The organism is Nocardiopsis sp. B62, from assembly GCF_018070675.1.
Lineage (GTDB): Bacteria > Actinomycetota > Actinomycetes > Streptosporangiales > Streptosporangiaceae > Nocardiopsis > Nocardiopsis prasina.
Genome location: NZ_JAGPXK010000032.1, coordinates 1 through 53,260, shown reverse-complemented (window position 1 = coordinate 53,260; position 53,260 = coordinate 1). Strand labels below are relative to the sequence as shown.

Annotated in this window: 56 protein-coding genes and 1 pseudogene; 28 read left to right on the top strand and 29 right to left on the bottom strand. The window is 70.3% G+C overall.

What is annotated here, in order from left to right:
* Positions 1–196 precede the first annotated feature (196 nt).
* The 3 genes from serB to KBX21_RS23575 form a co-directional block, all read right to left on the bottom strand.
* Positions 197–1,408, bottom strand: coding sequence for a phosphoserine phosphatase SerB (serB, locus tag KBX21_RS23585; RefSeq protein ID WP_049577116.1), 1,212 nt, complete (start codon positions 1,406–1,408; stop codon positions 197–199).
* Between the two features lie 91 nt (positions 1,409–1,499).
* Positions 1,500–2,156, bottom strand: coding sequence for a DUF1707 domain-containing protein (locus KBX21_RS23580; RefSeq protein WP_049577119.1), 657 nt, complete (start codon positions 2,154–2,156; stop codon positions 1,500–1,502).
* A gap of 137 nt (positions 2,157–2,293) precedes the next feature.
* A complete protein-coding gene (locus tag KBX21_RS23575) occupies positions 2,294–3,064 on the bottom strand; it encodes a hypothetical protein (protein WP_210843769.1) in 771 nt (256 codons plus the stop codon).
* Positions 3,065–3,119: 55 nt separating this feature from the next.
* Here KBX21_RS23575 and KBX21_RS23570 point away from each other — a divergent pair, with 55 nt between their 5' ends.
* The 3 genes from KBX21_RS23570 (at position 3,120) to KBX21_RS23560 (ending at position 6,041) form a co-directional block, all read left to right on the top strand.
* Positions 3,120–3,905, top strand: a complete 786-nt coding sequence (locus KBX21_RS23570; RefSeq protein WP_049577126.1) for an ABC transporter ATP-binding protein — start codon at positions 3,120–3,122, stop codon at positions 3,903–3,905.
* 271 nt (positions 3,906–4,176) lie between these two features.
* Positions 4,177–5,103, top strand: a complete 927-nt coding sequence (locus KBX21_RS23565; RefSeq protein ID WP_017545652.1) for an SPFH domain-containing protein — start codon at positions 4,177–4,179, stop codon at positions 5,101–5,103.
* 179 nt (positions 5,104–5,282) lie between these two features.
* Entirely contained in the window at positions 5,283–6,041 is a 759-nt protein-coding gene (locus tag KBX21_RS23560) for a sulfite exporter TauE/SafE family protein (protein ID WP_049577134.1), read from the top strand.
* A 43-nt stretch (positions 6,042–6,084) separates the two neighbouring features.
* On the opposite strand, the gene KBX21_RS23555 is transcribed toward KBX21_RS23560, so the two are convergent.
* The 3 genes from KBX21_RS23555 to KBX21_RS23545 all read right to left on the bottom strand — a co-directional run bounded on the left by KBX21_RS23555 (position 6,085) and on the right by KBX21_RS23545 (position 8,394).
* Positions 6,085–6,708: an HD family hydrolase gene (locus KBX21_RS23555; protein ID WP_049577139.1), complete on the bottom strand. Its 624-nt coding sequence runs from the start codon at positions 6,706–6,708 to the stop codon at positions 6,085–6,087.
* 205 nt (positions 6,709–6,913) lie between these two features.
* Positions 6,914–7,810: a S9 family peptidase gene (locus KBX21_RS23550; RefSeq protein ID WP_049577143.1), complete on the bottom strand. Its 897-nt coding sequence runs from the start codon at positions 7,808–7,810 to the stop codon at positions 6,914–6,916.
* Positions 7,804–8,394: a TetR/AcrR family transcriptional regulator gene (locus tag KBX21_RS23545; RefSeq protein ID WP_049577146.1), complete on the bottom strand. Its 591-nt coding sequence runs from the start codon at positions 8,392–8,394 to the stop codon at positions 7,804–7,806. Before KBX21_RS23545 ends, KBX21_RS23550 begins: the two co-directional genes overlap by 7 nt.
* 459 nt (positions 8,395–8,853) lie before the next feature.
* On the opposite strand from KBX21_RS23545, the gene KBX21_RS23540 reads away from it, so the two are divergent.
* On the top strand, positions 8,854–10,314 hold the full coding sequence (locus tag KBX21_RS23540) for an aldehyde dehydrogenase (NADP(+)) (protein ID WP_210843767.1): 1,461 nt from the start codon (positions 8,854–8,856) through the stop codon (positions 10,312–10,314).
* A gap of 58 nt (positions 10,315–10,372) precedes the next feature.
* Here the strand turns inward: KBX21_RS23540 and KBX21_RS23535 are convergent, their stop codons facing one another.
* Positions 10,373–11,002 (bottom strand): hypothetical protein, encoded by a 630-nt coding sequence (locus tag KBX21_RS23535; protein ID WP_210843766.1) that lies wholly within the window; start codon positions 11,000–11,002, stop codon positions 10,373–10,375.
* 165 nt (positions 11,003–11,167) lie between these two features.
* On the opposite strand from KBX21_RS23535, the gene add reads away from it, so the two are divergent.
* Positions 11,168–12,196 (top strand): adenosine deaminase, encoded by a 1,029-nt coding sequence (add, locus tag KBX21_RS23530; protein WP_049577157.1) that lies wholly within the window; start codon positions 11,168–11,170, stop codon positions 12,194–12,196.
* A gap of 46 nt (positions 12,197–12,242) precedes the next feature.
* Here add and KBX21_RS23525 read toward each other — a convergent pair whose 3' ends face one another.
* On the bottom strand, positions 12,243–13,415 hold the full coding sequence (locus KBX21_RS23525; RefSeq protein ID WP_210843765.1) for a DUF418 domain-containing protein: 1,173 nt from the start codon (positions 13,413–13,415) through the stop codon (positions 12,243–12,245).
* 290 nt (positions 13,416–13,705) lie between these two features.
* Here KBX21_RS23525 and KBX21_RS23520 point away from each other — a divergent pair, with 290 nt between their 5' ends.
* Both KBX21_RS23520 and KBX21_RS23515 read left to right on the top strand, forming a co-directional pair.
* A complete protein-coding gene (locus KBX21_RS23520; protein WP_210843778.1) occupies positions 13,706–14,785 on the top strand; it encodes a GntR family transcriptional regulator in 1,080 nt (359 codons plus the stop codon).
* A 103-nt stretch (positions 14,786–14,888) separates the two neighbouring features.
* Positions 14,889–16,871, top strand: coding sequence for an amino acid transporter (locus tag KBX21_RS23515; RefSeq protein ID WP_307869260.1), 1,983 nt, complete (start codon positions 14,889–14,891; stop codon positions 16,869–16,871).
* Positions 16,872–16,934: 63 nt separating this feature from the next.
* Here KBX21_RS23515 and KBX21_RS23510 read toward each other — a convergent pair whose 3' ends face one another.
* Positions 16,935–18,095: a CapA family protein gene (locus tag KBX21_RS23510; RefSeq protein ID WP_210843764.1), complete on the bottom strand. Its 1,161-nt coding sequence runs from the start codon at positions 18,093–18,095 to the stop codon at positions 16,935–16,937.
* Between the two features lie 855 nt (positions 18,096–18,950).
* Between KBX21_RS23510 and KBX21_RS23505 the strand changes: the two genes are divergently transcribed.
* From KBX21_RS23505 to KBX21_RS23495, 3 genes are all read left to right on the top strand, one after another.
* Positions 18,951–19,982: a chaplin gene (locus tag KBX21_RS23505; protein ID WP_210843763.1), complete on the top strand. Its 1,032-nt coding sequence runs from the start codon at positions 18,951–18,953 to the stop codon at positions 19,980–19,982.
* 137 nt (positions 19,983–20,119) lie between these two features.
* Positions 20,120–20,974: an SURF1 family protein gene (locus KBX21_RS23500; RefSeq protein ID WP_210843762.1), complete on the top strand. Its 855-nt coding sequence runs from the start codon at positions 20,120–20,122 to the stop codon at positions 20,972–20,974.
* Between the two features lie 26 nt (positions 20,975–21,000).
* Positions 21,001–21,825 carry a class I SAM-dependent methyltransferase gene (locus tag KBX21_RS23495; protein WP_199776643.1) on the top strand — a complete coding sequence of 275 codons (825 nt, stop codon included), beginning with the start codon at positions 21,001–21,003 and terminating at the stop codon, positions 21,823–21,825.
* Positions 21,826–22,048: 223 nt separating this feature from the next.
* On the opposite strand, the pseudogene KBX21_RS27170 reads toward KBX21_RS23495, so the two are convergent.
* From KBX21_RS27170 to KBX21_RS23485, 3 genes and pseudogenes are all read right to left on the bottom strand, one after another.
* A pseudogene (locus KBX21_RS27170) lies at positions 22,049–22,156 on the bottom strand (RNA--NAD 2'-phosphotransferase); the annotation flags it as partial.
* 73 nt (positions 22,157–22,229) lie between these two features.
* A complete protein-coding gene (locus KBX21_RS27165) occupies positions 22,230–22,373 on the bottom strand; it encodes a hypothetical protein (RefSeq protein ID WP_307869259.1) in 144 nt (47 codons plus the stop codon).
* A 92-nt stretch (positions 22,374–22,465) separates the two neighbouring features.
* Positions 22,466–22,891: a helix-turn-helix domain-containing protein gene (locus KBX21_RS23485; RefSeq protein WP_049577217.1), complete on the bottom strand. Its 426-nt coding sequence runs from the start codon at positions 22,889–22,891 to the stop codon at positions 22,466–22,468.
* 132 nt (positions 22,892–23,023) lie between these two features.
* On the opposite strand from KBX21_RS23485, the gene KBX21_RS23480 reads away from it, so the two are divergent.
* Together KBX21_RS23480 and KBX21_RS23475 are read left to right on the top strand one after the other, a co-directional pair.
* Positions 23,024–23,896, top strand: a complete 873-nt coding sequence (locus tag KBX21_RS23480; RefSeq protein ID WP_049577181.1) for an aldo/keto reductase family oxidoreductase — start codon at positions 23,024–23,026, stop codon at positions 23,894–23,896.
* A 108-nt stretch (positions 23,897–24,004) separates the two neighbouring features.
* The gene (locus KBX21_RS23475) at positions 24,005–24,490 is read left to right on the top strand and encodes a GNAT family N-acetyltransferase (protein WP_210843761.1); all 486 of its coding nucleotides are present in this window, start codon (positions 24,005–24,007) and stop codon (positions 24,488–24,490) included.
* A 7-nt stretch (positions 24,491–24,497) separates the two neighbouring features.
* Here KBX21_RS23475 and KBX21_RS23470 read toward each other — a convergent pair whose 3' ends face one another.
* Positions 24,498–25,115, bottom strand: a complete 618-nt coding sequence (locus tag KBX21_RS23470) for a MerR family transcriptional regulator (protein ID WP_049577188.1) — start codon at positions 25,113–25,115, stop codon at positions 24,498–24,500.
* A gap of 102 nt (positions 25,116–25,217) precedes the next feature.
* On the opposite strand from KBX21_RS23470, the gene KBX21_RS23465 reads away from it, so the two are divergent.
* From KBX21_RS23465 to KBX21_RS23435, 7 genes are all read left to right on the top strand, one after another.
* On the top strand, positions 25,218–26,204 hold the full coding sequence (locus KBX21_RS23465; RefSeq protein WP_247666227.1) for a hypothetical protein: 987 nt from the start codon (positions 25,218–25,220) through the stop codon (positions 26,202–26,204).
* Entirely contained in the window at positions 26,141–26,392 is a 252-nt protein-coding gene (locus KBX21_RS23460) for a Smr/MutS family protein (RefSeq protein ID WP_049577193.1), read from the top strand. The genes KBX21_RS23465 and KBX21_RS23460 overlap by 64 nt, the downstream gene beginning before the upstream one ends.
* 81 nt (positions 26,393–26,473) lie before the next feature.
* Entirely contained in the window at positions 26,474–26,803 is a 330-nt protein-coding gene (locus KBX21_RS23455; protein ID WP_049577196.1) for a ribbon-helix-helix protein, CopG family, read from the top strand.
* A complete protein-coding gene (locus KBX21_RS23450; RefSeq protein ID WP_082206625.1) occupies positions 26,800–27,285 on the top strand; it encodes a hypothetical protein in 486 nt (161 codons plus the stop codon). The genes KBX21_RS23455 and KBX21_RS23450 overlap by 4 nt, the downstream gene beginning before the upstream one ends.
* 400 nt (positions 27,286–27,685) lie before the next feature.
* Positions 27,686–28,594 (top strand): MerR family transcriptional regulator, encoded by a 909-nt coding sequence (locus KBX21_RS23445; RefSeq protein ID WP_210843759.1) that lies wholly within the window; start codon positions 27,686–27,688, stop codon positions 28,592–28,594.
* Between the two features lie 163 nt (positions 28,595–28,757).
* On the top strand, positions 28,758–29,681 hold the full coding sequence (locus KBX21_RS23440; RefSeq protein ID WP_210843757.1) for an AAA family ATPase: 924 nt from the start codon (positions 28,758–28,760) through the stop codon (positions 29,679–29,681).
* A complete protein-coding gene (locus KBX21_RS23435; protein ID WP_210843755.1) occupies positions 29,681–29,830 on the top strand; it encodes an addiction module protein in 150 nt (49 codons plus the stop codon). The genes KBX21_RS23440 and KBX21_RS23435 overlap by 1 nt, the downstream gene beginning before the upstream one ends.
* A gap of 222 nt (positions 29,831–30,052) precedes the next feature.
* Here the strand turns inward: KBX21_RS23435 and KBX21_RS23430 are convergent, their stop codons facing one another.
* From KBX21_RS23430 to KBX21_RS23410, 5 genes are all read right to left on the bottom strand, one after another.
* Positions 30,053–30,337, bottom strand: a complete 285-nt coding sequence (locus KBX21_RS23430; protein WP_210843754.1) for a hypothetical protein — start codon at positions 30,335–30,337, stop codon at positions 30,053–30,055.
* 248 nt (positions 30,338–30,585) lie between these two features.
* A complete protein-coding gene (locus KBX21_RS23425) occupies positions 30,586–31,149 on the bottom strand; it encodes an ATP-binding protein (protein ID WP_210843751.1) in 564 nt (187 codons plus the stop codon).
* Between the two features lie 112 nt (positions 31,150–31,261).
* Positions 31,262–32,398, bottom strand: coding sequence for a methyltransferase domain-containing protein (locus KBX21_RS23420; RefSeq protein WP_247666226.1), 1,137 nt, complete (start codon positions 32,396–32,398; stop codon positions 31,262–31,264).
* Positions 32,398–32,604 (bottom strand): hypothetical protein, encoded by a 207-nt coding sequence (locus tag KBX21_RS23415; protein ID WP_210843780.1) that lies wholly within the window; start codon positions 32,602–32,604, stop codon positions 32,398–32,400. Before KBX21_RS23415 ends, KBX21_RS23420 begins: the two co-directional genes overlap by 1 nt.
* A gap of 104 nt (positions 32,605–32,708) precedes the next feature.
* Positions 32,709–33,224, bottom strand: coding sequence for a hypothetical protein (locus KBX21_RS23410; RefSeq protein ID WP_210843750.1), 516 nt, complete (start codon positions 33,222–33,224; stop codon positions 32,709–32,711).
* A gap of 526 nt (positions 33,225–33,750) precedes the next feature.
* Between KBX21_RS23410 and KBX21_RS23405 the strand changes: the two genes are divergently transcribed.
* The 5 genes from KBX21_RS23405 to KBX21_RS23385 all read left to right on the top strand — a co-directional run bounded on the left by KBX21_RS23405 (position 33,751) and on the right by KBX21_RS23385 (position 35,944).
* On the top strand, positions 33,751–34,608 hold the full coding sequence (locus KBX21_RS23405) for a helix-turn-helix transcriptional regulator (protein ID WP_082206603.1): 858 nt from the start codon (positions 33,751–33,753) through the stop codon (positions 34,606–34,608).
* A 12-nt stretch (positions 34,609–34,620) separates the two neighbouring features.
* Positions 34,621–34,809 carry a DUF397 domain-containing protein gene (locus KBX21_RS23400; protein WP_082206601.1) on the top strand — a complete coding sequence of 63 codons (189 nt, stop codon included), beginning with the start codon at positions 34,621–34,623 and terminating at the stop codon, positions 34,807–34,809.
* A 216-nt stretch (positions 34,810–35,025) separates the two neighbouring features.
* Positions 35,026–35,271, top strand: a complete 246-nt coding sequence (locus KBX21_RS23395) for a DUF397 domain-containing protein (RefSeq protein ID WP_049576504.1) — start codon at positions 35,026–35,028, stop codon at positions 35,269–35,271.
* Positions 35,272–35,320: 49 nt separating this feature from the next.
* Positions 35,321–35,506 carry a DUF397 domain-containing protein gene (locus KBX21_RS23390; RefSeq protein ID WP_082206598.1) on the top strand — a complete coding sequence of 62 codons (186 nt, stop codon included), beginning with the start codon at positions 35,321–35,323 and terminating at the stop codon, positions 35,504–35,506.
* A gap of 201 nt (positions 35,507–35,707) precedes the next feature.
* Positions 35,708–35,944 (top strand): DUF397 domain-containing protein, encoded by a 237-nt coding sequence (locus KBX21_RS23385; protein WP_049576499.1) that lies wholly within the window; start codon positions 35,708–35,710, stop codon positions 35,942–35,944.
* A gap of 42 nt (positions 35,945–35,986) precedes the next feature.
* On the opposite strand, the gene KBX21_RS23380 is transcribed toward KBX21_RS23385, so the two are convergent.
* A complete protein-coding gene (locus KBX21_RS23380; RefSeq protein WP_049576495.1) occupies positions 35,987–36,913 on the bottom strand; it encodes a PfkB family carbohydrate kinase in 927 nt (308 codons plus the stop codon).
* A gap of 104 nt (positions 36,914–37,017) precedes the next feature.
* On the opposite strand from KBX21_RS23380, the gene KBX21_RS23375 reads away from it, so the two are divergent.
* Positions 37,018–37,809 (top strand): VOC family protein, encoded by a 792-nt coding sequence (locus tag KBX21_RS23375; protein WP_049576492.1) that lies wholly within the window; start codon positions 37,018–37,020, stop codon positions 37,807–37,809.
* A 42-nt stretch (positions 37,810–37,851) separates the two neighbouring features.
* On the opposite strand, the gene KBX21_RS23370 is transcribed toward KBX21_RS23375, so the two are convergent.
* The 4 genes from KBX21_RS23370 to KBX21_RS23355 form a co-directional block, all read right to left on the bottom strand.
* Positions 37,852–39,423 carry a long-chain-fatty-acid--CoA ligase gene (locus KBX21_RS23370; protein WP_210843747.1) on the bottom strand — a complete coding sequence of 524 codons (1,572 nt, stop codon included), beginning with the start codon at positions 39,421–39,423 and terminating at the stop codon, positions 37,852–37,854.
* Positions 39,408–40,382, bottom strand: coding sequence for an amidohydrolase family protein (locus tag KBX21_RS23365; RefSeq protein ID WP_210843745.1), 975 nt, complete (start codon positions 40,380–40,382; stop codon positions 39,408–39,410). Before KBX21_RS23365 ends, KBX21_RS23370 begins: the two co-directional genes overlap by 16 nt.
* A 78-nt stretch (positions 40,383–40,460) precedes the next feature.
* Complete coding sequence (locus tag KBX21_RS23360; RefSeq protein ID WP_210843743.1) at positions 40,461–41,300, bottom strand: EamA family transporter; 840 nt, start codon at positions 41,298–41,300, stop codon at positions 40,461–40,463.
* Between the two features lie 140 nt (positions 41,301–41,440).
* Entirely contained in the window at positions 41,441–41,926 is a 486-nt protein-coding gene (locus KBX21_RS23355; RefSeq protein ID WP_082206596.1) for an Lrp/AsnC family transcriptional regulator, read from the bottom strand.
* A gap of 186 nt (positions 41,927–42,112) precedes the next feature.
* On the opposite strand from KBX21_RS23355, the gene KBX21_RS23350 reads away from it, so the two are divergent.
* Positions 42,113–43,390, top strand: coding sequence for a CynX/NimT family MFS transporter (locus tag KBX21_RS23350; RefSeq protein ID WP_210843741.1), 1,278 nt, complete (start codon positions 42,113–42,115; stop codon positions 43,388–43,390).
* A gap of 254 nt (positions 43,391–43,644) precedes the next feature.
* The gene (locus tag KBX21_RS23345; protein ID WP_210843739.1) at positions 43,645–44,949 is read left to right on the top strand and encodes an MFS transporter; all 1,305 of its coding nucleotides are present in this window, start codon (positions 43,645–43,647) and stop codon (positions 44,947–44,949) included.
* Positions 44,950–45,402: 453 nt separating this feature from the next.
* On the opposite strand, the gene KBX21_RS23340 is transcribed toward KBX21_RS23345, so the two are convergent.
* The 5 genes from KBX21_RS23340 to KBX21_RS23320 form a co-directional block, all read right to left on the bottom strand.
* Positions 45,403–46,131, bottom strand: a complete 729-nt coding sequence (locus KBX21_RS23340) for an anti-sigma factor domain-containing protein (protein WP_049576472.1) — start codon at positions 46,129–46,131, stop codon at positions 45,403–45,405.
* Positions 46,132–46,139: 8 nt separating this feature from the next.
* A complete protein-coding gene (locus KBX21_RS23335) occupies positions 46,140–46,733 on the bottom strand; it encodes a sigma-70 family RNA polymerase sigma factor (RefSeq protein WP_049576469.1) in 594 nt (197 codons plus the stop codon).
* Positions 46,734–46,883: 150 nt separating this feature from the next.
* Complete coding sequence (locus KBX21_RS23330; protein ID WP_049576466.1) at positions 46,884–47,549, bottom strand: fasciclin domain-containing protein; 666 nt, start codon at positions 47,547–47,549, stop codon at positions 46,884–46,886.
* A gap of 97 nt (positions 47,550–47,646) precedes the next feature.
* On the bottom strand, positions 47,647–49,350 hold the full coding sequence (locus KBX21_RS23325) for a molybdopterin-dependent oxidoreductase (RefSeq protein ID WP_210843737.1): 1,704 nt from the start codon (positions 49,348–49,350) through the stop codon (positions 47,647–47,649).
* A gap of 146 nt (positions 49,351–49,496) precedes the next feature.
* Positions 49,497–50,126 carry a fasciclin domain-containing protein gene (locus KBX21_RS23320; RefSeq protein ID WP_210843735.1) on the bottom strand — a complete coding sequence of 210 codons (630 nt, stop codon included), beginning with the start codon at positions 50,124–50,126 and terminating at the stop codon, positions 49,497–49,499.
* Between the two features lie 271 nt (positions 50,127–50,397).
* Here KBX21_RS23320 and KBX21_RS23315 point away from each other — a divergent pair, with 271 nt between their 5' ends.
* Positions 50,398–51,990, top strand: a complete 1,593-nt coding sequence (locus KBX21_RS23315) for an OmpA family protein (protein ID WP_049576457.1) — start codon at positions 50,398–50,400, stop codon at positions 51,988–51,990.
* Between the two features lie 69 nt (positions 51,991–52,059).
* Here KBX21_RS23315 and KBX21_RS23310 read toward each other — a convergent pair whose 3' ends face one another.
* Complete coding sequence (locus tag KBX21_RS23310) at positions 52,060–52,941, bottom strand: aldo/keto reductase (protein WP_210843733.1); 882 nt, start codon at positions 52,939–52,941, stop codon at positions 52,060–52,062.
* Positions 52,942–53,260: the final 319 nt, after the last annotated feature.

Below are 53,260 nucleotides of genomic sequence, written 5' to 3'. Positions count from 1 at the left end.
TGTGGGGTGGGAGAGTAGGTCGCTGCCACGGTTTTTCTTGATAGGGGAGGGGAAGGGCTTGTCCTTTGGGGCGGGTTCTTTCCCTTCTTTTTTGTTGGGGTTGTTTGTGCGTTTGTGAATCGTGTTTTTTGGGTTGGGGCATGAGAGAACCCCCGGGGCCAAGGGCTCCGGGGGTGTGGGCGTTGGTGGTCGCTCCTCAGCCGTGGAGGTCGGCGGCCTCGATCTCCTCGCGGGTGATGCCCAGGATGAAGGCGATCGTGTCCAGGTAGGGGACGTTCACCGACGTGTCCGCCTGCTGGCGGACCACCGGCTTGGCGTTGAAGGCCACGCCCAGTCCCGCGGTCTGGAGCATGTCCAGGTCGTTGGCGCCGTCGCCCACGGCCACGGTCTGCTCAAGCGGGACCCCGGCCTCCTCGGCGAAGCGTTGCAGTGTGGTCGCCTTGCCCTTGCGGTCGATGATGGGGCCGAGCAGTTCACCGGTGAGCTCGCCGTCGACGATTTCCAGTGTGTTGGCGGCCGAGTAGTCCAGGCCGAGCCGCTCCACCAGGACGTCGGTGATCTGGGTGAAGCCACCGCTCACGATGCCGCACTCGTAACCCAGTCGCTTCAGGGTGCGGACCAGGGTGCGGGCGCCCGGGGTCAGCTGGATCTCGTCCCGGACCCGGTCGATGGCGGAGGCGTCCAGGCCCTTCAGGAGGGACACGCGGCGACGGAGCGACTCCTCGAAGTCCAGCTCCCCGCGCATGGCCTCCTCCGTCACCCGGGCCACCTCCTCCTCACAGCCGGCGTGGGCCGCGAGGAGTTCGATGACCTCGCCCTGGATCAGGGTCGAGTCGACGTCCATGACGATGAGGTGCTTGCCGCGGCGGTGCAGCCCGCTGGACTGCACGGCGACGTCCACACCCTGGGTGGCGGACTCCATCGCCAGCTCCGCTCGGAGCTGGTCCGGGTCGCCTCCGGAGATCTCCATCTCCACGGAGGTGACCGGGTAGCCGGAGAGCCGCTCGATCCGGTCGATGTTGGCGCCGGACCGGGCCACGCACGAGGTGATCGCGCCCAGGGCTCCGGGTCGCAGGGGTGCGGCGAGGACGGTGACGTGGAGCCGCTCCGAGGCGAACTCGTTCACCCGGCCGCTCCCACCGCCGTACTCGACCTCCATGTCGAGGTCGATCGCTGTCTTGTCCAGGGCGGAGCGGATCTCCTCGAAGACCCGCTGTCCGCTGACCCCGGGGGCGACCCGTTCGTCGACCTCCAGAACCGAGCCCAGGACCAGTCGACCGCCCAGGACGACCTGCTCGAGGTCGACGATGGTGACGGGAAAGACGGAGAGGGTGCTCAGAAGGCGTGCGCTGATGCCAGGGCGATCGCGCCCGGTCATCGTGACCAACAACGTGGATTCATCACTCATGGCAACACCCACGGTACTCGGCCGTGGGGCGGAAGTGACGGGCAGGGTCCGGGGTTTTCGCAGCTAGTTCACTATGTGGACACCTTGGCGCCTACTTCTCGCGGCGACCCTTGCGCTTCTTCTTGACCTTCTTGGCCTTCACGTCCACCCCGCCCAGCATGCACGTGCCGGTCAGACGCACGACCGGCGCGTTCGGGTCCGTGACCTGGTCCGTTCCGTGGAGGTCGGTGCCGCCCAGAATCGCTGACGTGTTGTTGATCACCCGGACCCCGTGGGGCACCGTGATGTCCACCCCGCCCATGATGACGGCGATCTGGATGGTGACCTCGTGCTGGCTCAGCACCGCCTCGCGAAGGTCCAGTTCCACCCCGCCGCACAGCACTGACACGTTGGTCCGGGGCTCCACCAGCCACCGTCCTCGGCGCTCGCAGCCACCGAAGACCGCCACCAGGTTCTCCGAGCCCTTGCTCTGTCCGGCCAGGTCACGGGCCTCGCTGCCGAGGATCTCCATGCCGCTGTCGGGGTCGCTGCGGTCCAGGGAGGTGAAGCCGGGCTGGGAGAGCCCTCCGGGGCCGGGCAGGTCGGAGATGATCGGGGACAGCTCCCCGATGGTCTTGGCCCTGTACAGGGTGTCCAGCCGCTCCTCGTGCTCGACCGGGCTGAGTCGTCCCTCGGCGAGGGCTTCACGGAGCCGTTCGGCAACCTGGTCCCGGTCCGCGTCCGAGGCTCGGATGTGCTCGGGTTGCATGATGGCGGCTCTCCTCCTCAGTGGGTCGGCCACGAACGGCCTCTCCCTCCAGTATCGGTCTGATCGGTCCCGCCGTGGATCAGGTGAATCCCCTGGCTTCACCCCTAGAAATCCCGACACTCCTCCCAGGGTCCCATCTACGACGGGGACGAGCCATACCCGTGGTCGAGGGCCGCGTGGGCGGCCACCAGGGCGCGGCGGACCGCGGCGTCCAGCTCGCGCAGCGCCTGCGCCCGTGTGTCGGCCTGGTGGGCGTTGAGACCGCGTCCGGACCCGGGTTCGGCCAGTTCCACGATCTTCGCGAGCCGCACGGCCTGCGCCGCGACCCGGTGCGCCCGCGCGGGGTAGCCGTGGGCGAGCAGCGGAGGGCCCGAGTCGCCCAGGGCCCCCTGCGCCGTGGGGGCGAAGCCCGCCACGTCGTCCACGGACTCCATCTGCTGGACCACGCGGAGCAGGGTGAGTTTCAGCTGCCGCTCGGCCTCGGGCAGGTCCGGTACCTGGGGAACGGTGTCGTTCGCCGGATACGGGGCCCACGAGACGCCCACGTAGGATGAACCACGCCGGTCGGCGTAGGGCACCAGCCCCACCTGCCGTTCGGCGAGCCGCATCAGCACCCCCTCCTGTGCCTCGATGGCGGCCTGGTTGAGTTCGGCCGGGCCCACCAGCCCGAACGGGTCACCCCAGGTGGGCAGTGCCAACCGGAACCCGGACAGGCCCAGTCCTCTCAGGCGTATCAGTGCGGTCCGCAGCGGTACGCCGCTGTCGAACGGCAGGTCGCCTGGAGGTACTGTCCCGATCAGGTTGGGGCCGCTCCGGCGCTCGACGGCGTCGACGGCGTCGTCCAGGCCGACGTGTCCGGACAGCCAGGCGTTGCCCCAGGCGACGAGCGGTGCGGACGTCAGATGCATTACTTCAGGGTAGGGCGGCCCGTGCACCGGCGTGGGACGTGACGATAGGAGGATGATGGACGGGCGTGTTCTGGGCCTGAGCGGGGTCACGGTACGACGGGGCGGCGAGCCGCTTCTCGACGGCGTCGACTGGTCGGTGCTGGAGGGTGAGCGCTGGGTGGTGCTCGGCCCGAACGGGGCGGGCAAGACCACCCTGTTGAACGTGGCTTCCAGCCAGCTGCACCCCACTGAGGGCGGGGTGGAGATCCTGGGGGAGCGGCTCGGCGCGGTGGACGTGTTCGAGCTGCGGCCGCTGATCGGTTACGCGGGTGCGTCCGTGTCCGGCCGGATCGAGCCGGGGACCCCGGTCCTGGACCTGGTCGTCAGCGCCGCCTACGGCTATCTGGGCAGGTTCCGTGAGGAGTACGGGACGCCCGACTACGGGCGGGCGCGTGCCCTGCTGGGCCACTGGGGCGTGGCCGATCTCGCGGACCGGGAGTTCCACACGCTGTCCGAGGGTGAGCGAAAGCGGGTGCTGATCGCCCGTGCGCTGATGTCCGACCCGGAGCTGCTGCTCCTGGACGAGCCCGCGGCCGGTCTGGACCTGGGGGGCCGTGAGGACCTGGTGCGTCGGCTGAGCAAGCTGGCGGCCAACGAGATGGCGCCCGCGCTGGTGGTGGTCTCCCACCACGTGGAGGAGATCCCGCCGAGCTTCACGCACGGACTGCTGGTCCGTGACGGACGGGTCGTGGAGGCCGGTCCGTTGGACGAGGTCATGACCGCGGAGAACCTGGGTGAGACGTTCGGTCTCACGTTGAAGGTGGAGCGTGACGGAGACCGTTGGACGGCGAAGGCCGTCTAGTAAATAGGGGGCGTTTATATGCGCGAAATGTATTGTCCGTAAAACCTATTTCCGTCCGGATGTGGTCGGCCCGGAGGGGTATGGGGTAGCGTCAACGTTCAGTGAGCGGATCGCTCTATTTCGGCGCGCTTTGATCATCCCCCGGGGCGAGCCGCGAGGGTGCGGTCCGCTCGCACGCTGCCTGTCACCCCCGTCAGGAGATCCGGAGCTGCCGCAGATGCCGCTGTTGAACACCGTTACCCGGTTCGACGTCGGGAGGGTGGGTTAGCCCATGGCCCCGATCATCATCGTCGTTCTCTTCGTCGCCGTACTTCTGATCATCTTCTGGCGAAGTGTGCGTATCGTGCCGCACTCGATGGAGGATGTCGTCGAGCGCTTCGGTAAGTTCCACCGAACGCTCAGTTCCGGCTTCAACATCGTGATTCCCGGTGTGGACCAGGTCCGTGAACGGATCGACCGCCGTGTCCAGGTGGTCAGTTTCCCGCCGCAGTCCGCCATCACCGAGGACAACCTGGCGGTCGAGGTCGACTCGGCGGTCTACATCCGGGTCGTCGACGCCTACCGCGCCACCTACGAGGTCGCCAACTTCATCCAGGCCGTCGAGCAGCTCACGCTCGCGACCCTGCGCAACGTGATCGGTGGCATGAACCTGGAGGGCACGCTCACCTCCCGGGACCAGATCAACCGCGAGCTGAAGTCCGTCCTGGACGAGGCCACGCGCGACTGGGGCATCGAGATCAGCCGTATCGAGCTGAAGGGCATCGAGCCGCCGTCCTCCGTGCAGGAGGCGATGGAGATGCAGATGCGCGCGGACCGCGAGAAGCGCGCCCAGCTGCTCAGCGCCGAGGGCGAGAAGCAGGCCGCCGTCCTGCGGGCCGAGGGTGAGCGCTCCTCGTCCGTGCTGCGGGCGCAGGGTAGCGCGGAGGCGCAGATGCTCACGGCCAAGGCCGACGCGGACGCGCAGACCCTGCGGGCCCGGGGTGAGGCCGACGCCATCCACATGGTGTTCAAGGCGCTGCACACGAGCCGGGTCGACCCGGACGTCCTCGCCTACCAGTACCTCCAGAAGCTCCCGGAGATCGCCAAGGGCGACGCCAACAAGGTGTGGGTGGTCCCGGCGGAGATGGGCAAGGCGCTCCAGGGCGTCAGCACCGCCTTCGACCGCATCCAGAACGAGGTCGTGAAGCTCCCGAACTGACCGGAGCGACCCGGACCCGTCCGGACACGAGGGGCCCCGCCGACGAACGAACGGCGGGGCCCCTCGTGTGTTCCCGGTCACCTCGCTGGTCAGGCCCCGGTCCGAGGGGCGCCGGACCCGGTCTCGTAGTCTGTTCTGGCCCTCGACGGACGGGGAGCGACGGATCGGGGGACGCCGCGATGGAACTCTGGGAGGCACTGGCCATCCTGCTCGCCGGTGTCGCCGCCGGCGGGATCAACGCCATCGCCGGTTCGGGCACGCTCTTCACCTTCCCGGTGCTGCTCGCGCTCGGCTATCCGCCGATCACCGCGACGGTCTCCAACAGCATCGGCCTGGCCCCCGGAACGCTCAGCGGCACCATCGCCTACCGGCGCGAACTGGCCGGACAGAAGTCCCGGCTGATCCGGTTCGGCACCATGTCCTTCTTCGGGGCGATCACCGGCGCGCTGCTGCTCATCTACCTGCCCTCGGGTGTGTTCGAGTCCGTGGTGCCGTTCATGATCGGCGGCGCGTGCGTGCTGATCATCCTCCAGCCGCGTATCACCAAGTGGGTCCGGGCCCGCAGGCCCGCCTCCAAGAACGGCGGCGTCCTCATGCCGCTGGGCGCCTACGGGGCCGGTACCTACGGCGGATACTTCGCGGCGGCGCAGGGGATCATCCTGGTCAGCCTGCTCGGCGCGACCCTGGACGACGACCTCCAGCGTCTCAACGCCCTGAAGAACGCGCTCGCCACCATCGCCAACAGCACGGCGGCGGTCTTCTACATCGTGCTCGCGTCGCCCGCCTGGCCCGTGGTGGGCCTCATCGCGGTCGGGACGATCGTCGGCGGCTACTTCGGGGCCAACTACGGCCGAAGGCTCAGCCCGACCGCGCTGAGGATGGTCCTGGTGGTCGTCGGCCTGACCGCCGCGCTCCAGCTGCTCCTGGGCCGGGTCTGACCCTTCGGGACCGGAGGTGGGCGGTCGGCTCGGGAGGGTTCGGTCAGCCCCGGAAGTAGCCGCGCCGGTCGGCGTCGTCGATCAGGGCGGTGGCGTAGGCGCCCAGGGCCTCGGAGCCCTCGGAGACCAGCTTCACCTTCTCCAGGACCTGGGCCTTGGTCACGCCGAAGCGCACCCAGGCCCCGCCCTCGTTGTGCCAGTTGGCGAGCATGGGGGCCAGCCGGTCCACGGCGCGGGCGAACCGCGCCTCCGGGGTGAGGCGGGCCTCGAACTCGTCCCACAGCTCGCGGGCGCGGGTGGCCTGGTCCTCGGGGAGCAGGGGGAAGAGGCGGTCGGCGGCGGCGCGTTCGCGCTCGTCCTGCGTCTCGGTGTTGACCTGGTCGAAGAGGAAGGTGTCGCCGGCGTCGATCTCCACGATGTCGTGGATGAGGAGCATCTCGGCGGCGCGGTCGATGTCGGTGCCCTCGGGAGCGTACTCGGCGAAGGTTCGGGCGGACAGGGCCAGGTGCCAGGAGTGCTCGGCGGAGTTCTCCCGCCGGGAGCCGTCCACCAGCAGGTTCTGCCGCAGGACGCGCTTGAGTTTGTCCACTTCGAGGATGAAGCGCAGTTGCGCGTTCAACCGCTCGTTGTCGACCCCGCTGGCAATGACCGGTGCCGGTTCCGTCACGTGGTTCGCCCTCCTGATGGATGAGTCGAAACGGATCAGGTGGGACCGCGGACGCGGTCGCCACTGGATGATCCCATGGAACGTGTACTGACTGTCGCGGTGGCGTCCGGGAGGCGGACGCGGGGGAAGGCCGCGGGGTGGTGCGGGTGAACGTCGTCCGTCCGCGTGGCCGCACGGGCGCGGCGGTGGCCCGGAGCGCTGGCGTTCAGGGGCGCGTGGGTGCCTGGACCTGCCTGGAAGCGGTCAGGTGCAGGTGGAACCACTCGGTGAGCGCGCGGTCGGTGAGGACTCCGGCGGGGGTGAGCGGGCCCGGTTCGAGGCCGGGCTCCGGACCGATCGCGTGCGCGAGGTCGGGGACCACGATGTGACGGAGCGCATGTTCGGAGGTGCGGGCCGTGCCCGAGCGGGCGAGCGCGTCGTGGAGGGCCCGGCCGTGATCGGGAGGGCAGACCTCGTCCAGCCCCCCGTTGACGATGAGGACGGGGACTCCGGTGCGGGAGAGGGCCTCGGCGCGGGCGGTCAGGTCCAGCCAGTCGCGGGCCCGCTGGGCCTGGGGGCTCCACTGGTAGGGGACGCCCGTGCGGCGTTCGCGGGCGTGGACCGGCTGCGCGGGGTCCACGACGGGGTTGATGACCGCGGCCGCGCCCACCGGGAGCCGGTTCCCGGACAGCGCCAGGACGGCTGCGGTGGCTCCGGCGCCCACGCCGACCAGACCCACGGGGGTGTCCGCGACGGGGAAGACCGCTCTCAGCTCGTCGGCGACGCGGGGCAGCTCCGCGGCGGCCTCCTCGACGACGGGACCGAAGAGTTCGAGGAGGTAGTCGTGCTCGCCGCGCCGGTTGATCTCGGCGACCCCGCCCTCGGGCAGGCGGGCGCCGAACTGGGGGAGGCCGAGGTGGACCCGCCATGCCGGGAGGGACGCCATGGGGACGGCTCCGGCCAGGGCGGCCTGGCTGCGCGGCGGCTCGAAGGCGTGGAGGCCGATGACGAGCGGTGCCGGGGCCTCGGTGGCACTGGCCGGGGGCAGCGCGAGGAAGGGGACACCCGCGACGGTGCCGGTGACGGGTGCGGTCGTGGTGTGAGCTGTCGAGTCGGCTACCAAGAACGGTCGCCTCCGTCGGGTTCGGAGAATTGGGACAGGTAGCTGCTGACGAGGCGCTTGGCCTCGTGGACCAGGGCGGGGTCGCCTTCGGGGTTGTCGCGGAAGGCGAGCTTGAGGACGGCGTCGGCGGCCTCGACCGCCACGTGGATGGCGCGGTCGAGGTCGGCGTCGTCGGGGATGCCGGTGACGGAGACGATGATCCTGCGCAGTCGCACGGAGATCACGCGGTTGTTGTCGCTGCCGCCGTTGAGCAGACGCGGGTCGACGATGTCGCCGAAGTGCAGGCTGCGAAAGCCCGGCACGTGGCGGTGCATGTCGATGTACTCGTCGACGATGGCGTCGACGGCGATGGTCCAGTGGGTGAACGAGGCGTCGGCCAGCCGCTCGGTGACGCGGGCGCCGAACTGGTCGAGGAAGCGGAGTCCGAGGGCCTGGGTGATGGCCTTCTTGTCCGGGAAGAACTGGTAGACGGAGCCGATGGCCACCCCGGCGCGTTCGGCGATCCGGGTGGTGGAGAGGTTGTCGTAGCCGACCTCGTCGAGGAGGTCGGCGCAGCAGTCGAGCATGCGCTGGACCCGAACCATGCTGCGTTGTTGGGCGGGGAGCCTGCGCAGGGGCGCCTGCGCGAAGGCGAGTTCGTCGTTGGCGACGCTGGCGGGCCCACGGCCCTCACGCGTCGCGGCCCCGTTGTTCGCACCGGGAGCCCGCCGTGCGCGCGGGGGCGTTGAGCTTCGGGAATTAGTCGTCACGAAGCCTATGATGCCTTTCCGGAATCACCTGGTTCCGGGGAAATTCCAGTTTCGTGCGGAGGAACCTCGTCCGGGGGCGGCCAGCGGCCGTGTGGTCGACGTTGTGCCAGGTGGGGGCGGGTGTCAGGGGTCGGAATCGAAGTTGCCCCATTGGTCTGTTGTGTCGCCCTCTGTCGCTTTGGGTAGTCGCGATGTCGCGTCGTGAATGGCAGGGCCGTGCCCCGCGCGGGCGGTCGTGGCATCGTGGGGCCCGTGCCCGACGCCGCGCACGCATCCCTCCAGGAGGTTCTGGCCATGACCACCGCAGCCCCCGACACCACACCCGAGGAACTCGACTCCGTACTGGAGCGCGCGGCCGCCGCCGCACCGCTCTACGCCGCCCTGCCCGCCACCGAACGCGCCCGCGCGCTGCGGGGGGTGGCCGACGCCCTGGACGCCGCGGCCGACACCCTGGTCCCCGTCGCGATGGCCGAGGCCCACTACCCCGAGGCGCGCTGCCGGGGTGAGCTGGGCCGGACCACCTTCCAGCTCCGCCTGTTCGCGGACGTCCTGGAGGAGGGCGAGTACCTGGAGGCGATGCTCGACCCGGCGGACCCGGACTGGGGCACGCCCCGTCCGGACGTGCGGCGCCTGCTGGTTCCGCTCGGCCCGGTGGTGGTCTTCGGCGCCAGCAACTTCCCGTTCGCCTTCTCCACCGCGGGGGGCGACACCGCCTCCGCGCTGGCCGCCGGCTGCCCGGTGGTGGTCAAGGCCCACCCCGGGCACCCGGAGCTGGCCCGACTCACCACGGAGCTGGTCGTGGCCGCCCTGGCCGACGCCGGGGTTCCGGAGGGGGTCTTCGCCCTGGTGAACGGCTTCGAGGCGGGCAGGCGCGCGGTCACCCACCCGCTCACGCGGGCGGTGGGCTTCACCGGTTCCATCCCCGGTGGACGAGCCCTGTACGACCTCGCCGTCTCGCGTCCGGAACCCATCCCGTTCTACGGGGAGCTCGGCAGCGTCAACCCGGTCTTCGTGACCCGCGCGGCGATGGCCGCCCGTGGGGAGGAGATCCTGGACGGCTACGCGGGTTCGGCCACGATGGGCTCGGGCCAGTTCTGCACCAAGCCCGGAGTGGTGTTCGTCCCCGAGGGCGCCAAGCTGGACTCGCTGGTCGCCGACTTCGAGGGCCGCGCCGCCGCGCCGCTGCTCAACGACCGGGTGGCCGAGGGCTTCGCCCGCGGAGTGGACGCCCTCTCCGCGCACCCGGCCACGGAGGTGCTGGTCCGGGGACGTGAGGGCGCCGAGGGGTGGTCTCCCACCCTGCTGCGCACGGAGCTGGACTCCCTGCTGGAGCACACCGAGGACCTGCTGACCGAGTGCTTCGGGCCCGCCACCCTCGTGGTCACCTATCCCGACGAACGCCGTCTCCTGGAGGTGGGCGGAGCCCTGCACGGTCAGCTCACCGTCACCGTCCACGGGGAGGAGGACGACGCCGTGGCCCCGGCGCTCCTGGCCCTGGGCGCCTCCGTCGCGGGGCGGGTGATCTGGAACGGCTGGCCGACCGGGGTGGCGGTCACCCACGCCATGACCCACGGCGGCCCCTACCCGGCCACGACCGCGCCCGCGCACACCTCGGTGGGCAGCACCGCGATCCGCCGGTTCCTTCGGCCGGTCACCTACCAGTCCGTTCCACAGCCGCTGCTGCCGCCGGAGCTGCGGGACGGCAATCCGTTGTCCGTTCCCCGGAGGGTGAACGGCGGGTTGCCGTCGGAGTGAGCTCCCGCCGTCGCCGGTGGGACGGCCGGTGCCCGCGGGCGCCGCGCCGTCCCGGGGCTCAGGAGTGGGTCGCCTCGTAGGTGCGGCGGAAGGCCGCGACCCGGTCGTGCCGCGCCATGGCGCGGCGGTAGACGGGGACCACCAGCAGCACCAGCACGATGGCGGGTGTGAGCTGGACCAGCGTCCGGGGCTCGAAGCCCGGTCCGATGATCTCCGCGAGGGGCCGGACCGTCACGAGGGTCAGGAACACCACCAACGGGACGAGGTGGTGGCGGGGGTCGCTCCCGTACCCCGTGTGGGTGGACATCTGGTGGGCCAGGCGGTTGGTCCCGTGGTCCGGGCCGAGTTCGCCGCTCTCCGCCTGGAGCCGGGCGGTGGCGTAGCGGACCGGGTCGGTCTCGGCCACCTTCGGAAGACTCCGGGCGTAGAGGGCGAGGAGGCCGGCGACCACCAGGGCGGCCACGAGCATGGCGACCGTGACCCCGGCCAGCAGCCAGCCGGGAGCGCCGGTCGGGTCGGTCAGTGCCGGAGCGGCGGAGACCAGGGCCAGGAGCGCGACCATCGCCCCCGCGACGAGTCCGCCGCCGAGCGCGAAGCCGACCGGACGGTTCCGGGCGTGGACGCGGACACGGGCGCCGAGGACCTGGGTGCCGGTGGGTCGGGGCAGTGCGGCGTCGGGCGCGGTCATCGTCTGCTCCTTTGCGGACTGTGAGGTGAGGTTCCAGAACCTACGCGGGTAGGAGGGGGTGCCACCATGCTCTTTGGTCAGCGTTCGAGAGCGGAGTTCCCCAACTTTCGTCAGGTTGCCCGTCCCCGGTGGCGACCGGGCGGGCCGTGCTCCTAGGTTGGCGCCATGGACCAGAACCCCACGTCAGACCTTCGTCCGCTCGTCCGTGACCTGCCCAAGGTCGAGCTGCACGTCCACCTGGAGGGCTCGATGCCCGCCGAGACCCTCTTCGAGCTGGCCACCAGGCACCGGGTGGCGGACCTCCCCGGCACGCTGGATGAGCTGCGGGAGTGGTACGTCTTCACCGACTTCCCGCACTTCGTCGAGGTCTACCTCGCCTCGGTGCGCACCCTGCTGGACGAGGCCGACTTCGCCCTGCTGGCGTCGGTGGCCGCCGAGCGGCTGGCCGCGCAGAACGTGCGCTACGCGGAGGTGCACGTGAGCCTGTACGCCCACCTCATGCGCGGTGTCCCGGCGAAGGTGGTCTTCGACGGGATCGAGCACGCGCGTGTGCGGGCCGAGCGCGAGCACGGCATCCAGCTGCGGTGGATTCCCGACTTCCCGGCGGACTTCGGGGTGGAGTCGGCCGAACGCACCCTGGACGCGGTGCTCAGGGAGGGGCCGCCCAGCGTGGTGGGGTTCGGGGTCGGCGGGGTGGAGTCCCCGCTCGCTCCGTACGCCGAGGTGTTCGCACGGGCCCGCGCGGCCGGGCTGGCCAGCCTCCCGCACGCCGGTGAGCAGGCCGGGCCGGAGCGGGTCCGGGAGGCCCTGGACCTGCTGGGCGCCGAGCGGATCGGGCACGGCATCGACTCGATGAAGGACCCGGCGCTGGTGGAGCGGCTGGTGGACGCGCAGATCCCGGTGGACGTGAGCCCGACCTCCAACATCCGCACGCGCGTGGTGGAGCGGATCGAGGAGCACCCGCTGCCCGCCATGCTCGACGCGGGTCTGCTGGTCACCCTCAACAGCGACGACCCCACCCTGTTCGGCAGCGACCTGAGCGGGGAGTACGGGATCGCGCACGACCTGGTGGGCGCCCAGGGGCTGGTGCGCCTGGCCCGCAACGGCGTCCACGCCTCCTACCTGGGCGCGGCCCGCAGGCACGCGTTGCTGGCGGAGATCGACGCCGTCGCCGAACGGCACGGAGCGGCCTGAGGGCCCGGGGCCGGGGACCCGGGAACCCCGGGCCCCGGACACGGGTTCAGCGGGCGGGCCCGTAGGTCAGGTGGCGCAGCACCGTCTCGGCCGGGCCCCGCTGACCACGGCGGCGCATGAGGTCGGCGAGGACCACGGTGGTCGCCCACACGGCCACGGCCACGCCGACGCCGATGGCCGGGGACGTGAGCTGCACGTGGAGCGTGTAGGAGGAGAAGAGCACCGCCCACACCACGGACTGCGCCAGGTAGAAGGTCATGGAGCGCTGGCCGAGGGCGGACAGCGCGACGGTCACCCGCCCCCGGGAGTGGTTCGTGCGGACGGCCACCAGGGCGATGAGCGCGGCGTAGCCCATGCCTCCCAGGTACCCCGTCACCTGGTGCAGGGGCGCGACGAACAGCATGTCCAGCGCGGTGGGGTCGGTCCACACACCCGCCTTCGTCAGGGCGAAGGGGACCGCACCCAGCACCGCGACGGGGACGCCGACCAGCGCGGTCGTGCGCAGCAGGCGAAGGTGCTCGTGCGGCTTCTCCAGGACACGGTGCCGGGCGGCGAGCACGCCGATGAGGAAGGGCACGACGGTGCTCAGGAACATCATCACGATGAGGACCGGGTAGACGGTCACCCGGAAGAGGAACTCGTTCACGAGGCCGTCGGGCATCAGGGGGAAGCCCAGGCCGGACACGGCCCCCTCGGCGGCGACCAGGGCGTGGGCGGTCGCGGCCAGGGGCAGCCAGGCCAGGGCCATGATCACCAGGGTGCGGTCGCGGAACCGCAGCACACCGACCAGGAGCAGGGACACGGCGCCGTAGACGGCCAGGATGTCTCCGGGGAAGAGCAGCACGCCGTGGGCGAGGCCGAGCACGACGAGCCAGAAGCCGCGTCGGCGCAGGAGGGCCCGGGTCCAGCGCCACTCGCGTCCCTGTTCGGTGCGGCGGCGGTGGATCTGCGCGAGACCGTAGCCGAACAGCGCCGCGAACATCGGGTAGGCGCGCAGGTCCACGAACATCACCGTGCCCGCGGTGGCGATCCGGTCCAGGACGCTCGGGGTGGTCTCGGTGCCGCCGATGAACACGGTGAACAGGTGCGTGTGGGCGAGCGCGATGACCAGGAGCATGATCCCGCGTGCGAGGTCGGGGGCGAGTGAGCGGCGGTCCGGTGCGAGGGGACGGTTGGCGGTGTCCGGCACACCGTGTGTGGACACGGGCGTCTGGGTCATGGTGGTCTCCGGGGGCCGTGGTGGTGGATGCGGCGCACGGGTGAACGCTGTACGCGCTCGGGCCCGACGCATGTGAACCGCCGGGTAGTGCACCTTGTGCGTACACTATAAACACGAAAGTGCCCCAGAGGAAACCCGCTTTCTGCTGGAACATATGCGTGAATGCACTAGTGCACCAGGGGTCGGTGCGGAGGTGTCGGCCGAAGGTGCCGTGTGCGCTGCGGTGCCCTGGGGGGCAAGTGCACTAGTACACTGTCGAGCATGGTGACGTGGCTCTGAAAGAGGACAGCATGGACGCTGAGGACGGGCTCTCGCCCTACGAGCGGATCGTCGCCGACATCCGCGCCGACATCGACTCGGGGGAGCTCCCGCCGGGTTGCCGGGTTCCCTCCACCCGGGAGATCACCCGGCGGTGGGGCGTGGCCATGGCCACCGCCACCAAGGCGCTCTCGGTCCTGCGCAGGGAGGGGCGGGTGGAGGCCCTACGGGGAGTCGGGACCGTCGTCAGTCGCGCCCCCGCTCTGGGAGAGGCCGCGCCCGGGACGGAGAACGGACCAGCGACCGATCCGTCGTCCGACCGCGAACCCGAGCCCCGTGCCGACCGCGAACCCGAACACCCGGCCGGACCACGGGTGGCGCGGGAGCGCGGCACGCGGGAACCACGGGAGCGTCCGCGATCCACCCCGAGAGTGGAACGCGGCTCCCACCCCGAGTCGGGTCTGACCCGCGAGGGCATCGTCCTGGCCGCGATCGCCGTCGCCGACGCCGAGGGCCTCGAGGGCCTGTCCATGCGCCGGGTCTCGGTCGAACTCGGGGTGAGCACCATGGCCCTGTACCGGCACGTCGCGAGCAAGGGCGAACTGCTCACCGAGATCGTCGACCACCTCTTCACGGTCCACGCCCTGGCCGAGCCCCCGCCCTCCGAGTGGCGGGAGGCCTTCGAGGTCGCCCTGGTGCGTGAGTGGGAGATCTACCGCAGGCACCCCTGGGCCGCCCGGCTGACGGTGATGGCGGGCGGGGTCGTCACCCCGGCGCTCCTGAGGAACGGTGAGTGGATGATGCGGGTGATCGTCGCCCAGGGCCGCACCCCCGACGAGGCCCTCGAGATCCTCACCATCGTGTCCGCCTACACCTCCGGTATGGCGCTCCAGGCCACGCGGGTGGCGTTGGAGGAGCACGAACACGACATGGACGCCGAGCACTGGTGGCGCTCCCGATTCCCGTTGTTCCAGCGGTTCGCCGCCGAGGGCAGATTCCCCACCATGCTGAGCGTCTCCGGCCCGCCCGACGTCAACGGCATGTTCGCGTCCGGCTTGCGGCGTCTGCTGGACGGGCTCACGCCCTGGATGGAGGGCACCGGCGCCCCCTGAACCGCCCGACGTCCCTGCGCAGGCACCGACACGCCCGTGACCTGCCCCCTTTCGACCGCCTCCCCCCGCAGACTTGTGCGCGTACGTGTCGGTCGGGGGAGGCGTGTTGGAGCAGGACGCCACGCGGGACGGGTACCACTGGGAGGTCCCCTGCCGGGGGCGTCGGCGCGGGGGGTGGCGGGCCGCCGTCGGCCGGTGGATGACGTCCCACCAGGTCGACGACGTGGGCGGTGCCGGGTCCCGGCCGCGCGCCGAACGGCAGCACTCGTGGTGGAAGGTCATGTGTCTGACCGGCGTGGACTACTTCTCCACGCTGAGCTACCTCCCCAGCATCGCCATCCTCACGGCCGGGGCCCTGTCGCCGGTCGCCACCCTGCTGATCGTGCTGCTGACCCTGTTCGGCATGCTGCCCATCTACCGCCGCGTGGCCGAGCGCAGCCCGCACGGGCAGGGGTCGGTGGCGATGCTGGCGCACCTGCTGCCGGAGTGGCGGGGCAAGTTCCTGGTCCTGTGCCTCATCGGCTTCGTGGCGACCTCGTGGATCGTCACCATCACCCTCTCCACCGCCGACGCCACCGCGCACCTGGGGGCCAATCCGTACACCCCGCAGGCGGTGGCCGACCATCCGGTCCTGGTCACCCTGGTGCTCCTCGCCCTGCTGGGCGCGGTGTTCCTCGCGGGGTTCAAGGAAGCGGTCCGGGTGGCGATCCCCCTGGTGGTGCTGTTCCTCGCGTTGAACCTGGTGGTCGTGGTGGCGGCCCTGGCGCACATCGCCGCCCACCCGCAGACCCTGGCCCAGTGGGAGCTGTCCCTGACCGGCGACGGGCTCTGGTCCACCACCGGTGTGGTGCTGCTCGCCTTCCCGCTGCTGGTCCTGGGGCTGTCCGGGTTCGAGACCGGTGTGAGCATGATGCCGCTGGTGAGTTCGGAGGGCGCCGACGACGAGGAACGGATGCGGGCCCGCATCGCGGCCACCCGCAGGCTCCTCACCACCGCCGCCGTCATCATGAGCTTCTATCTGCTGGCGACCACCTTCGTCAGCGGGGTGCTGGTCTCCCGTGCGGACGTGGAGGTCGGGGGTCCGGCGGCCGACCGGGTCATGGCCTACCTTGCGCACGACCTGCTGGGTGAGGGGTTCGGCACCGTCTACGACGTCTCGACGATCCTCATCCTCTGGTTCGCGGGGGCCTCGGCGATGGCCGGGCTGATCAACATCGTGCCGCGCTACCTGCCCCGGTTCGGGATGGCCCCGGCGTGGGGGACCGCCGTCCGGCCCGTGGTGCTGGTGTACACGGCCGTGACGATGGTGATCACGATCGCCTTCGGAGCCAGCGTGGACGCGCAGTCCGGTGCCTACGCCACGGGCATCCTGGCGATGCTGGTGACCTCGGCGGTGGCGGTGACCATCATCGTGCACCGCAGGCGGGCGCTGGCGGCGACCGTCGGGTTCTCCGTGCTGACTGTCGTGTTCGGGTTCGCGCTGGTGGACAACATCGTGAGCCGCCCGGACGGCCTGGCCATCGCGCTGTTGTTCGTGGTGGCGATCATCGTCGTGTCGCTGGTCTCGCGCGCCCTGCGTAGTACCGAACTGCGTGCGCACTCGGTGGACCTGGACCCGACCGCCCGGCGGTTCGTCCGGGAGGCGGCGCGGCACGGCAAGCTCCTCCTCTTCGCGAACCGGCCGCGCTCGGGGGAGGCGGACGAGTACGCGGCGACCGAGGCCGAGCAGCACCGGCTCAACCCGGTGTCACTGAAGATCACCCCGCTGTTCCTCGAGGTGCGCGTCCACCATCCCTCGGACTTCGAGGGCACCCTCACCGTGCGGGGGACGTGGGTGCACGGGCACCGGGTGCTGCGGGTGAGCAGTCCCGCGGTCCCCAACGCGCTGGCGGCGGTGCTGCTGTGCGTGCGTGACGCCACGGGGAGCATCCCGCACTGTTACTTCGCCTGGTCCGAGGTCTCACCGGTGCGCGCGTTCTTCCGGTTCCTGGTGTTGGGCGCGGGGGGTACCGCCGGTTTCACCCGGGAGATCCTGCGGGAGAACGAGTTGGACGCCGACCGTCGGCCCGTGGTGCACGTGAGCTGACCCGAGGAGCCGGGGCGGTCCCCAGCCCCCCGGGAGGGTCCGGTCCGTGCGTCCGTGGTCCGGTCAGGCGGGGGAGTCGGACAGCGGCAGCTCGCACTGGGCGCGCATGTCCACCCAGGACCGGTGGGCCCGGTCCGCGCTCTCCCCCTCGTGGGGAACCGGGACGCCGCCCTGGATCCGGGCGGGGGCCCAGTCGGCCTCCGTGACGTCGCCTTGGTCGAAGGTGAGGGTCAGCACCCCGGTCTCGGCCGTGGCGCCGCTGAAGTTGTAGAACACGAAGTTGCTCAGGCCGTAGTGGACGTAGGCGCCGCGCTGGTAGCCGCCGGGGGAGAGCACGTGCGCGTGGCCGCCGACCACGGCGGCGGCGCCCGCCTCGGACAGTTCGTCCGCCAGCTGCGGGGCGTGCGGGAGCGGGCAGTGCGCGCCCTCCAGCCCCCAGTGGAGGAAGACCACGACGTTGTCGTGCTCGGCGGCGGCCTCGGAGACCGCGCTGACCATGCGTGCGCGCATCTCGCCCTTGGTGGAGGCCAGGCCGGGTTTGCCCTCGCCCGCGGTCCACTCGGGGATGAGGTGGTCGTCGATCACGTCGGTGGCACCGAACAGGGCGATGCTCTGGCCGTTGACCTCGGCCACGTGCGGCGTGTAGGCCTCGTCCGCGTCCCGGCCCGCGCCCACGAGAGTGACGGGGGAGGCGTCCCCGTTGTCGAGGGTGTCGAGCAGGCCCGGCTCGCCGTAGTCCATGCCGTGGTTGTTGGCGACGGTGGCCACGTCGACACCGGCCGCGTCCAGGGCCTCCAGCGAGCTGGCGGGCGCGCGGAAGACGAAGTCCTTGCCCGGTACGGGGGTGCCGCCCTCGGTGACGGCGGTCTCCAGGTTGACCATGGCGAGGTCGGCGGCGGACAGGCGTGTGGAGATCGGGTCCAGCGCGGTGGCCGGATCGTCCAGGCGGGAGCGGAGCAGTCCCTCGAACATCACGTCACCGCCGAAGGCGACGGTGAGGGGTTCCGGGTCCGGCTCCGGCTTGGGTTCCGGGGCCGGGTTCGGAACCGGCCCCGCGGAGGGCCGGGGTTGCGCGGGTCCCTCGGAGCCGGGGACGAGGGTCCCCACGCCGAGTTCGCCGTGGTCGCCCGCCGAGGAGCAGGAGGCGACGAGAGTGAGGGCGAGCGTGGCGGTCCCGGCCGCGATCGACCTGCCCAAACGTGGGCGCGGGTGTTCTGGGTTCATGCGTGCTCCAGTGAGGGAGCGCAGAGTGCATGTCCTTCCGGTAGGACGCGACCCGGCTGGCTCCGGTTGGCCCTGTGTGTGGGCGGTGCTCGCGGCGGGTCCTGACCCGCGCCGACTGACTACTCCTCGTTCTTGTCTCATGTCGGAGGGTGATTGCTCTTGGACGTGCGGTGCCGTTGGTGTGTGTGGTGAGGCGGTGCTTCGCGCCAGGTTAAGCCGCTCTGACCAGCGTTTTTGGGTCTCCCGTGGTTCGTGGCGCGTCGCCGTGGGCGGGTGGCGGGACTCGGCGGCGCCGGTGTGTGCGTGTGGGCCCGGGGAGGGTCGCGAAAAGGGGGGACTATTCGGGCATAAAGTGCGATCCGCTTAATTGTGTGCGCAGGGTATGAGGCGCTGGGTGGCTGTCCCGAAACGAATCTACGAAGTCGGTTAGTTTCTATTTGTTGAGCGCCGTTGACGGGGCCCCTGGGTGTCCAGTGGCTTTAGTTGTCGCGAATTCGGCGCTCAGTGAGTTGAAACGAACCCGCCTGAACAGGAAGAATGACTCTACGTAATATCCTATGGGCGTAGGGTGTTCATGATTCGCGTCAACATTTCCGGAATAGGCCTGCGCGGACTCCCAGGCTGCTAACGTTTCGGTCCGTTGGCAGTTCCGGGTCGGAAAGAACTCCGCGATAACCGGGCCGACACCCATGTCTTGAGCAAGCGGGCCACCCCGCCGTCCCGACGTCTTCGTGGACGGGTCCGCTCGCCGTGTGACCCGGGGCGACCGCATCGACGGTCGCCGGTCTCGGGCTCACGGCTCGCGCCTCTCGGCGCATCCCTGGCAGCACATCGTGAAAGGGTCCAAGCCGCACCATGCGAAACACGTTCCGTTACACCTTCGCCACCGCACTGACCGCGGGGCTGGTCCTGGCGCCCTTCAGCGCCGCGTTCGCCGACGTCCAGACCGACGGCTCCGGCGGTGTGGCCAGCGGAAACCAGATCGTCGTCCCCGTCGACGTCGAGGCCAACCTGTGCGGTAACTCCCTGGCCGTCCTCGGCATCTCCAAGGCCACGTGCACCAAGGTCTCCGAGGTCCTCTACGAGAACAGCGGGCAGGGCGCCAGCACCGACGGTTCGGGTGGCGTGGCCAGCGGAAACCAGATCGTCGTCCCGGTGGACGCCGCCCTGAACGCCTGCGGCAACTCCGTGGCCGTGGCCGGGATCTCCGAGGCCGAGTGCAAGGAGGTGGTCGAGGTCCTGGAGAAGGAGGCCGAGGACGCTCCCTCCACCCTGACGACCGACGGTTCGGGTGGCGTGGCCAGCGGAAACCAGATCTCCGTCCCGGTGGACACCGCCATCGAGATCTGCGGCAACTCCATCGCCGTCCTGGGCGCCTCCAGCGCGCAGTGCACCACGATCATCAACATCATCCACGCCTCCCCGGACAACGAGGGCGCTCCCTCCGCCGCCACGAGCGGCGCCGGCGGTGTGGCCAGCGGCAACCAGGTCTCGGTGCCGGTCAACGCGGCCGTCGACATCTGCGGCAACGCGGTGTCCGTGCTCGGCATCGCCGAGGCCTCCTGCGTGGAGACCATCTCGGAGAAGCCCGAGGAGCCGAAGACCCCGGAGGAGTCCGAGAAGCCCGAGGAGCCGAAGACCCCGGAGGAGTCCGAGAAGCCCGAGGAGCCGAAGACCCCCGAGGAGTCTGAGAAGCCCAAGGTTCCGGAGAAGAACGAGGAGACCGACGAGAAGCCCGCTCCCCCGCAGGAGGCCGGTGAGGAGCTGGCGGTGACCGGTGGCGCCTTGGGCGGTCTGGTGGCCGCCGCCGTGGCCGCGATCGGCGCTGGTGGCGCCGGCCTGTACTTCGCCCGCAAGCGCAGGGCCGCCACCGCCGACGACGAGTAGTCGGCCCGCCCGGAGCACCGGGCCAGGAGCGCGGACGCGACGCGCCCGACCCACGGGGTCGCCGGGAGACCGGCGGCCCCGTCCGCGTGTGTGGGGTCGGTGCGGGGCGGCCGGGAACGTCTCATAACCTCGAAGACGTGCTCAAAGTCCTGTTCTCCTCACGCATGCTGGCCTTCCACGCGCTGGTCGTGGTCCTGGTGCCCGCCTTCGTCTGGCTGGGGTTCTGGCAGCTGGACCGCGCCGAGCAGCGCAGCGCGGCGGTCAACCTCCAACGGGACAACGTCGCCGCCGAACCCGTGGCCGTGGACCAACTCTCCTCCGTGGGCGAGGACGTCGCGCCCTCGGACCGCTGGCGCACTGTCGAGGCCACCGGCACCTGGGACCAGGAGAACGAGATCCTGCTCCGCAACCGGGACGGCTCCCAGGGGGTGGGCTTCCACGTGCTCACCCCGCTGGTCACCGGGGACGGTACGGCCGTCCTGGTCAACCGGGGGTGGATCGAGCGCGGCGAGAACGCCCAGGACACCCCCGACGCTCCCTCGGTCCCCGAGGGCGAGGTTCAGGTGACCGGGCGCCTCCAGTTCGGGGAGACCGAGGAGAACACCGGACTGCGCGAGCGCGACGGTATGCCCGAGGGCCAGATCATGTTCGTGGACATGGACCGGCTGGCCGAGGAGCTGCCGTACCCGATCTACGGCGGGTACGTGGAGCTCACCGCCCAGGACCCCGTGCCGGAGGAGGCGCCCGAGCGGATCGCCCTGCGCGAGGAGAACACCGGCATGAGTGCCTCCTACGCCTTCCAGTGGTGGGTGTTCAGCGTCGTCGCCGTGGTGGGCTGGGTCGTCCTGATCCGTCGTGAGCTGCGCGACGCCCGTGAGGCCGAGGAGAACGGTGCCGGGAGCGGGGACACTGGTGACGGAAGTGCCCAGGAACCGGAGGGATCCGGTGGCCCGGCCGAGCCCGCGCAGAGCGCTCGGCCGACCCGGACCTGAGCCGCGTCAGCAGCCCGAGGAGCAACGTGGACGATCAGATGGACTACCCGGCTCCCGGTTGGGTGGAGCGGCGTGCCGTGGCGGGCGACGAGAGCGCCCGCGCCGGTCGGCTGTGGTGGGACGGTGCCGCTGACGCCTACCAGGCCGAGCACGGCGAATTCCTCCGTGACGTGGGGTTCGTCTGGTCGCCCGAGGGCGTGGACGAGGCCGACGTGCGGCTGCTGGGCGACCTGGACGGCAAGCGGGTCCTGGAGGTCGGCTGCGGTGCCGGGCAGTGCGGCCGGTGGCTGCGGTCCCGTGGGGTGCGGGAGGTCGTGGGGTTCGACCTGGCCCGGCGGCAGCTCCAGCACTCCCGGAGGATCGACGAGCAGACCGGGCACCGGCTGCCCGCGGTGCAGGCCGACGCGCAGCGGATGCCGTTCGCCACGGGCTCCTTCGACGTCGTCTTCTCCTCGTTCGGAGCCTTTCCGTTCGTGCCCGCCGCCGAGACGGCCCTGGCCGAGGCCGGGCGGGTGCTCAGGCCCGGCGGGCGGTTCGTGTTCTCGGTGACGCACCCGATCCGTTGGTGCTTCCCGGACGACCCCACCGAGCAGGGGTTGACCGTGCGGCAGAGCTACTTCGACCGCCGCGCCTACGTGGAGGAGGACGACGAGGGCCGGGCGGTCTACGTGGAACACCACCACACCGTGGGCGACTGGTTGCGGGGGATCGTGGCGGCCGGGCTGGAGTTCCGGGACATGGTCGAGCCGGAGTGGCCCGAGGGGAACGACCAGGTGTGGGGCGGCTGGGGGCCGGTACGCGGCCGGATGATCCCCGGGACGGCGATCTTCTCGGCGGTCAAACCGGGGTAGCGGTACCCCGCGTCAGGCGAGCAGGCACGCGGGCGGGACGGAGTCGGTCGGCCGCACCCCGTTCCCGCTGACCCCGAACCGGTGGCCGTCGGCGTACATGCGGGCCGCGTCCACGGTGAGCACGACCGGCGAACCCCGGCGCGCGCCGACCCCCGCGGGCGGTCTCCCGGTCCGCCGACAGGTGCGCGTGGTGGCGGTTCATCGGGAGCAGCCCCTCACGGTGGATCGCGGGCAGGAACCGCCCGACGGTTCCGTGGAAGAGCAGTTCCGGTGGGGGCGCCGCCTCCAGGGAGAGGTCCGCGTCCACCGCGTGCCCCTGCTGGGCGCGGATGCGCAGTCCGTCGGGGCTGAGGGCGAAGCGCTTCTTGCCGTCGGTCCGACGATCTCCCGCAGTTCCTCGTAGATCAGGCCGAACCCGGCGCGGCGGCAGCCCGAGAGCAGGGCCTCGACCCTGACCAGCCCTGGGGGTCGAGGTCGAGGCCGACCCGGCCGCGATCGTGGCGCAGGACCAGGAACCTGGACGCGCGACGGATCTCCTTGTCGTTCACGACTTCGATGATCCCGGCGCGGGACGGATGGTCCCAGTGGCTTTCCGTGTCTCGCCGTCGGGTACGGGAACCGAGCAGTGGCTGTGCGGGTGTCAGTCGTGCCTGTCGTAGCGGTCGCGGTTGGCCTGGACGGTATCCATGTGTTCCTGTGCCCAGGTCCTGAGCTGGCGGGTGGTCTGGTGGAGCGAGTGGCCGAGGTCGGTCAGCGCATAGTCGACCGTCACCGGGACGGTCGGGGTGACGGTGCGAGTGACGAACCCGTCCCGTTCCAAGGATCGGAGGGTCTGGGTGAGCATCTTCTGGCTGACCCCCGCGATCCGGCGGGACAGCTCCGAGTACCGAAGGGACGTGGGCTCTCCCGAACTGCCCGGGCCGTCACCGCCGAGGGCGCACAGGATCAGTACGACCCACTTGCCCGAGAGCCGGTCCAGGAGCTGGCGGCTCGGACACAGAGCGAAGAACGCGTTGTAGGCGTTCCTGTGCTGTTCCCGGCTCTCGGCTGCGGTCGTTGTCGCCACGACGATCACCTTTCACGCGGGGAGGTAACGCACTTCCAAGTGCGTACTTCCTACAAGAGAGTTGCTCTCCAATACTGGTGCACGTGGGGGTGGGGAACCACCCCCACCCGCACGCTAGGAAGGCACGACGAGATGACCACAACCCCGACCACGCCGCCCGGCGGCACCTGGAACCTCGGCGGCCGCACCGTCACCCGCTTCGGGTACGGGGCCATGCAGCTCGTGGGCCCCTGGGTGATGGGGCCTCCCGCCGACCACGACGGTGCGATCGCGGTGCTGCGTGAGGCTGTCGAACAGGGCATCACCCACATCGACACCAGCTACGCCTACGGCCCGCGCGTCACCAACCAGCTGATCCGTGAGGCCCTGCACCCTTACGGGGAGTCGGTGCTGATCGCGACCAAGGTCGGAGCGACCCGCGACGCCGACGGCGGCTGGCCCATCGCCCGGGCCCCTGAGGACCTGCGCCAGCAGGTCCGGGAGAACCTCGAATCCCTCGGCATGGAGACCCTCGACCTGGTCAACATGCGCATGGGGGACGCCACCGGGCCGCAGCCCGGTTCTGTCACCGAAGCCATGGAGACCCTCGTCGAGCTCCAACAGCAGGGACTGATTCGTCGGCTCGGGGTCAGCAACGTCACCGCGGAGCAGGTCGCCGAAGCCCGCGAGGCCGCCCCGATCGTGTGCGTGCAGAACATGTACAACCTCGCCAACCGTCGGGACGACTCGCTGATCGACGAACTCGCCGCCGACGGGATCGCCTACGTTCCGTTCTTCCCTCTGGGAGGGTTCACACCTCTTCAAGCAGACGCCCTGTCGAACGTGGCCGCGCGACTGGATTCCACGCCGATGGCCGTCGCCCTCGCATGGCTGCTGCGGCGCTCGGAGAACATCCTCCTCATCCCCGGCACCTCCAAGGTCGCGCACCTGCGCGAGAACATCACCGGTGCCGCGCTCCCGCTGTCAGCCCAGGACGTCACTGAACTCGACGGCATCAGCCGCTGACGACACCGAACGCTCTGACGAGTCCCTCCAGCTCGCGGTCAGGCCCTCCGGCCCGGGCGGCGTAGGACCGCGGTCCCGGGGTACCCGAACCCTTGGAGGAAGCCTTCGATGAACGCATGGAGCGGTGAGTTCGAGAGCCGTGGACCCGGCGGGGTCACGGTTCGGAACGCGGTGCCCGACGACCACGGGCGGATCATCGCCGTGTGCGACGACTGGTGGGGGAGGCCGGTCGCGCACATCCTGCCCCGTCTGTTCCTCGACCACTTCGGAGGGACGTCCCTGGCCGTCGAGGACGACGAGGAGATCGCGGGCTTCCTGGTGGGGTTTCGGAGCCCGGACCGGCCGGAGGAGGCCTACGTGCACTTCACCGGGGTGGCGCCGAGGCATCGGCGTTCGGGGCTGGGAAGGGAGATGTACAGCCTGTTCGCCGACGCCGCCCGTGCCGACGGGCGTTCCCTGGTACGCGCGGTCACCTCACCGTCCAACGAGCGCTCGATCACCTTCCACCGGGCGATCGGATTCACCGTGACCGGACCGTTCAAGGACTACGACGGCCCGGGCCACGACAGGATGTGCTTCGCGCTCCAGCTGTAGACCCGGGTCACACGCCGTAGCGGTGATGGGCCTCGCTGGCCTGCGCCATGCGTCGCAGCGCCGCCAGGAGTCGTTCGCCCAGGACGGTGCCGACCACGACGGTCCTGAGCACCTCGTCCAGGCCGTCCAGTTCGCCGAGGACCTCGTGGTCCCGCCGGGCCACGTCGTCGGCGGCGCGCGCGTAGCCGTCGACCCACTCCTGTCCCAGGTCGATCCCGGAGTCCCGCAGGGCGGAGATCACCCGGGCCACCTCCTCGCGCAGCGGCGAGTCCGGGTGGACATACCAGCCGTGCCGGTCGGCGAGGGAGTCCACCTCCGCGAGCGCGTCCTCGGACGGTTCGGCGTCGCCCTTGGGGTCCACGGCCTTGAGGGTGACGCCCATGAGGTCGTCCAGGTTGGGTTCCTCGGCGTCGATCACCGCGAGCACGTCCCGTGCACCGGCCACGGAGAGCCCGCCGACCTCGGTGAGGGCGCTGACCAGGCGGAGCCGGTTGAGGTGGCTCTCGTCGTATCGGGCCTGGTTGGGGCTGGTGAGCTCGCCACGGTGAAGGAGGCCCTCCCGTAGGTAGAACTTGATGCTCGGTACGGGGACCCCCGAGCTCCGGCTCAGTTCCGAGATGCGCATGCCGTCCCTTCGAGCGCGAACGCCCTTGCGTCCGCGCGGCCTCTTATGGATAGTAGGAGTATCTGTAATGGATAGTGGAGCTATCCGCTTAAGGAGTCCCCCATGTTCACTCCCTGGCACCGGCCCCTCATGCTGGCCACGTACCTCTTCGTCGTCATCCTCCTCGTCAGCGTCGTCGGCCTCATCGTGGACGACCGTCTCGTCAACGGCGACCCGGCCTGGCTCAAACCGGCGAAGTTCGCACTGTCGATGATCGTCCACGACGTCACCCTCGCCTGGCTGCTGTCCCTGCTCACCCGAGGCAGGCGGACCGCCTGGTGGCTCGGCACCGTGGTCGCCGCCATGACCGCGGGGGAGATGGTCCTGCTCGTCACGCAGGCGGGGCGCGGGCGGATGAGCCACTTCAACAACGCCACCCCGCTCGACGCCACGCTCTACACGGTGATGGGCGTCCTGATCATGGTCCTGTGGTTCGCCACCTTCGCCCTCGCGGTGATCCTCATGATCCAGCGGGTGCGGGAGCGCAGCACCACCTGGGCGATCCGGATCGGCATGGGCATCGCCCTCCTCGGCATGGCGGTGGGCCCGCTCATGACGGGCCCCACCCCGGAACAGGCCACCGGAGCCTCCGACGTGATCGGAGCCCACACGGTGGGGCTGCCCGACGGCGGTCCCGGTCTGCCCGTCCTCGGCTGGAGCACCGTCGGCGGCGATCTCAGGGTCGGTCACTTCGTGGGGATCCACGGGCTCCAGGTGATGGTCCTGCTGGCGCTGCTCCTGATCGCCCTCGGCACCCGCCATCCCCGTCTGAACGACGACGGCACCCGCCTCCGGCTGGTCTCCGTGGCGGGCGCCGCCTACGCGGGTCTCATGGTGCTGGCCGTCTGGCAGGCCCTCCGGGGCCAGTCCGTGGTCGCTCCCGACGCCCTCACTCTCACCGCAGCAGGCGCACTGGCGGCCCTCACCCTCCTGGGTCTGGCGTGGTCCCTGCGCGTATCATCCGGGCCATCGAGGAAGGGAAGAGGATGCGACTCAAGCTCGACCTGCACGACATCTTCAACAAGGGCACCAGTATCGACAAGGCCCTGAACGACATCATGGACGAGGCCGAACGGAAGCGCGCCAAGACCATCGAGATCATCCCGGGCAAGGGCTCGGGGCAGTTGAAGAAGCGGGTCTTGCGCTTCCTCGACCGCAAGGACGTCAAGGCCCGCTACCACCGCGTCGAGAAGGACTCGAAGAACTTCGGAAGACTGTTCGTCCACTTCAAGCACTAGGAGGGTCAGGGGTGGGGCAGGTGAGTCCTACTCCGACGGTGCTCACTGGACATGGCGTAATACTCGTATTACGATCGTGGTATGGCGAAGGTTCGCATCAGTATCAGCCTCGATCCGGATGAAGCGGAACGCGTCCGGTCCCACGCCGACCGTGCGGGTATGGACGTGTCGTCCTACCTGGTCAACGCGGCGATCCGCCAGATGGCCGAGGCTGAGGCCGCAGAGGCGGAGTTCGAGGGCATCGACGCGCTGATCTCCGAAGCCGAAGGGCGGGCCGAGGCCCACGGGCCCGTCGACGAGGTTGGCGAAGACTCTCTGAGCGCGGATGAGCGCCGTGAGGTCGACGAGGCGATGAACCTGGTCTATGGCGTCGGGGAGACCCAGACTCGAAGCAGGGGCGAGGTGGCGTGAGCGCTCGCGTTCCGGTCTACGACACGGGAATGCTCATTGCCTTGGCGGCGCGCAAGGCCAAGGCAGTTCAGATGCATCGGGGGCTCCTACGCTCCGCGCACCGGCCCGTGGTCCCCGGCCCAGTCCTGGCCCAGGCATGGCGTCCGGATCCGGCGACCGTGCACGCTATGAGCGCGGTCCTGAAGGAGTGCACGGTTCCCCAAGCCCGGTCATCTCCCTCTGCTCTGCGGCCCACGGGCGCTGGGCAGCCGGAGTGCATCGCGTGTGCGGCGGCTCCGGACATCACCGACTGGCGGCGTATCGGCGCGGTTCTGGGTGTGGCGGCCCTCCCCGCGAAGAAGCGCCCGGACGCCGTGGACGCCCTCGTCGCCTGGACCGCCGTGAAGCACCGTAGCGCCGTGGTGTTCACCAGCGACCCGGGGGACATCGCGGCCTACGTGGACGCGATCGGCACGGACGACGTGCACCTGGTCACGGTATGAGTCCCACGGCAGGAGCATGCTCGACGAAGGCGTGGTCGTCGTGAGGTCCACCGGAACCTCTGAGCGAATCGCGCCTACCTGCGCAGACTTGGCATGAGGTACACGCTTCCTGAACCGGTCGATCAGGTCCGCGGCCGCAGGACACTGCCGCTGTCGCCGTCCGCCCGTCCTCAACCGCGAGGCCCGCAGGGCCCGGCACGCGGTCGGCGGGATCAGCCGTCCCCAGCAGCTCCGGGCTGTGACGACCCGGTTCGGTGAACTCGCGGTTCGGTGCGAGGCGACGGCATCAGGTGAAGGGCGCGGGGCATGGGCGCGGGGCGGTACGTAGGGGTTGCACCTTCCGTAGCGGCATGTGGTCCAGTGGACTCACGTCCCGACCCCTTGAGGAAGGTCCCCGCCCATGCAGGTGTCTCTCGTGCCACCCCGTCAGGTCAAGATCGGTGACGCGGCGGCCTTCGTCGGCACTACGCCACGGGCGATTCGCCACTACCACGAGATCGGTCTGCTCCCCGAGCCTGAACGGGGCGGCGATGGCCGCCGCCGGTACGGGCACGAGGACATGATCCGCCTGCTGTGGATTCGCAGGATGGCCGACGCCGGAATCGCCCTGGACGACATCCGTGACGCCTTCAACACCGGCACGAATCCCGTCAGCGCCGACAGCGGAGACGGTATCGGGGGCACCCTGGAGCGGTTGGAGGAAACCCTCGCCGAGCAGGAAACAGAACTGCGGCGGCAACGGACCGCCGTGCAGCGGATGCGCACCGAAGGCAGCCGGATGGGTCTGCTCTCCGACTTCGTCACCGAACGCCTCAGGAGCCTGCCCGAGGGCTCCCTGCGTCAGGCGGACCTGGACACTCTGCTGGTCACTGAGCGGATTCTCGGCCCGCTCGGCGCGGCCGTCCAGGCCACCCGCTTCATCGCCCTGGCCACGCATCCCCCTCTGCGGGAGGACTCCGACCGCATCGATGCCGCCGAGGAGGCACTCGACGACAGCGTCGCCGTCGACGATCCACGAGTGGCCCAAGTGGCCGCCGAACGGCACATCTTCGAAAGCGCCCTGAACGCCGTCATCGAGGAGTCCGGCCTGGACAAGGACGACGATGCCCTCTTCGAAGCCTGGGACACTTTGCACCCTCCCGCCGATGACGGCGAGGACGGGGCCCACCTCAGCACTGGCAGGCGGGAGGCAGGATCCATGAGCGCGTTCGAAGCTCTCGGCAAGATGCCCTACGACTTCTCCCCAGCCCGCCAACGCTGCATGGAACTGGCCGTCGAACTGTCCGTCCAAGGCTCACCCGCTACCTGAGACACGGCCTGGGAGGCCCCGGGGCGAGGTGGTGTGAGCGCCGGCGCGCCCCCGGAGTCGAGAGGGGAGTCTCCCCGAGATCGCATTACCCGACACGCATCAAGGCTCTGTTTCCCGTGCACGCGGGGATGACTCCGGTGACGAAGAACGGAGTGGGAACGCTGTGATCGATCTTCCCCTGGATCAGACGGCTGAGCGGGTACTCGACGAGGTGACCGGAAGCGACCGCTCGGTGTTGGTGGAACACCTCTGGACCAGATTGAGGACGGAGCCCACCGGAATGGTCGCGGAGCTGGTCTCCGGGATCGACCTCCCCACGAGTCCGACCTCGATCGACCGAACGGTGCTGCTGGAGCGGGCGGGCCGGGAAGCGGAACTCTACGGCGACGTCACCGTGCGGTGCGAGTACCTGCCGCTGGGGTGGTTACGCGCCCTGAGCGACACCGACACGGGGCGAGGCCTGGCGACGGCACGTGAGAAGTTCCAGCTCCTGCGCGCCGACTGGGCCTTGGCCCAGTACGAGAGGCTCACGCCGCCGCCGTCCACCGGGGACTCCGGCCGTCCGGTAGTGGTGCTCGTCGCCGGTGTTCCCGGCACCGGCAAGAGCACGGTGGCCGAGAGGCTGGGCCGTGTGCTGAACGCGCCGGTGTTCTCCATGGACTGGCAGCTTGGCGCGGTGGTGGGGTTCGGGGTCCTGCGTCCTGACAACAGGGCTCCGATGGCTGAGCTGATGATGACCTCCGCTGTGGCACGTCAGCTGAGCCTGGGTATGAGCGCGATCATCGACGCGACAGGGCACACCAGAGCTCAGCGGATTCAGTGGCGGTCGATCACCGAACGCATGGGTGGGAGGTTCGTCGGGGTGGAGTGCGTCTGCTCGGATGAAAAAGCGCAGCGGAGCCGAGTGGAAGACAGGTCCAGGGGCATCCCCTGTTGGCCTGACACGGTCTCGTGGGAGCACGTCCAGCACATGAAGAAGCTCTGGGAGCCGTGGGAGGAATCGCACCTGTTGCTGGACTCGGCGGCCAACTCGCCCGAGGAGAACCTGCGTCGAGTGCTGGACCTTGTGGAAGGTGCCGGTCAGTGATGGAGAGATTACTGGTCAAGGCGTTGTGCTGTGAGGAGCTGCTCGACCAGCGGGATGCCCAGGTCGCGCGCCAGAGGCTGGAGGAGATCCGGTCAGGCGATGCCGAGGTCGTGTCCGCCGAGGATGTGGCCAGGGAGCTCGGTTTGTGACGGACGGACAGCCACCAGGGACCTCCGCCTCGGGAGGCCTGCTCCTCGCGCACGCGGGGCTGGTTTTGGGGGGCGAATCCCCAGTCCCGAACCGCTGCTCCCCTCGCATGCAGGGATGGAGAGCCGAGGTCGCGACCACGCTCGCCCACATGGGCCTATGTTCCTGGCGTGAGCGGGGTGGTCGGGGGGCCCGGCGGGTGCCGGGCCCCGGCTTTTGTTGGTTCAGGTTGGGATGCCGATCTCGTGGGTGAGGGTTCGGCCGAGGGTTTCCAGGGTGGTCAGGCCCAGGAGGAGGGTGGAGCTGATGGCGGTGGCGGGCCATCCCCACCATCGGCGGGGTGCTCGGTGGCGGCCCCGGGGGAGGTCGGGTTCTGGTTCGGCCTGTGCGGCGTCGGCTGCCCTTTGGGCCTCTTGGGCCTTCTGTTCGCGTTGTTGGCGGGCCACTTTGACCCAGTGCGGGAGGGGTCCGTGTTGAAGCATGTAGGCCACGCGGGGGTTGTCGCTCATCTGGCGCAGCAGGCGTTCCTGCCGGGCCTGGGGGGTCTCGTCCCAAGGCGACTCCGACGCCGGAGGTGGGACGGCCCGGGGAGAGGTGGTCCGGGGCGACTCTGATGCCGGGGTCGGGACGGTCCGGGGAGGGGTGGCCCGAGGTGGGGTGGGCCTGGGCTGGTGGGTGCTGGTGGTTGGGCGGTGGAAGCGGTGGCCTCGGGGTGAGGTCAGCACCGATCGCACCTGTGCGCTGAGCTGGTGGCCGGTCATCGGGCACCTCCGCCGCGGGAGTCGCCAGCGCAGGTCAGTGCGGGGTGGGTGAACTCGGCCCAGATGACGGTGCCCAACCCTGCGCAGAAGGGGAAGTCCAGCACCGGGCGGGTTCCCCATCGGGTGGCGAGGTGGTCGAGCAGCAGCAGCCCCCGGCCGCGTTCAGCCCGCTCCCACTCTTGCCTGGTGCGCCTGCGCGGAACCTTCGGGGACGAGTCTGTGGTGTCGGTGCGGGTGCCGTCGTCGATGATCGAGATCCGGACCGTTCCCGGGCGGGGCGTGTCCAGGGTCCGGACCACACACCCTTCGGGGTCCTGTCCGGAACGGGAGTGGTCGCAGGCGTTGGCGAACATCTCGCTAGCGCACAACACCATGTCCTCACAGGCCTCGGCTCCGATACCGGTCAGGCCGGTCAGCCCGTTGAGGTCTGCGGCCAGGTCCGAGCGGACCTGGCGGGTCTGGGACAGCTGTCCGGGGTAGAGGCGGCACTCCCACCGAGGCCCGCTGTCGAGTGGGGTGATCGTGTGGTTGAGGGCAGGGGTGTGCGGCACAATAGCCATGTCGGCAATCTCTTCTCTGCAAGGTGTGGTTGTTGTCGGCCTGCTCTGGGGGTGTTGCTGCACCCGCCAGAGCTTTTTCATGGGACCCCACAGGCTGTGGGGCCCTCTCTCACTACCTGGGCGTACTCCACAGGGCATGTTGGGGTCCGTGGACCCACACGGTCTGGAGTCCCTTCTCCAGGTCGACGGTCAGACCGAAGTCCGCCACGGCTGGCCGATCCCAGCGTTGCCACACGTCCCAGGCCCCGGCCGCCTCGTCGACCAGACGCCTACCGCCGCCCTGTTCCACGCGACCGTCCGCGTGCAGCCGGGCCCACCCGGGGTCGGCGGAGGTCGAGGTCACCCACACGTAGGGGTCCGTGCCCCCTTCCTCCATGCCCATCCCGAAGGCCCAGTGGGGCATCAGGAGTGACAACAGCAGTGCCTCCTCGCCGTCGAGCCACGGAACGCGGGGGTCGCCCTGGACCCGTTCGGTGCTCTGGGCCTCGACCCCCTGATGCGGGGGCGGCGTCCCTCCTGGGTCTCGCTGACCGCGCGCCCACATGAAGGCCAGCCCTCCTTCGAACCGCCCCTCGGCCGTGGTGGCGGTGGTGTCCAGGACGGCGAGGGCACCGTTCGGGGCCCCGGGGGAGGGCGCCCACGGCGTGACGATCCGCCCCCTTCCCCGCATCCGGTGCAGCCAGACGGACGGCACCCGCGACACGGAGCAGGTGGCGATCACCCGGTCGTACCCGAGGAGGTCCCCGGCCGCCTCCTCGCCGTCACCGGTGAGCACGGTCGGGTGAACCCCGTGGGTGAAGAGCGCGGAGCGGGCGGTCTCGGCCACGGTCGCGTCGATCTCGACGGTGGTGACCTGGCTGGATCCCAACATCTGGCAGAGGAGGGCGGCGTTGTACCCGGTGCCGGTGCCCACCTCCAGGACCCGGTGGGTGGGGGCGAGGTCGGCGGCGGCAAGCATTCGCGCCATCACGGTGGGGGCGGAGGAGGACGAGGAGGGCATGAGCCTGCCGCCCTCGTGGCCGTCGTCGAGCTGGGTGGTGAGCGCCTGGTCCGTGTACACCGCGCGCGTCCACGCCTCGGGGTCCGAGGTGCGGTCATAGCGGGTGAAGCCCGGACCCCACATGACGTCGGTGAGGAACCGGTGTCGGGGGACGGCCGCGAACAACCGGCGGATGTGGTCGGGGGTGCCGTTCGGGAGTCGGGCGGCGAGGGCCGAAGGGGTGTACTTCATGGTGTCGTTCTGCCCCATCAGATCTTTCCCGTCCCCTTGCAGGGCTGGCAGGGGACCCAGCGCCCCATGCTCTTGCCCGGGGTCTGGCCGTCGTTCGTGACCATCGTGCCGCCCTGCCCGTTGCAGGCGCCGCACATCGCGGCGGTGGACGGCTGAGGCGTGGACTGAGGGGGTCGGCTGGGGCTGCGGGGGGTCGTCGGGCGGGTGGGGGCGATGGTCGACACGGGTGGTCTCCTTCTTCTCGGGGGTGTGGGCCACCGGTTCGGGTGACCCTGGTCCGGGCTGCGTGGTGTGCGGCGGGGACTCCGCAGAACAGGGCGTGGACCGACTAGGTGCCGGGCGGTCGCTCGGGCGGGTTGGTTCCCAGGTGGCGGTGGGCGAGCAACCGCAGCAGTTCGGTGCGGTTGGGCGCGGTGATGCGTTCGTAGGGGTCGCCGTCGCCGGTCCAGCCGAGGGGGCGGCGGGCCACGTAGATCTCGTGCGGGGGTGCGCCTTCCACGGTCATCGCCCAGTGCCGGTACAGGAGCGCGCACAACACGTGTTCGGGAACCGGCAGCGACTCCGGGTGAGGGTTGTTCGGCTTCGGGAGGGTGCCCGCCACGGGCCGGTTGCCGGGAACCCGCGTGGGTGCGGGGTGATCGTGGATGGCCTGGTCGATCAGCTGCATCGCCACCTCCGCGTCGCTCTCCTCGCGAGCGATGCGCAGGGCTTCCAGGACCAGGGGGACGCGGTTGCGCAGGGTGTGGTTGTGCCACACGTCCACCTGCGCGGGGGTGAGGTGGGTGGGGGTGGTCAGGGCGTCCTCCGCCACGGCCAGCAGATCCCTGGTGCCAACGTCCAACATCACTGCTCTCCCTCGATCAGGGTCCACGGGTTGGTGGTCAGGTCGCAGGGAGGGAGGAACCAGTCCCGCTGGTGGCCCTGTTCGAGGGAGAACACGCTCACGGGTTCACCGCCAGTCGCCGAAGCCCGGCCAGGACGGCCCCCAGCACCTCCACAGGGACGGCGTCGACCGGCCTCCTGGGCGAGGGGATGAGCGGGCTACGCGGGCGAGAAGTGGTGCGGCGGGGGTTGGCGGCGAAGGCACGCACACGCGCGGCCTGCCTGGGACGACGGCGATGGAACGCCTCGGACGCGAGAAGGCAGATGCATGCCAGCGCGGAGAGATTCAGGGATCGGGGCGCCATAGGCGCACACCTCCGGTACGAGATGCCGCTGGATGAGGGCGGCTCGAATGAATGCACTCCTATGATGAACTTCGGAATCTAATATTTGCAAGAGGATCACAGGAATCCGATCACAGGATTCCGAAAGATGCCCGTTTGAGAAGATCCCCATACGATCGGCAACATGACCCCCAGGGAGGCCCCATGAGCAGGAGAATCAGCCCCACGGTGCGTAGGCGACGTCTGTCTGCCGTGCTTCGCCAGCTCCGGCACGAGAAGGGGTCGACGCTGGAGACCGTCACCGCAGACTTGGAGTGGTCGCGCGGCAGGCTGGCTCACATGGAGGGGAACAAGTGGGTCAGGCCTGATCTGGGCAACATCAGACAGCTGTTGGACTACTACGAAGTCGAGGACCCGGCCACGCGGAAGGCCACCATCGACCTCGCGCGACAGTCCCGCGAGCGTGGTTGGTGGACCAAATTCAAGGACGTGTTCGGTACCGACTCCTTGGTTGGCTTCGAGGAGGAGGCTTCTGTCATCTCCACCTGGCAGCCCGTCGTCATCCCGGGCCTGCTCCAGACAGAGGGCTACGCAGAAGCCTCCGTGCGTGCCAGCCTGGCCCGCCCGTCTAACGAAGTCGCTCGCCAGGTTGAAGCACGCATGGCCCGGCAAGACGTCCTTGAAGGTGAACAGCCTCCGACTGTGTGGGCTGTGATCGATGAATCCGCTCTGCGCCGGATGCCTACGGAGGACGGTGTCGCTGCGGGGCAGATCAAGCATCTGATTGACGCAGCGGAGAACCCTGATAACGGAGTCACTATCCAGGTACTTCCGTTCACTGCCGGGCTCCATCCCGGAGTGTCAGGACCGTTCGTCGTCTTGGATTTCCCCGACGAGATGGACGCACCGATCGTCTACCTCGAATCGAGGACAGAGGGGCTGTTCCTAGAGGAGACGGAGGAGGTCGGTGAGTACCGGCACGTGTTCGATCATCTCCAGGTCACAGCCCAGTCACACACGGAGTCGATCCGCACCATGAAGAAGATCCACGACGCTCTGTAGAAAGCAGCCGACATGCATTCATCCACTCAGCTCAACTTCCGCAAGTCGAGCTTCTCCAGCACCAACCGCGACTGCGTCGAGGTCGCTGACTTCCAGGGAGGCTCTGCGGTGCGAGACACCCAGAATCGCGATGCCGGGCACCTCGCCTTCGCGTCCCAGGAGTGGGTCGCTCTACTCAGCACTGCGCGCACCAACCGGTAGCCCGTACAAAGGATGAGGGCCCTGACCGTGATGGTCGGGGCCCTCTGCATTCATCCAATCCAGATTCTACCCCGCACTCCTGCGGGCGGGAAGCAGGCTCCTCTGTCCACAGCTGGACAGGAGTTCGGGACATTCTTCTCTGCACACAGGGCGTTGAAGCGGGCAGGACTGTGCATGAGTCAGTCAGTGCCCTCACTCCCAGCGGAGGCCCCCAAGATGCACCCTCACATCGACGAACTCACCTTCCTCAAGTCCAGCTACAGCGCCAACAGTGCCAACTGCGTCGAGGTCGCCCGCTTCCGCAAGTCCTCCTACAGCGGGGGCCGCACCGACAACTGCGTGGAGGTCGCTGACCTCCCCAGCGGCGCCGCTGTCCGCGACACCCAGAACAGGGACCTCGGGGCGCTGTCCTTCCCGTCCTCGGAGTGGTCGGCCTTGCTCTCCACCACCCGCGCTGGATGACGAGCGGATGTTCCGTGTCTCAGAGATGATCACCCGATAGGAAGAGCCGATGTACTCGTTCCCGGCTGAGGCCCCCTGGCGCACTTCGTCCTACACGCAGCAGCAGAACTGCGTTGAGGTCGCTGACGCGCCAGGCTTGTCTGCCGTCCGAGACACCAAGAATCGCCAGCAGGGTCACCTGGCGTTCGCCTCCCCGGAGTGGCGCGCCTTTGTTGCGGGAGTTCGACAGAGCTGACCTCAGGCAGAACGTAGGCCCCCAGGTGAAACCAGGGGGCCTACGTGTACTCGTTCCAAGACCACTTCACCCCGGAGTGGCGGGCGGCCATTGTCCACAGCTGGACAGTGTCTCGGGACGTTTTCCTCTGAGCACGGGTGTGGAAGCGGGCAGGACTGTGTATGAGTGAGTCACTGCCCACCCCCAGCGGAGGTTCCCAAGATGCACCCTCACATCGACGAACTCGCCTTCCACAAATCCAGCTACAGCGACCGTAACAACTGTGTGGAAGTCGCCCGCTTCCGCAAGTCCTCCTACAGCGGGGCCCGCACCGAAAACTGTGTCGAGGTCGCTGACCTGCCCACCGGTGCCGCCGTCCGAGACACTCAGAACAGGGAACTCGGTGCGCTGGCCTTCCCCTCCCTCGAATGGTCCGCGCTCCTCCGCGTCGCTCAGTAGCCCGAACGCGAACGCCCCCGACCATGGTGGCCGGGGTCTTCCTCACGCCCGAGCACTCAAAAACCCCTCCAGTTCCTCCCGGGTGGGCGAGGTGGCGGGGCCGGGCCGGGTCACAGCCAGGGCGGCCCCCGCGTTGGCCCGGCGGGCGGCCTCCCACGGCGAACTACCCGAGGCAAAGGCCGCTGTGAACACACCTACGTGCGCGTCGCCCGCGCCGTTGGTGTCCACGGCCTCCACGGTGAACCCCGGGACCCGGACGGGCTCAGCATCCCTCGTGGCGACCAGACAACCCTCGGCGGAGTCGCGCAGCACCACCACCCCGTCGGGTGCCACACGTTTCACCAGCATCGCGGCGGCGGCGTGCAGATCAGCAGTCCCGGTAACGGTGACCGCCTCGGCAGCACTCAGGCTGAGCACGTCCGTCCGTGCCAGAACCGTCGCGAGAGTCCCGGTGGGAACATCACCCACCACCGGCGCCGGGTCCAACACCAGCCTCACCCCCTGCGGAAGCTCACCGATCCAGGTGACCAGCTCGTCGGCGCGCTGCCCGGGCAACAGCGAGTACCCCACCGTGTAGACGAAGTCGCCCTCCGCGGGGCGCAGGGCGCGCAGGTCCGCCAAGGGCAGATCCGTCTCGGCACCCAGGTGCGTGACGAAGGTGCGTTCCGCCGAGGAGTCCACCAGTGCCACGCAGAAACCGGTGTCGCGGGGCCTGGGCGGGTGCGCGCACACCACCCCCGCGTCGCGCAGCGCGGCCCGGACCAGGTCACCATGGGGACCCTTCCCGTGGGCACCCCCGTAGACCACATCCATCCCGGCGCGCGTGGCGGCGGCGATCACGTTGAACCCGCCCCCGGGTACCGTGCGGGCGCTGCTGGCGAAGGTGTCACCACCCGGCTCGGGCAGGTGTTCGACGGTCATGACGACGTCGATGATCACCGGTCCCACATGGTGCAGGCGAACGGACATTCCTGGGTCCCTCCATCGTTCTGTTGTCGAGACTTTGCCCTGATCATCCCCGTTATGTCAGTGCCCTGGAGGACACTCGGGAGGGAGCCACGACGGGAGGCAGCATGATCACCACCGACTATGTGGTCGGTTCGCCCTGCTGGGTCGAGCTGACCACCGCCGACGTGGACCGGGCGGTCGACTTCTACGGCCGGGTGTTCGGTTGGACCGCGGAGTCGGCCGGCCCGGACACCGGCGGCTACATGTTGATCAGGCACGAGGGTGCCCTGATCGGCGGACTCGGCCCGAAGATGTCCGACGACCAGGCCGTCACCTGGTCCCTCTACTTCAACACCCCCGACCTCGACATGACCTTCCAGCGCGCCCGGGAACTGGGCGCCACGCCCTACGTGGAGCCCATGGACGTCATGGGCCTGGGCCGGATGGCCGTCGTCGGCGACCCACAGGGCGGGTCGGTATGCCTCTGGGAAGCCGGAACCCTGCCCGGCATGGAGCGGACCGACGAGCCGAACACCTTCATGTGGGCCGAGCTGTGGACGCCCTCCGCTGAGGGCGCCAGGGAGTTCTACAGCGGCCTGTTCGGGTGGGAGTTCGACGCCTTCGACCTCGGCGACGCGGGCGTGTACTCGATCACCCGACCGGCGGGCCTGGGCGACGACCGGAGCTTCGGCGGAATCATGGGGGTCGACGCCGACAACCTGACCGCCACCAGGGGCGCGGCCGACTGGCATCCCGTCTTCCACGCCGCCGACTGCGACGCGGCCGTCGCGGAGGTCACGGCGGCGGGCGGACACGTCTACATGGGTCCGGACTCCACCGCGGGCGTGGGACGGCTGGCGGCGGTCGCCGACCCGTTCGGCGCCGGGTTCGTGCTGCTCAGCCCGGACCCCGGGTAGGACCGACGGGCCCCGCCCGCCAGGCGGAGCGGGGCCCGGCTGCTACTGGCGCGAGACGGCGGAGGCGCCGCCGCGCAGCACGAACTTCTGGATCTTGCCGGTGGCGGTCTTGGGCAGCTGCTCCACGAACTCCACCTGGGTGGGCGCCTTGAAGTGCGCGAGATGCTCACGCGCGAAGGCCATGATCTCCTCTTCCGTGGCCGAGGCACCCTCGCGCAGCACCACGGAGGCACGGGGAGTCTCGCCCCAGCGATCGTGCGGCACCCCCACGATCGCCACCTCCAGCACCGCCGGGTGCCGGAGCAGCACGCCCTCCACCTCGACGGACGAGATGTTCTCGCCACCGGAGATGATCACGTCCTTGATCCGGTCCTGGATCTCCACGTAGCCGTCCGGGTGGGTGACGGCGGCGTCACCGGTGCGGAACCAGCCGTCGCCCATGGCCTGTTCGGTGGCCTCGGGATCGTTGTAGTAGCCCTTCATCACGACGTTGCCGCGCACGGTGATCTGGCCGACGGTCGTCCCGTCCCAGGGCACCTCGTCGCCGTTCCCGTCGACCACGCGCAGCTCACCCGAGGTGATCAGCTCGACCCCCTGGCGGGCCTTGACCGCAGCGCGTTCGCGCACGTCCAGGTCGCGGTGCTCGGGACGTGGTTCACAGACCGTGATGAAGGGCGTGGTCTCCGTCAGGCCGTACACGTGTGTGACGGTCCAGCCGAAGTCCTCCTCCAGGCGTTCGATGGTCTCGGCGGCGGGCGAGGCCCCGGCCGTGACCACGTGCACCCCCGGCGCGACGGCGCCGCGCACGGCCTCGGGGGTGTTGGAGAGCATGATCAACACCGTGGGCGCCGCGCACAGCCAGGTCACCTCCTCGGTGCGGATGAGTTCGAACACCCGCGCCGGGTCCATGGCGGGCAGGCACACGTGGGTGCCCCCGGCGGCCGTGACCGTCCACGTGTAGGTCCAACCGTTGGCGTGGAACATCGGCAGTGTCCACAGGTACTTCTCGCCGAGCCCGATCCGCAGGTGCAGCAGGGTGCCCACCGAGTTCATGTACGCGTTGCGGTGGGTGATCATCACACCCTTGGGGCGCGCGGTCGTGCCGGAGGTGTAGTTGATCGTGAGCAGGTCGGTCTCCGCGATCTCCGGGCGCGCGAAGTCGGGAGAGGCCGCCGCCACCAGGGCCTCGTAGTCCTCCCACCCATCGCGGGCGCCCTCCAGGGCGACGAAGCGCTCCACCCCGGGCATGCGGTCCCGCACGCCCTCGACCGCTTCGAGCTGGTCGGAGTGCACGCACAGCACCTTGGCGCCGGAGTGGTTGACGATGTAGACGAAGTCCTCGGCGGTCAGGCGGAAGTTGACCGGGACCAGGACCGCGCCCAGCTGCGGGACCGCGTAGAACGACTCCAGCTGCGCGTGTGTGTTGGGTGCGATGTAGGCGACCCGGTCGCCCTTGGCCACGCCCATGTCCTGGAGCGCGGACGACCAGCGGTCGCAGCGGTCGAAGAACTGCTCGTAGGTGAGCCGGAGGTCCCGGTCGACCAGCGCCTCGCGGTGCGGGTGCAGTCTGCGGGTCCGGCGGGCGAACTCCAGGGGGGTCAGGGTGAGTTCCATCGTGCCCTCTCTGTGTGGTGCTGCCTGGTGTCGGCGACCGGCTGGGTGCGGCCGGGGCGGGTCGGGAGGTCGAACAGTGCGGCGGCGTTGTCGTGCAGGACCCCGCGTAGCCAGTCCTCCCCCAGGTCCAGTTCGACCAGGCTCCGGATCTGGTCGAGATAGGGGTAAGGGATGTTCGGGAAGTCGGTACCCAGCAGCACGCGGTGCCCGAACTCCCGGAGGCGGGGCAGTTCCTCCCGTGGGAAGGGCGACTGCCGCTCCGTGAACGGCGTGAACGTCATGGTGGTGTCCAGGTGGACGCCCTCGTACCCCTCGACCAGGTCCAGGAACGCCGAGTACTCGGGTGCGCCCGCGTGGGCGACCACGGCGGTCAGCGCCGGGTGCTGGCGCAGGACCTCCGCGAAGGGGCCGGGGCCGGTGAAGTTCCCGGGGGTCGGTCCGGAGCCGCAGTGGACGACCACGGGGGTCCCGGAGTCCGCGAGGGCGCCCCAGACGCCGGAGAGCAGGGGGTCGCGCGGGTCGTAGGCGCCGACCTGGAGGTGGGCCTTGAAGACACGGGCACCGGAACCGATCGCGTCGGCCACGTAGTCGGCCGCCTCGGGCTCGGCGAAGAAGGTGGCGCTGCGCAGGGAGTCGGGATGCCGGTCGGCGAAGTCGGCCGCCCAGTCGTTGAGCCAGGCGGCCATGGCCGGTCGGTGGGGGTAGGAGAGCGCGGTGAAGCCCAGGACGCCGAACCCGCGCAGGAGGGCGACCCGTTCGTCCTCGGCCACCCGGTAATGGGGGTTGAGGGGCCAGACCCCCTCGCCGAGGGCGTCGAAGTAGGCCTGGACCTTGCGCAGGACGTTGTCGGGCATGAAGTGCGTGTGCACGTCCACGAGGCCGGGGAGCCCGAGCCCGCCCCAGATCCGGCGGATCGCGGTCTCCTCGTCACCCTCGGGGGCAAGTGAGATTCCAGTCACATGCGCCAGCCTACGGCCGATCCGAACCGCGCTCGGGGCTGGGGCGGGCCCACTGGTCAGTGACGGCCCCGGGCTGGTTCAGAGGGTCAGCAGGAGGACCCCGGCCACGACCACGGTGGAGGCGACGATCCGGATCGGACCCACGCGTTCCTTGAAGAACACCAGGCCGATCAGCGCCGCGAAGACGATGCTGGTCTCCCGCAGGGCGGCGATCCCGGCGACGGCTCCCGACAGCTGCGCCCACAGGACCAGCCCGTAGGCGCCCGCGCTGACCGCGCCGCCGAACAGGCCGACCTTCCAGATGGGCCTCAGTTGCTCGACCAGGTTCCTCCGCCGGGTGCCCAGGGCCACGAGGAAGAACACGGGCCCCTGGAGCATCATGATCCACGTGATGTACCCGAGCGGATCCTGGGTCAGGCGCACACCGTAGGCGTCCACCACGGTGTAGGAGGCGATCGCCAGCCCGGTCGCGAAGGCTGCCAGGAGCGCGGGCACGTGGTGCCGCTGCGGCAGCCCGCCCGCGAACACCAGGATCATGAGCCCGGCGGAGATGACCAGGACCCCGACCAGCTCCTGGGGCGGCAGGCTCTCGCCGAGCAGGAGGACTCCGATGAGGGCCACCACCCAGGGCGCGGTGCCGCGAGCCAGAGGGTAGACCTGCCCGAAGTCGCCGGTCCGGTAGGAGAGCATCAGCAGGGTCAGGTAGAGCAGGTGCGTGCCCAGGGACGCCAGCAGGAGCGGCCAGGCCTCGGGCGGCGGCATCCCGACCACGAACAGCAGCGGGAGGGTCGCGAACATCCCGCCGAGTCCGATCAGCGCGAAGCCGAGCAGGCGGTCGGTGATCGCGTGCGCGATCGCGTTCCACGCCGCGTGGAGGAGTGCCGCCACCAGCACCGCGACGACGATAGGTGTGGTCATTGGATGTCTCGCAGAGGGGAAGGGGAACCCCGCAAGGCTAGCCTCCGCCCTCCGTGCGTCCCGGTGGCGGCCCCGGCCCGGCCGCTCCGGTCAGGCGGGAACGCCCTGTGGGGGCTACGCGCGACCGGAGGGCCGCAGGCTCACGAGGGGCGCTGCGCCTGGGCGTTGGTGGGGGAGATGTGGCTGTTGCGCAGGTGCTCGTAGACGATCGAGGCGCGCACGTCGGCCACCTCCGGACGTTCGGTCAGCTTGTCCACCACGAAGGCGTACAGGCTGTTGTTGTCCGGCAGGGCCACGTGCACCAGGAAGTCCTCGTTCCCCGAGGTGACGAAGACCGACAGGGTGTCCGGCAGAGCGCGGACCCAGTCGCGGAAGGCCTCGATGTTGTGGCGCGAGGGCTTCACGACGCTCACGGTGATGAGCGCCTGCACGGGGCGTCCGATGAGTTCGAGGTCCACGTCCAGGAGTGAGCCGCGAATCACACCCCTTTCTCGCAGCGCGCGGGTCCGATCCAGCGTCGTGGTGGGCGATGCGCCGACCGCCGCGGCCACGTCCCGGTTGGTTTTTCGTGCGTCTGACTGGAGTTCGGCCAGGATCGCCGTATCTAGTTCGTCAAGATGAGCCATGACCAGAGTTTACCCGTACTTAATACGGGTTGTTGTGTTCGACTCCGAAGCATGCGTAACATCTGAGCGAAAAGGTCGTATTTGGCTCGCCAGGAAGTGACCCTTCCTGGAGGCAGTGTCGCCCGCCGGTCGGCCCAGCACAGGTGCAACGTCGCACCACCGCAACACAAAGGGACGTCCGTCACCGTGAGACCTTCCTCTGTCCTGGCCGTCGCCGACCGACCGTCGGCACGCCCGGAACCGCGGGGCCGTGTCCTGGCCCTGCTCGCCATCGTCTGCGCGGCGCTCAACCTGCGCCTCGTGGTCACCTCCCTGTCTCCCCTGCTGACCACCGTCGGCGAGGAGTTCGGGTTCACCGCCACCGTCGTGGGTGTCTTCGGCACCCTGCCGCTGGTGGCCTTCGCCTTGTTCGGTCTGGTCACCCCGGCCGTCATGCGCCGCCTGGGCCCCGAGGCCACGGCCGCGCTCAGCATGCTCCTCGCCGCTGTGGGCCAGGTGACGCGCGCCTTCGCGCCCGACACCGGAACCCTGCTGGTGCTCACGGGGATCGCGCTCACCGGAGCCGCCCTGGGCAACGTCGTGCTGCCGCCGCTGATCAAGCAGTACTTCCCGGACCGGCTCGCCGCCCTCAGCACCGTGCAGATGGTCTCCATCCACCTCGGTGCCCTCTTCCCGCCCCTGGTCGCGATCCCCCTGGCCGAGGTCGCCGGGTGGCGGGTGGCCCTGGGCGTCTGGTCCTTCCTGGCCCTGGCCGCCGCGATCCTGTGGACCGTCCAGTGGCGGCGGCCCGGTAGCGCGCCGCGCGCCGTCGTACCCTCCGGAGGGCCGGCCCTGGCCCGCCCGATCTGGCGGGTGGGGATGGCCTGGCGGATGGCGCTGCTGTTCGGCATGGTCACCTGGAACGTCTTCACGCTGTTCACCTGGCTGCCCGCGCTGCTCGACGACGCCGGGCACAGCCCCGCCCTGGCCGGGAGCCTGGTCTCCCTGATGGTCGGTACCAGCCTGATGTTCGGCCTGGTCGCGCCGATCGTCACCCTGCGCGCCGCCAACACCTTCCCGATCGTCGCCCTCGGTCTGGTCGGCTACGGCGTGGGCTACCTCGGTGTGGCCGTGGCCCCCGGGTACGCCGCGCTGTGGGTGCTCTTCCTCGGCATGGGCACCAGCCTGTTCGTGGTCGTCATGACCATGATCAACGCCCGCAGTTCCACACCGCAGGGCGCCGCGGCCCTGTCCGGGTTCGTGCAGGGGGCGGGCAGCGGTATCGCCCTGGGCGGCCCGTTGTTGTTCGGCCTGTTCAGCGAGCTGACCGGCGGGTGGACCCTCTCCTACACAGTGATCGCTGGCGGATCGCTGGTCGTGGGCCTGGTGGTCGCCTACGTGGAACGCACCCCGTGGACGATCGAGGCGGCCGCCCAGCGGAGGCGCCCGGACCGGTCATCCGACCTCTCGGATGTCCGTTCCTGAAGGGGCGGCCGAAAGTGGCCAATTCGTCGGATATGCGACTGATGTGTCCTCTCAAGCTCGCAATGCCCACAACAGGCGCATAATGTCTGTTTGAGCAATCCACCCCCCGAAAGACCCTCTTCGTGATCCCCGCCGTTCCCTCCTGACGCCCGAGACCCGCACGCACACCGTGACGGGGGCGCCCCGGGCAACGCTCGGAGCCGGGCCGCGGGGCACCCCGGGATCCACCGGGTATCACGACGGGGCCGGACACCATGACGATCGAACAGCGGCATCCCTCCCCGCCCCCGGACACGGTGTCCCCACCGGGCACCGGGACCGCGCCGCCGGGGGGCGGATCGGCCCCGCTCCTTCGCAACCGGGACTTCCAGGCACTGTGGTCCAGCCGCTTCCTCGCCGGGCTGGGCAAGGAGAGCGGCGAGGTCGCCTACCCCATGCTCATGCTGGCGCTGGCCGGATCGGCAGCCGAGGCCGGGTTCGTCGGCGCGGCCCAGGTGGCCACCACCATGGTCGCGGCCGTGGTCGGCGGCTCCCTCGCGGACCGCGTCAACCGCCGCGCCGTGCTGCTGGTGTGCGACCTGGGCCGCCTGCTGCTCCTGGTCGCCTTCGCCGGAACCCTGTTCGGGGGGCACGCCACGGTGCCGGTGGTGGTCGCCGTGGCCGTGATGTCCTCGGCGCTCATGGGTGTCTCCAACCCGGTCGCCATGGCCGCGATCAAACAGCTCGTCCCGCCCGCGCAGATGGCCGACGCCGCCGCGCAGAACCAGATCCGCTTCTTCGCCACGACGGCTCTGGGCGCGCCCGTCGCCGGGTTCCTCTTCGGCCTGGGACGGGCCTACCCCTTCCTGGCGGAGGCGGTCCTCTACCTGGTGTCGGGGGCGCTGATCCTGCGGATCCGGCGCCCGATGCAGGCCCGCCACGACAGGGTCGAGCGGATGAGCCTGCGCGGGGCGGTTCGGGGCTTCGCGCTGCTGGCCGGGCACCCGATCCTGCGGCCGATGCTCGGGTGGATCGTCTGCTTCAATCTCGCCTTCACGCAGACGGGTGCGTTCCTGGCACTGATCGCCACGGCCGATGACAGGGGCGCCTCCCACCTCGTGGTCGGGCTGACCGTCTCCCTCGCGGGCACCGGTGGGCTGGTCGGCGCGGTGGCCGCCGGGGTGGTCGTTCGCCAGGTGCGGCCCAGCGCGATCTTCCTCTTCACCGCCTGGTCAGCCCCGGTGTGCGCGCTCGCCCTCCTGGTCGCTCCGGGTGTGCTGTCGCTCGGGTTGATCGTGGGGTTCGTTTTTGCCGCGGTGCCCTGTGTGAACGCGCTGTTCTACAGCTACGTCGCCACCTCGGTCCCCGACCGCTACCAGGGGCGGGCGCTGGGCGCGGTGACGTTCATGGCGCTGCTGTCCCAGCCGATCGGGATCGTCGCGGTCGGGCTGCTCTTCGACCTCGCGGGGCCGACCCTCGTGTTCCTGATGATGGCGGTGGTGTCGGCCCTGGCCGCCCTCCTGACACTCGGGCCCACCATGCGCGACCTGCCCCGGCCGGAGGAGATCGCGCGGAGGTGAGTTCTGCCTCGGCTGCGCTCGCGGGGGTGGGCCCGGCCTCGGTACTGCTTGCGGAGGTGGGTTCTGCCTCGGCTGCGCTCGTGGAGGTGAGTCCTGCCCCGGTCGGCTTGTGGGGAGGGTTCTGCCTGGTACTTGCTCGTGGAGGTGAGCTCCGCCCTGGGGCAGCGCCCGCGGATGCGGGTCCCGCCCGGTACTTGCCCGCGTGGTGGGTCCGGCCTCGGTACGGCTCGTGGTGGTGGGTCCTGCCCTGGCGCTGCCCGTGGAGGTGTCCTCACTCGGCAGCGCTCGCGTCCGTGGGAGGCGGCTGGGCAGGGGAGGCCGCAGAGCACGGGGACCCGATCCCGCGACCTGCCATGGCCCCCTCGGCGTGCCCGGACACGACGCGGCCCCCGCCGGAGAGACGGGGGCCGCGTCCGGGCTGCGGACGCCGCACGGAGGCGCCGCCCGCTCCGGTCAGCCGGTGACCGGCATCGCCATCACCGGGTCGGATGTGGGCTGCTCGGAACCGCCCTCCGGCTCGACGGTCACCGCCACGCCCTCGGTACCCTCGTCCGGCGCCGCCAGGACCGGCAGCACGAACCCGGCCTCGTCCACGGAGAGCACGCCCGCCGAGTACACGCTGCCGTCGTCGCGGGTCAGCCAGAGCTGGTAGTCCTCGTCGTGCAGGTCGTCCAGCCCGTGCGCGCTGAACACCAGGTTGCCCAGGCCCTCGGAGTGCACCACCGTGACGCTCACGCCCTCCATGGGCTCGGCGCTGGTGGAGACCGCGTCCGGCGCGGAGATCACCGCCGCGATCCGCTGTTCGTTGGTGCGGAGCTCGTCCACCTGGCGGCCCTGGTCGAGCACCACGGCGCCCAGCGCGATGATCGCGGCCACGCACGCCGCCAGCGCCAGACCCAGCATCCACGGCCAGGCGCGACGCACGCGCGGCTCGGGCAGACGTTCGGGGGCCGGGGCGAGCTGCCGGGTCCGGGCCACCTCCTCCAGCACCCGTGCCCTGAGTTCGGCGGGCGGGGCCTGCGCTGTCGCGGCGGCCAGCCTCGCCGAGGTCTCCTTGAAGCCCCGCACCTCCTGGACACAGGAGTCGCAGTCGGCCAGGTGGTCCTCGAACCGGACGCTCTCGTTCGGGGAGAGGGCGTTGAGCGCGTAGGCGCCCGTCAGTGTGTGCGTGTCCTGCCCCATCGTCCCTCTCACCAGTCCACCCCCAGACAGTCCCTGAGCCTTATCAGCCCGTCGCGCATACGCGTCTTGATGGTGCCCAGGGGCGACGACAGCAGGTTGGCCACCTCACGGTAGGAGTAACCGCCGTAGAAGGCCAGCCGTACCGACTGTTCCTGGAGCTCGGTCAGCGTGTCCAGACATCGGCGCACGCGTTCTCGTTCGAGCCGGTTGGTGGCCTCCTCGGCCACCTCGTCATAGGGCCTCTGGGTGTCGGCCGCCGCGGCCCGGGCCTCCCGGTCGGTGCTGGCCTGCTCGGACCGCACCCGGTCCACGGCCCTGCGGTGGGCGAGGGTCATCACCCAGGCCTGAGGGCTGCCCCGCCGGGCGTCGTAGCGGCAGGCGCTGCGCCACACCTCCACGAGCACCTCCTGCGTGACCTCCTCCGACTGGGCGGGGTCGCGCAGGATGCGGCGCACCAGCCCGTACACGGCGGGGCTGATCAGGTCGTAGACCCGGCCGAAGGCGTGTTCGTCACCGCGCGCCACGAGGCGCAGCAGCTCCTCCAACCCGGGCGGGTCGGTGTCGTGGACCGCGTCGTGCGGTGCGGCGGCTGCCCTGTCCATCCGGACCCTTCTCGTCTCGGTGATGTGGTGCTTCGTTCACTTCGTGACCGGGCTTCGGGGCGGAGCCCGGTCAGGTTCCCGGTGGGGGACCCGGACGGTCCGGCCTCAACGCGCGGACCGCCCGGGTGTCCCTCCCGGCGAAGCCTCTCATTAGGAGGGCATCAGCACCGTGTCAACGATGTAGACGGTCGCGTTGGAGGTCTGCACGTTGCCGCAGACCACGCTCGAGTCGCCGTTGACGGTGTAGTCCTCGCCGGAGCCCTCGGTGGTGACGTCGTCGCCCTGGAGCGAGGTGAAGGTGCCGTTCTCAAGGGCCTCGGGGGCCTGCTCGCCCTCGACCACGTGGTAGGTCAGCACCTCGGTGAGCTGCTCCTGGTCCTCCAGCAGGGCGTTGAGGTCCTCCTCGGGGATCTTGTCGAAGGCGTCGTTGGTGGGCGCGAACACGGTGATGTCCTCGGCCGAGTTGAGCGTGTCGACGAGGTCGGCCTCGCCCACGGCCGTGACCAGGGTGGACAGCAGCGGGTTGTTGGACGCCGCCGTGGCGACCGGGTCCTGGGCCATGCCCTCGAAGCTGCCGTCACCGTCCTCGGGCACCTCGGCGCAGCCCGGACCGAAGTTCTCACCCGCGGTCTGGGTGCCCTCGTCCATGTTCTCCTCGGTGCCGGTGCCCTCGGTCTCCTCCGCACCGCCGGCGTCCGTGTTCTCGCTGCCGGAGTCGTCCATGCCGCCACAGGCGGACAGGCCGAAGGCCAGCGCGGCGGCCGCGGCGGTGGCGGCGAGCTTGTTCCTGCGGGCGGTGGCGGTGATGCGGTTCATCGTGAATCTCCTTTGTTGCTGACTGCGTTCTCGGGTCTGTGTGTCGGCCGTGTGCGGAGGGTCCGGTGCGCGGCGGTGCGCGCTCGGAGCCGTCTCCTCAGGTGGCCGTGAAACGGATGCGGTGCCAGCCCGTGGCGCCGTCGGGGATCGGGTCCACCCGTTCGGACGGCTGGGTGAACCCGGTGGCGTCGGTGGCCCTGACCTCCACCGCGTGGTTGCCGGGGTCGACGGTGGTCTCGGTGACCCACTGGACCCAGGTGTCGATCCCGGGGACCTCGGCGAGCTCGGCCTCCCACCAGTCGCCGTCGTCCACCCGAACCTCCACCCCCGCGACTCCCCTGTGCTGGGCCCAGGCGACCCCGGCCAGGACCACCTCGCCGGACTCGACCCGCCCCAGAGGGGAGGGCACGTCGATCCGGGACATGGTCTTGATCGGTGCCCTCACGCCCCAGTCGCGCTGGGCCCAGTAGGCCTGCTCGTCGGCGAAGCGGGTGAGCTTGATGTCGGTGACCCACTTGGTGGCGCTGACGAACCCGTACAGGCCGGGGACCACCATGCGGGCGGGGTAGCCGTGCTCGTGGGGGAGCGGTTCCCCGCCCATGCCCACGGCCAGCAGGGCGTCGCGGCCGTCCATGACCACCTCGGTGGGGGTGCCGCAGGTCCAGCCGTCACTGGAGGTGCTGAGGATCTGGTCCGCGCCCGACTGCACTCCGGCCTCCCGCAGCAGCTCCGCCAGGGGGAAGCCGAGCCAGCGGGTGTTGCCGACCAGGTCCCCGCCGACCTGGTTGGACACGCACGCCAGGGTGATGTCCGCTTCGACCAGGTCGCGGGAGAGCAGTTCGTCCATGTCGATCTCGAAGGGGCGGTCCACCATGCCGTGCACGCGCAGCGTCCACCGGGCGGGGTCCGGCCTCGGGACCGTCAGGGCGGTGTCGATCCGGTAGAAGTCCGTGTTGGGGGTGGTGAAGGGGGCCAGCCCCGGGACGCCGAGGTCGACGCCGGACGGAAGGGCGGGCAGCGGGGAAGCGGGGGCGGGCAGGGCCAGCCGGGTTCCGGAGCCCGCGCCGCCCAGGAGGGACGGCAGCGAGCGTCCGAGGGCGCCAGCGGTCCCGGAGGCGGCCAGAACCCCGGCGGCGGTGAGGACGAAGCCCCTCCGGCCGGGACCCGCGTCCGGGCCCGTCTGGGGGACGCCGTCGGCGTCACCCTTCGCGCGCGGCCCCTGCTCCTGCCCGGTGTCCTCTTCGGAACCGGCCTCGTCGGCGCGGTCCGTGTCGGTCTCGCTCTGCGGCCCGGCGTCCGGTCCCGGCCCCTGTGTGCGGGACGGAGCCGGGCCCAGGCTCCTCAACAGCAGGGCGAGGGCCACGGTGCCCGCGACCCCGCCGACGACCACGGCCGTGGCCGCCCCCAGGTCGTCGGCGCGGCGCAGGACCACGGCGGTCAGCCCCACCGCCGTGAACAGCCCCAGTCCCACGTATCCCGCCACGGGGCGGCGCGAAGCCACGACACCCAGTGCCGCCCCGGACAGGATCAGCACGAGCAGCACTCCGATGACCAGCACGGCCTTGTCGGCCGTGCCGAAGAGCGCGATCGCCCATGACATGAGGAACTGGGGGCTGTTGTCGACGAGCGCGTCGCCGACGGTCACCACCGGGGACGTCACGCGGAGGAGCCCGGCGGCGAGTTCGCCGAAGCCGAGCGCCGCCCCGACGACGAGCAGGCCGAGGCCCGCTCCGACGCCCCAACGTCGTCCGTCGCGTGGCGGGTGCTGTTCCCCGCGTGTCCCGGTAGTCACGTGGGGCATTCGGGGCCGGGGGTGAACCGGATTGGTGGACGGGGAGGTTTTCCGAGATTTCTCCCCCGGGCCCCCGGCGTGCCCCTCCGCTCAACCCCGGGGCGGCTGCCGTCCGGCGCGCGCCGCGTCCCGTCGTCCGGCGCCCCGGCCCCGGGTCAGGACGGCATGAGGAGCATGTCCACCACGTGCACGGTGGCGTTGGCGGTTCGCACGTCCGCGCAGTCCACGGTGGCGTAGCCGTCCACGGTGTACCCACCCCTCGATCCGGAGACGCGCACCTGGCCCCCGTTGAGGGAGTCGAACACGCCCCCGTCCAGTTCCGCGCTGTCGACCTCGCCCGCGACCACGTGGTAGCCGAGCAGGTACGCCAGCCTGTCGGAGTCCCCCAGGAGGTCGTCCATCTCCCCGTCCGGGTACATGTCGAAGGCGTCGTTGACGGGGGCGAACACGGTCACGCCCTCGGCGGTGTCCAGCTCCTCGCTGAGCCCGGCCCGTTCCACGGCGTCGGCCAGGTTGCCGAGCACCGGACTGTCGGCGATGGCGGTGGCGAACGGCTGGTCGGCCATCGCGTCGAGACTGCCCCCACCCTCCGAGGGGAAGTCAGAGCACCCGGGGCCGAAGGGACCGTCCGCGCTCCCGTCCCCGGCCGCGCCCTCCCGACCGGTCTCCCGCCCCGACTCCTCGGTGCCCTCGCCATCGGTGTCCCCGCTCCCGGAACCACAGGCTCCGAGGGCGAGGGCGAGAGCCACGACCGTCGTGGCCGCGGCCAGCGTGGATCTGCGCATGCGTCTCTCCTTCGGGTGATGCCCCTCAGTCACCGGGATACGACGCTACGTGTCGGTGGCTGGCTCCGCGGCGCCCGACTCACTGCACCCGCGCACGAAGCCGGTGCCGTGGAGCGGCAGCCCCCGCGCCATAACCGAAGAAACCCCCATAGGGGTCACCCCTGGCCAGGGAGGTTGACCGTGCTCCTACGGGGACGCAGTGGTCGGTTCGACCCCGCGAGTGCAGGAGGATGTTGCCCGTACGTCTCCTCAACGATCGGAGTTCCCCCACATGGCGCGGAAGACGCCCCTCACCGTGGTCGCGCTCATGGTCTCTGGCAGCCTCCTGCTCAGCGGCTGTACCCCCGTGTCCGACTGGTGGTCAGAGACCTTCGGCGACGCGTCGGGCCCGCCGGAGGTGAGGGAGGAGTTCCCCTACGTCCGAGAGGGCCGGATCTTCCAGGACACCGGACAGGACGCCGAGATGCGTTTCTCGATCACCGGCCTGGAGCGCACCGACGACTACACCGTCATGCACTACGAGGTCACCTACCTGGACGACTTCGCCGGGCCCAACCGGAACCTGAGCATGGCGCACACGCTGGTCGACCCCCTGACCGGCCGCGTGTACCGGCAGTTCCTCGACGAGGGGGGACTCAAGTACGGCTCCGAGAGCCCGAACGAGGACGGCCTGTACCCCGTGCACGACGGGGTCACCAACGAGTACACCCGGTACTTCCCCCGCATCCCCGACGAGGTCTCCCAGGTGACCTTCGTCGGCAGCGGTCTGGGCGCGATGACCGGCATCACCATCCAGGACGTGGACGAGGAGAGGGCGGACCCCGAGAACCCCAACGGTCCGGACCACCTCAGCCTCGACGACCCGCCCGGACGCGGTGAGAACCTGACCTTCGCCAACCGGCGTCCCGACGACGACGCGGTGGCGGACGAGGGTTGGGTGCAGAGCTTCGTGGACTCCGAGATCGCCTCCACCACCCGTGACGGCGACCGGGAGATCATTTCCCTCCACTCGGACGTGATGTTCGAGTTCGACCGCTCGGACCTGACCGAGACCGCCGCCGACGTCGTGCGGCGGGCCGCGACCACGCTGGCCAACAACGTGGACCCCGACGACCCCACCATCACGGTCATCGGCCACACCGACGGCATCGGTGACGACTCCTACAACGACAACCTGTCCGTGGAGCGCGCCGAGACCGTGCGCGACCTCCTCGCGGAGGAGCTCGGCACCGACTACAAGCTGGAGGTCGAGGGCCGGGGCAAGCGCGAGCCCGTCGCCCGCGAGGGCGGTCCCGACGACGAGGAGGCCCGCGCCCGCAACCGCCGCGTCGAGTTCTCGTACGTCTTCAACCCCACCGTCGAGGCCACCGAGGACGAGGAGTACGACGACGACGGCCTGGGCGTGGCCCAGCGCAACGTCACCTGGCCCGCGCCGTACAGCGACGACCCGGGCTCCGTGGTCGCCGAGGGGGAGAAGGACGGCATCCGCCTGGAGCTCTACCCGCTCCGCCGCGACGGCGCCTACGTCATCGGGACCGTGGCGATGACCAACACCACCGACCAGCCGCTCACCCCCGAGCTCGGGGGTTCCGAGACGGTCGCGGGTGGCCCCGAGCAGTTCAACAAGGGCACCCTCGGCGGCTTCCAGCTCTTCGAGCCGGACAACGGACTGGTCCGCTACGTGGCCCAGATGGACTTCGGCGACGGCCGCTACAGCAGCTTCGCCGAGGAGGTCCACATGATCCAGCCCGGCAACACCCACGAGCTGGTCGCGGTCTTCCCCGCTCCCCCCGTGGACGTGACGGAACTGACCCTGCGCGCCGGTCCGTTCGGCGAGTTCGAGGAGATCCCGGTCGACTACTGACCCGGGATCCACGAGGGGCCGCCGACGCACTGTCGGCGGCCCCTCGTCGTGTTCGCGCCCCGTGCGGGGTCAGACGGCGAGGAGCCTCCTGATGTGCTCGCTCTCCGCCTCGGAGAGGCTCACCGAGGCGGCCGCCATGTTCTCCTCCAGGTGCTCGACCCGGGAGGTGCCCGGGATCGGCAGCATCACCGGCGACCGGCGCAGCAGCCAGGCCAGGGCGAGCTGGGCCGGGGTCACGCCGCGCTCGGCCGCCATGGGGGCCAGCGGGGAGTCCGGACGCGCCAGTTCCCCGCGCGCGATCGGCGCCCAGGGCAGGAACGCGATCCCCTCCTGCTCGCACCGCTCCAGCACGTCCTCGGACCTGCGCTGGCCGGGGTTGTACTCGTTCTGCACCGAGGCGATGGGTGTGGTCCTGCGGGCGGTCCGGAGCTGCTCCCTCGTCACACCGGTCAGCCCGATGTGGTGGATCTTGCCCTCCTCACGCAGTTCCACGAGCGCGCCCAGCTGCTCGGACAGCGGCACCTCGGGGTCGATCCAGTGGAGCTGGAGCAGGCCGATGCGCTCCAGGCCCAGGTTGCGCAGGCTCGCCTCCACCTGGCGCTTGAGGTGCGAGGGCGTCCCGTTGGCCTCCCACTGCCCGGGGCCCGAGTGCACCATGCCCACCTTGGTGGTCACGAGGAGGTCCTCGGGGTACGGGTGCAGGGCCTCGCGGATCAGCCGTTCGTTGACCTCGGGGCCGTAGGAGTCGGCGGTGTCGATGAGGGTGACGCCCAGCTCGACCGCGCGTCGCAGTACGGCCAGCGCCTCGTCGCGGTCCCGGGGCTCTCCCCAGGACCCGGGGCCCGTGAGTTGCATCGCGCCGAATCCGAGGCGGTGCACGGGGAGGTTCCCGCCGATGGCGAAGGTGCCGGACAGGCGGGCGAGATCCGGTGTGGTGTGTACGTCGGTCACGAGGGTTCCTTCCGGGCGGCGCGGGGCCGCGTGACAGGGCGGAGGGGGGATCGGGGCCACGACGTGCGAGACCAGGCTCGCTGCGGTGTTGCGGGAAGAATCCCAGCAGGTGGCGGCGGTGGCAAGGAACCCGTGAGCGCGTCGGGGAGGTCATGCGGATTCCGGTTGGCCGCGGGGGTGGGTACGTCCGGGGACGGTGCTTTTGCCCGTCCGGCCCCCTCGGCCGCCCCGCGCGGAGGGGCGTCGGTGGAGGGCCGGAGAACGCGAGAGGGGCCCCCCACCAACCTCGGCGGCCCCACCGTGGCTCGGTCAGTTGAGG

What these genes read in the sequence shown, in the direction of transcription:
- serB (WP_049577116.1), bottom strand. Translation starts at nt 1,408, where the DNA reads ATGAGTGATGAATCCACGTTGTTGGTCACGATGACCGGGCGCGATCGC.
- KBX21_RS23580 (WP_049577119.1), bottom strand. Translation starts at nt 2,156, where the DNA reads ATGCAACCCGAGCACATCCGAGCCTCGGACGCGGACCGGGACCAGGTT.
- KBX21_RS23575 (WP_210843769.1), bottom strand. Translation starts at nt 3,064, where the DNA reads ATGCATCTGACGTCCGCACCGCTCGTCGCCTGGGGCAACGCCTGGCTG.
- KBX21_RS23570 (WP_049577126.1), top strand. Translation starts at nt 3,120, where the DNA reads ATGGACGGGCGTGTTCTGGGCCTGAGCGGGGTCACGGTACGACGGGGC.
- KBX21_RS23565 (WP_017545652.1), top strand. Translation starts at nt 4,177, where the DNA reads ATGGCCCCGATCATCATCGTCGTTCTCTTCGTCGCCGTACTTCTGATC.
- KBX21_RS23560 (WP_049577134.1), top strand. Translation starts at nt 5,283, where the DNA reads ATGGAACTCTGGGAGGCACTGGCCATCCTGCTCGCCGGTGTCGCCGCC.
- KBX21_RS23545 (WP_049577146.1), bottom strand. Translation starts at nt 8,394, where the DNA reads ATGGTTCGGGTCCAGCGCATGCTCGACTGCTGCGCCGACCTCCTCGAC.
- KBX21_RS23540 (WP_210843767.1), top strand. Translation starts at nt 8,854, where the DNA reads ATGACCACCGCAGCCCCCGACACCACACCCGAGGAACTCGACTCCGTA.
- KBX21_RS23535 (WP_210843766.1), bottom strand. Translation starts at nt 11,002, where the DNA reads ATGACCGCGCCCGACGCCGCACTGCCCCGACCCACCGGCACCCAGGTC.
- add (WP_049577157.1), top strand. Translation starts at nt 11,168, where the DNA reads ATGGACCAGAACCCCACGTCAGACCTTCGTCCGCTCGTCCGTGACCTG.
- KBX21_RS23525 (WP_210843765.1), bottom strand. Translation starts at nt 13,415, where the DNA reads ATGACCCAGACGCCCGTGTCCACACACGGTGTGCCGGACACCGCCAAC.
- KBX21_RS23520 (WP_210843778.1), top strand. Translation starts at nt 13,706, where the DNA reads ATGGACGCTGAGGACGGGCTCTCGCCCTACGAGCGGATCGTCGCCGAC.
- KBX21_RS23510 (WP_210843764.1), bottom strand. Translation starts at nt 18,095, where the DNA reads ATGAACCCAGAACACCCGCGCCCACGTTTGGGCAGGTCGATCGCGGCC.
- KBX21_RS23505 (WP_210843763.1), top strand. Translation starts at nt 18,951, where the DNA reads ATGCGAAACACGTTCCGTTACACCTTCGCCACCGCACTGACCGCGGGG.
- KBX21_RS23480 (WP_049577181.1), top strand. Translation starts at nt 23,024, where the DNA reads ATGACCACAACCCCGACCACGCCGCCCGGCGGCACCTGGAACCTCGGC.
- KBX21_RS23475 (WP_210843761.1), top strand. Translation starts at nt 24,005, where the DNA reads ATGAACGCATGGAGCGGTGAGTTCGAGAGCCGTGGACCCGGCGGGGTC.
- KBX21_RS23470 (WP_049577188.1), bottom strand. Translation starts at nt 25,115, where the DNA reads ATGCGCATCTCGGAACTGAGCCGGAGCTCGGGGGTCCCCGTACCGAGC.
- KBX21_RS23465 (WP_247666227.1), top strand. Translation starts at nt 25,218, where the DNA reads ATGTTCACTCCCTGGCACCGGCCCCTCATGCTGGCCACGTACCTCTTC.
- KBX21_RS23460 (WP_049577193.1), top strand. Translation starts at nt 26,141, where the DNA reads ATGCGACTCAAGCTCGACCTGCACGACATCTTCAACAAGGGCACCAGT.
- KBX21_RS23455 (WP_049577196.1), top strand. Translation starts at nt 26,474, where the DNA reads ATGGCGAAGGTTCGCATCAGTATCAGCCTCGATCCGGATGAAGCGGAA.
- KBX21_RS23445 (WP_210843759.1), top strand. Translation starts at nt 27,686, where the DNA reads ATGCAGGTGTCTCTCGTGCCACCCCGTCAGGTCAAGATCGGTGACGCG.
- KBX21_RS23435 (WP_210843755.1), top strand. Translation starts at nt 29,681, where the DNA reads ATGGAGAGATTACTGGTCAAGGCGTTGTGCTGTGAGGAGCTGCTCGAC.
- KBX21_RS23430 (WP_210843754.1), bottom strand. Translation starts at nt 30,337, where the DNA reads ATGAGCGACAACCCCCGCGTGGCCTACATGCTTCAACACGGACCCCTC.
- KBX21_RS23425 (WP_210843751.1), bottom strand. Translation starts at nt 31,149, where the DNA reads ATGGCTATTGTGCCGCACACCCCTGCCCTCAACCACACGATCACCCCA.
- KBX21_RS23420 (WP_247666226.1), bottom strand. Translation starts at nt 32,398, where the DNA reads ATGGGGCAGAACGACACCATGAAGTACACCCCTTCGGCCCTCGCCGCC.
- KBX21_RS23410 (WP_210843750.1), bottom strand. Translation starts at nt 33,224, where the DNA reads ATGTTGGACGTTGGCACCAGGGATCTGCTGGCCGTGGCGGAGGACGCC.
- KBX21_RS23405 (WP_082206603.1), top strand. Translation starts at nt 33,751, where the DNA reads ATGAGCAGGAGAATCAGCCCCACGGTGCGTAGGCGACGTCTGTCTGCC.
- KBX21_RS23400 (WP_082206601.1), top strand. Translation starts at nt 34,621, where the DNA reads ATGCATTCATCCACTCAGCTCAACTTCCGCAAGTCGAGCTTCTCCAGC.
- KBX21_RS23395 (WP_049576504.1), top strand. Translation starts at nt 35,026, where the DNA reads ATGCACCCTCACATCGACGAACTCACCTTCCTCAAGTCCAGCTACAGC.
- KBX21_RS23390 (WP_082206598.1), top strand. Translation starts at nt 35,321, where the DNA reads ATGTACTCGTTCCCGGCTGAGGCCCCCTGGCGCACTTCGTCCTACACG.
- KBX21_RS23385 (WP_049576499.1), top strand. Translation starts at nt 35,708, where the DNA reads ATGCACCCTCACATCGACGAACTCGCCTTCCACAAATCCAGCTACAGC.
- KBX21_RS23380 (WP_049576495.1), bottom strand. Translation starts at nt 36,913, where the DNA reads ATGTCCGTTCGCCTGCACCATGTGGGACCGGTGATCATCGACGTCGTC.
- KBX21_RS23375 (WP_049576492.1), top strand. Translation starts at nt 37,018, where the DNA reads ATGATCACCACCGACTATGTGGTCGGTTCGCCCTGCTGGGTCGAGCTG.
- KBX21_RS23370 (WP_210843747.1), bottom strand. Translation starts at nt 39,423, where the DNA reads ATGGAACTCACCCTGACCCCCCTGGAGTTCGCCCGCCGGACCCGCAGA.
- KBX21_RS23360 (WP_210843743.1), bottom strand. Translation starts at nt 41,300, where the DNA reads ATGACCACACCTATCGTCGTCGCGGTGCTGGTGGCGGCACTCCTCCAC.
- KBX21_RS23355 (WP_082206596.1), bottom strand. Translation starts at nt 41,926, where the DNA reads ATGGCTCATCTTGACGAACTAGATACGGCGATCCTGGCCGAACTCCAG.
- KBX21_RS23345 (WP_210843739.1), top strand. Translation starts at nt 43,645, where the DNA reads ATGACGATCGAACAGCGGCATCCCTCCCCGCCCCCGGACACGGTGTCC.
- KBX21_RS23340 (WP_049576472.1), bottom strand. Translation starts at nt 46,131, where the DNA reads ATGGGGCAGGACACGCACACACTGACGGGCGCCTACGCGCTCAACGCC.
- KBX21_RS23335 (WP_049576469.1), bottom strand. Translation starts at nt 46,733, where the DNA reads ATGGACAGGGCAGCCGCCGCACCGCACGACGCGGTCCACGACACCGAC.
- KBX21_RS23330 (WP_049576466.1), bottom strand. Translation starts at nt 47,549, where the DNA reads ATGAACCGCATCACCGCCACCGCCCGCAGGAACAAGCTCGCCGCCACC.
- KBX21_RS23325 (WP_210843737.1), bottom strand. Translation starts at nt 49,350, where the DNA reads ATGCCCCACGTGACTACCGGGACACGCGGGGAACAGCACCCGCCACGC.
- KBX21_RS23320 (WP_210843735.1), bottom strand. Translation starts at nt 50,126, where the DNA reads ATGCGCAGATCCACGCTGGCCGCGGCCACGACGGTCGTGGCTCTCGCC.
- KBX21_RS23315 (WP_049576457.1), top strand. Translation starts at nt 50,398, where the DNA reads ATGGCGCGGAAGACGCCCCTCACCGTGGTCGCGCTCATGGTCTCTGGC.